The organism is Vibrio sp. 2017_1457_13, from assembly GCF_030851525.1.
Classification (GTDB): domain Bacteria; phylum Pseudomonadota; class Gammaproteobacteria; order Enterobacterales; family Vibrionaceae; genus Vibrio; species Vibrio metschnikovii.
In genome coordinates, this window is the sequence record NZ_VHTA01000012.1 from 1 (window position 1) to 57,671 (window position 57,671).

Here is a 57,671-nt window from a genome sequence, read left to right on the forward strand (position 1 = left end):
CTAAAAGCCCTATCAATTTGGTCACTCAGTTCATTGAAACCGAAGTGCTTATTGCTAAGCATTTTGATTATCATCAACGAGTGCCCACACAGATTGATTGGTTTAAATTGTTAAAGAGCTGGCTTGCGAATCTCTTGTTGAGCTTCGAAGCGGAGGTGAATTCTAGCGAGTTAATTTGAAGAGTCAAACACTTTTTCAAATTTTCTTTTTTAGAAGCTTTCCCTCAACCAACACTGCCCGAAGCCTTGCGGCGTCTGCCGTGTCAGTGAGGTCGCATTATAGGGAGCCTGGTTAACTTGGCAAGTGCTTTTTTGCTTTTTTTGTTATTTTTAGCTTAAAAGGCTAATTATTGCTCAAAAAAGCCGTTTCTAGTACTATTCTTAGCTTATTTACTGCAATTTAAGCCTGTTAAGGATGGTTTGATGAGTTCTATCCGAAGTTATAAAGGGGTATTACCGACGCTAAATGAACGTGTCTATATAGATAACAGTTCTGTATTAGTTGGCGATATCACGATTGAGAATGATGCCAGCATTTGGCCTTTAGTCGCGGCACGTGGTGACGTCAACCATATCCGTATCGGTGCACGCACCAATATACAAGATGGTAGCGTTTTACACGTCACCCATAAAAATAACCACAATCCTAATGGTTATCCGTTACTGATCGGTAATGATGTCACCATTGGCCATAAAGTCATGCTGCACGGCTGCACCATTCACGATCGGGTTCTGGTGGGAATGGGCTCTATTATTCTTGATGGGGCAATCATTGAAAGTGACGTTATGATAGGTGCAGGTAGCTTAGTACCGCCCGGAAAAATCTTAGTCAGTGGCTATCTGTACGTAGGAAGCCCAGTGAAACAAGCCCGTAAGCTGACTGAAGGGGAGCAACAATTTTTACTGCAATCAGCGAGTAACTATGTACAAACCAAAAATGAGTACTTAGCTGAACAATCGCAAATCTAGCTATATCATTGCTCTAGATCTATTGACCTTTCGTTCGAGCCCTCCCATGAGGTGTTTACGGTTTTAGCACCTCAATCATACCTGCTGAAGTAAAGCACTCTTCTTCAATTAGCTGCTCCGCTCGTTCTTCAATATCAAAACGCCACTCACTAAAAACCGTCAGTGCCTGCTGTGGAGTGGTCATCGTCACCCCAGACCAAGATTGCAGCTCAGATAGAGAAATAAAACAACGGATAAGCGCACCACTCTGCTGCGCGGAAAACTCAACCGCTTGCTGCTGCTCATTCCACTGTTGATCATCGGTAAATAAAATTGCTTGGTTCATACACCACCAGATAAATTTTTTCTTAATTCACGTAGCACTTGCTTAGCCCCTGGGCGTAACCCTCGCCATAACATAAAGCTTTCTGCTGCTTGTGCGACTAACATGCCTAGCCCGTCATAAACTGAATGGCATCCTTGTTCCTTAGCCCACTGATTAAACGCCGTTGGTTGCTTGCTGTACATCATGTCGTAAGCAATGCTACGCGGGCTAAAAATAGTCTCAGATACCTGCGGTCGCTCTCCGTCCAAGCTGGCTGAGGTCGAGTTAATGACAAGATCAAACGGCGTATACCGTTGACTCATTGGTTGGGCGATCACGGCGCCATAAACAGAAAACTGCTGTGCAAGACCTTCCGCTTTGGATAATGTCCGGTTAGTGATCACAATAAGCTCGGGCTGTTGGTCCAATAGCGGCTTGATAACGCCTCGAGCTGCCCCACCCGCACCAATTAATAAAATCTTCGCCCCAGTCAACGGAACTTGATGCTGCAGCAAGTCTTGAACCAAACCTTCTCCATCGGTGTTATCACCGAGCACTTCTCCATCATCCAGTTTTTTCAGAGTGTTGACGGCACCAGCTAATTGCGCTCGCTCTGTTAAACGATCCGCCAGCTGAAAGGCCTGCTCTTTAAACGGTACGGTCACATTGCAACCTTTACCGCCATGAGCAAAAAATTCGTTGATCGCTTGCTCAAAACCATCAATCGCTGCCATCTGCGCCGTGTAGTTCATGCTTTGATTGGTTTGACGTGCAAACAAGCCATGAATAAAGGGCGATTTACTGTGCCCAATCGGATTGCCAAAGACGGCATAACGATCGTGTTGATATTCCATGTCATTAACCTAAATTAGCCAAAGTATCTTTTCAGACCCTATCACTGCGTTGATTTTCTGTCACCAATCGCGTGGTACTAAAAATTCCGCCAATTTCGCCTCTGGGCTATTCGGCTCTGGCTGGTAATTGTATTCCCAGCGCACTAACGGTGGCATCGACATCAGTATTGACTCGGTACGCCCTCCAGTTTGCAGCCCAAATAACGTCCCTCGGTCATAAACTAAGTTAAATTCCACGTATCGACCACGGCGATATAACTGAAATTGCCGCTGCGCTTCACCATAGGCCGTATCTTTACGTCGCGCAACAATCGGTAAGTAAGCTTCAGTGTATCCTTTACCAACTGCTTGCATATAGGCAAAACACTCAGCAAATGGCCATTGGTTTAAGTCGTCGAAAAAGAGCCCACCGACACCGCGAGTCTCGTTACGGTGCGGTAAAAAGAAGTAATCATCACACCAAGCCTTATGTTCAGCATAAACCTGATCACCAAAAGGCGCGCATAAGGTCCGCGCTGTGGCGTGCCATGCTTGCACATCCTCTAAAAATGGGTAAAACGGCGTTAAATCAAAGCCTCCACCAAACCACCAAATGGGCGTTTCTCCCTCTTTTTCGGCAATAAAAAAACGCACGTTGGCATGAGACGTCGGCACATAAGGGTTATGAGCGTGCATCACTAACGACACACCCATTGCTTCAAAGCGACGACCAGCTAATTCCGGGCGATGTGCGGTGGCTGATACGGGCATCTGTTGACCGGTGACATGGGAAAAATTAACGCCGCCTTGCTCAAAGACTTGACCTTCTTTCATCACTCGTGTTCGCCCACCACCACCTAAGCGTTCGCCCGGCTCCCGATGCCAGATTTCTTCGACAAACTTAGCCTTGCCATCGGCCTGTTCTAATTGCTGGCAAATACTGTCTTGTAACTCAAGCAAAAACTGCTTTACCGCTTGCTTATCAATCTCTGGCATCGTCGATTTCCTTGCTTAACCTTGTCTTAAAATTTGACCCGTTTTCGCGTCACGAATTTCACTCGGTTTATTTCTACCACCCGTTTCACCGCGTAAAATAGCTGGCAGGTGCTCACCCAGTTGCTGCTCAACTTGCTCAGTGGTCATACACGGCGGCAGCCCTGTTAAATTAGCACTGGTCGAGGTAAGCGGTTTACCGAACGCATTACATAACTGTTGTACTAGTGGATGATCGGTGACTCGCACCGCAATCGAGTCAAACTGACCGCTGACCCATGACGAGACTTTCTGACTAGCAGGCATCACCCATGTAACGGGTCCCGGCCAAGTCGCATGAATCGTTGCCAATTGTTCTGCGCTTAGTTGGCTTTCATCAATATACGGCAACAATTGCTGATAAGAGGCCGCAATCAAAATCAAGCCTTTTTCTACCGGTCGCTGTTTCAGCGTGAGTAGTTTTTCAATGGCTTGCGGGTTATCCGGATCGCATCCGACACCGAACACCCCTTCGGTTGGATAGGCAATAACATCACCATCACGTAATGCCTGTAAACAAAATTGAAAATTATCCACGATACCTTTCTCTTGTGACATTTAATCGACTCACTGAGTTTACAAATTCTGGCTGAAACAGGCTAAAGCTATTTAATGACAAATGGTATCTTTGGCAAAATAACCATGACGCAAACGTTTTCCTAAGAAAAAAATACTCGTATAATGCGCGCAAATAACCCATTCACCCTAATGTGATGATGTTTGAAGGAGTTTACAATGAAAGTGGCGATTATTATGGGTTCGAAATCCGATTGGCCAACCATGAAGCTAGCCGCGGAGATGTTGGATCAATTTGGGATCGATTATGAAACCAAGGTGGTGTCTGCTCACCGAACTCCTCAACTACTGGCTGATTATGCTAGCAGCGCTCAGCAACGAGGCATTAAAGTTATCATCGCCGGCGCCGGCGGTGCAGCGCATTTACCAGGCATGACCGCGGCGTTTACTAGCTTACCGGTACTCGGCGTACCAGTGCAGTCAAAAGCGCTGAATGGCATGGACTCATTACTCTCCATCGTGCAAATGCCAAAAGGCATTGCGGTCGGGACGCTGGCTATCGGTGAAGCGGGAGCCGCTAATGCTGGCTTATTAGCCGCACAAATCCTAGCCACACATGATCACCATATCATGGCGAAAATCGATGCCTTTCGTTTAGCGCAAACCGAAACCGTGCTCGCCAACCCCAATCCAGCAGAGGACTAATCACATGCAAGTTTTAGTCTTAGGGGCTGGCCAATTAGCCCGCATGATGGCGCTAGCTGGCACTCCGCTGAATATTGAGATCCATGCGTTTGATGTAACAACCGGTAATATCGTGCAGCCGATCTCGGGGCAAGCCATCGGCCAAGGGCTGGCTCTGGCCATTGACCAAGCGGATGTGATTACCGCTGAATTTGAACATATTCCTGATGATGTACTTGAGCAATGTGCGCAAAGTGGCAAGCTGTTACCGAACCAAACGGCCATCAAAGCTGGTGGCAATCGGCAGCGTGAAAAAGTATTGCTTCAGCAAGCTGGCGTCAATAGTGCGCAATACGCCATCGTACACTCTCGTGACGATTTGCTCACTGCTATCGAAACCATTGGACTACCGATGGTATTAAAAAGCACTCTGGGTGGTTATGATGGCAAAGGTCAATGGCGTCTCAAACAAGCGCAAGATATTGATAACATTTGGCCCGAGCTACAAGACTGCTTAGCAAGCTCAGCGCAACAAACCATCATTGCAGAGCAATTTATCGCTTTTGATCGCGAAGTCTCGCTGATTGGCGCTAGAGGACAAGATGGCAGCATAGTGACCTATCCCCTGACGGAAAATGTGCACACCAATGGCGTGTTGAGTTTATCCACCTCGTTGGATGATCTCGCGCTACAACAACAGGCCGAAAGCATCTTTCGCGCGGTAGCTGAGCAATTAGATTATGTGGGCGTACTGGCTTTAGAATTTTTTGATATCAGCGGGCAGCTATTGGTCAATGAGATTGCCCCGAGAGTGCATAACTCCGGCCATTGGACACAACAAGGTGCCGAAACCTGTCAATTTGAAAACCATTTGCGCGCCGTATGTGGTTTACCATTAGGTAGCACGCAACTGATCCGCCCAACAGCGATGATTAACATCTTAGGCCTTGATAGCCTGCCGGACGCGTTGCTTGCGATGGAAGGGTGTCATGTCCATTGGTATGGCAAACAAAAACGCCCGGGGCGTAAAATGGGCCATATTAATATCAGTGCCGATTATAGCGGTGAACTGCAAAGACGCCTTGCACGCCTCAGCCAGCTATTGGATAAAGAGGATTTTCCTGCGCTGCACAAAGATGATTAAACGCTGACTCATCGCCTAAAACCACGCCAGCCACACATTAGGCTGGCGGTGGTGATAACAGCCCCTAATACCTTCAGCAGATCGATGACTGCTCAGCTTGCTGATAAGCCTTAGCGACTTCTTCGGCGATAATCTGAATACCTTTTTGCATTTCCTGATCATCTTGCACATAGTTCATCCGTAGACATTGATGAGCATGTGGCCAGTCTTGCTGCTGCCCAATAAAGAAATATTCACCAGGAACAACCAATACTCCTCGTGCTTTAAGACGCTGATACAGCGCCATAGTGCTGATCGGCAATTCATCAAACCACAGCCATAGGAAAATCGCCCCTTCAGGTTTGTGAATGCGAAAGCGCGGGTCAGGTATCGCCTGCTGAAGTAACTTCACCGCGGTTTGTGATTTTTGTTGATAAAATGGGCGAATAACTTCGTCACTCAAGCGCAGTAAATCCCCTCGTTCAATCATATGTTGAGCTATCGCGGGGCCAACACTGCCGGGGGCTAAACTAATAATGCCATTCATATTGGTTAAAGCTTGAGTCACCGTTTCATTGGCTATCACAATGCCGCAACGTACGCCTGGTAATCCAAGTTTGGATAAGCTCATGCATAAAATGGTATTGTCATTCCAAAACGGTTCAACCTGTTCAAAAATGATATTGGGGAATGGCACACCATAAGCATTATCTATGATCAACGGAATACCATTATCCCGCGCTAACTGATCGAGCTTATGGATCTCATCTTCGGTCAAGACATTACCCGTCGGGTTGGTGGGACGAGAGGCGCAGATCGCCGCGATGGAGGAATCGACCGTTAACTGGTTAAAGTCGACATGGTATTTGAATAACCCATCATCAAGCATTTCAATCTCGGGGCGATAAGAAATAAACAGATCGTCATCAATCCCTGCATCGCCATAACCAATGTATTCCGGAGCCAACGGCAGTAAAATCTTCTTATGCGATCCATCGGGCTGCTGACCGGCGAATAAGTTAAACAGATAGAAAAAACCACTTTGGCTACCATTGGTTAAGCTGATGTTTTTCTCACTAATTTCCCAGCCATAAGTCGTTTTTAGTAGCGCAGCGAGTGATTTAACGAAACGATCTTTGCCTTGTGGTCCATCGTAATTACTCAACGCAGCGATCAACTCACCATTACTCAGCATCTCAGCGCTGGTTTGATGAAAATAGTCGATCATCGCTGGTATAGCGGCAGGATTTCCGCCACCGAGCATGATGGCTCCTGGTGTGCGCAGACCATCATTCAAATCATCCATTAATTGAGTAATACCGGAATACTGATTAAATTTTTCACCAAATTTTGAAAACTGCATTGCTGACTGCCTAATTCATGATTGTATTTGCTTGCTTAAAGGAGCATAAAACGATGCTATGCTCATCGATCAATCCTTGAACATACCGTAATGCTTTTACCTATCAAAGTACTATTTTTGAACACCTGAGTATTCAGTTGAAAAAAAGCCCAACTCATTAGAGTTGGGCTTCAATCACAAACCGTATGGTTTATTGCTAATCATTACTTTTGTAAAAGAGAAATGTCAGCAATTTGCAGGAATAAGTTACGTAAGTCGTTAAGCAAAGTTAAACGGTTTTGCTTTAGCGCTTCATCGTCAGCCATCACCATAACGTTATCAAAAAACGCATCAACGGGTTCACGTAGTGAGGCCAATTGACTCAGTGCTTGCTGATAATCACCTGACGCAAAGACTGGCTCAAGGGCTTCGCTCATCACGGCTACGTCTTGTGCCAAGGCCTTCTCTGCGGGTTCTTGCAATAACGCGAGATCAACCTCAGCAGGCAACTGACCAGCAAATTTCGCGAGAATATTCCCAACCCGTTTATTGGCCGCAGCCAACGCTTCTGCCGCCTCTAATTCACGGAAGTGCGACACGGCTTTTACGCGCTGATCGAAATCAGCCGGCTTGGTTGGACGACGCGCCAACACGGCTTGAATAACATCTACGCTAAAGCCTTCGTCTTGATACCAAGCGCGGAAACGACCCAGCATAAATTCAATCACATCGTGTTCAACCGCTTGATTAGTCAAACGATCACCAAAGAGAGATTTCGCTTTCGCGACTAAATCCACTAAGTCAAGCTTATAGCCGTATTCAACGATGATCCGCAGCACACCTAAAGAAGCGCGGCGCAAAGCAAAAGGATCCGAGCCTTTTGGTGCTTGGCCGATCCCGAAAATACCAACGATGGTATCCAGTTTATCCGCCATTGCTAGCGCAGAAGAAACCCCATCAGTCGGCAACTGATCACCAGCAAAGCGCGGCATATACTGCTCGTTCATCGCCAATGCTACCGCTTCTGGCTCATCATCATGACGCGCATAATGCATACCCATTACGCCTTGAGTGTCGGTAAACTCAAACACCATTGAGGTCATTAAATCACATTTAGCGAGCAAGCCTGCACGTTTAGCTTGTGCAACGTCAGCGCCAATTTGCTCTGCAATATAACCGGCTAACTCCGTGATTCGGTCAGTTTTATCTTTAATTGTGCCCAATTTCTGCTGGAAAATCGCCGTTTCAAGCTGTGGTAAGCGATCAATCAGCTTACTCTTGAGATCGGTATTAAAGAAGAATTCAGCATCAGCCAAACGTGGACGTACCACCTTTTCGTTACCTTCGATAACGTGGCGTGGCTCTTTAGACTCAATATTGGTCACAAAGATAAAGTTGGGTAAGAGTTGCTTATTAGCGTCATACACGGGGAAGTATTTTTGGTCACCTTTCATGGTGTACACCAACGCTTCCGATGGCACATTGAGGAATTTCTCTTCAAATTTTGCCGTTAAAACCACCGGCCATTCTACTAATGCGGTGACTTCTTCCACTAAATCGTCGTCAAGTTCCGCAATACCACCCACTTGTTGGGCCGCTTGCTGAGCACCAGCAATGATCGTCGCTTTACGCGTCTCATAGTCGGCAATCACTTTACCGCGTTGCTCTAAAATGTCTGGATACTGCTGGGCGGAGTCGATGGTAAATTCTTTCTCACCCATAAAACGGTGACCACGAATGGTGCGTGCTGAAGCCACGCCTAAAATTTCGCCGTCGATCAACTCATCACCAAGCAGAATGGTCAAGGTTTTTACTGGACGAATAAATTGAGTCTCTTTATCGCCCCAGCGCATTGGCTTAGCGATAGGTAAGTTGGCCAATGCTTTCGCAGCCAGCTCAACGACAATCGCTTTCGCCGCTTGACCTTTCACTTCTTGTTTGAACAGCAACCACTCACCTTGCTCAGTTTTGAGGCGATCGGCTTGCTCAACGGTAATCCCATTACCACGCGCCCAACCTTGTGCTGCCTTCGTCGGGTTACCTTGTGCATCAAAAGCCACAGACACCGCAGGTCCACGTTTTTCTAGAACTTTATCCGCTTGCTTTTCGGCAAGATTAGCGACTTTCAGCGCCAAACGGCGCGGGGTCGCAAACCATTTTATGCCATCATGAGTCAACTCTGCCGCGGCAAGTTCTGTACTAAAATTGGCGGCAAACGCTTCAGCTAAAGTGCGCAGCTGCTTTGGTGGTAACTCTTCTGTACCCAGTTCGATTAGAAATTCTTTGGCCATGTTATTTATCCTCACCCTTTTTACACATTGGGAAGCCTAGCGCTTCGCGAGAGGCGTAATACGCTTCAGCAACCGCTTTAGTGAGGTTGCGGATACGCAGGATATAACGTTGGCGCTCAGTCACCGAAATCGCCTTACGAGCGTCAAGCAGGTTAAATGCATGACCCGCTTTTAAAATCCGCTCATAGGCCGGTAATGGTAATGGTTTTTCGAGTTCAAGCAGATACTGGCACTCTTTCTCACACTGATCGAAGAAAGTGAACAGAAAATCCACATCCGCGTGTTCAAAGTTGTAGGTTGACTGCTCGACTTCATTTTGATGGAAAATATCGCCATAGGTTACTTTACCTAATGGACCATCTGTCCAGACTAAATCATAAACAGAATCAACACCCTGAATATACATCGCCAGACGTTCAATACCGTAAGTGATTTCCCCGGTTACTGGTTTGCACTCAAGACCACCAACTTGTTGGAAGTAAGTAAACTGGGTCACTTCCATACCGTTAAGCCATACTTCCCAGCCTAATCCCCATGCGCCTAAGGTTGGGTTTTCCCAGTTATCTTCGACGAAACGAATATCGTGAACCAGCGGGTCAACACCCAATACCTCAAGTGATCCAAGATACAGCTCTTGAATATTATCCGGTGATGGTTTGATGATGACTTGAAATTGATAGTAGTGCTGTAGGCGGTTCGGGTTTTCACCATAACGACCGTCGGTTGGACGACGAGAAGGTTGAACATACGCCGTGGCGATAGGCTCTGGGCCGATAGCTCGCAGGCATGTCATTGGGTGAGAGGTGCCTGCACCAACTTCCATATCTAATGGTTGAACAATGGTACAGCCTTGTTGGGCCCAATAATCCTGCAGCGCGAGGATCATACCCTGAAAGGTTTTGATATCGTATTTTTGCATAGTCAGGTTCGCGCGATTCTTCTGTTTGAATTGATAAGAAATAGCGAACAAGTATACCGAGATATTCGCTCAGCGAGTAGGGGTAATCTTGCTTAATTAATGGTCAAAAATCCCTTTTAGGGCAATTTACACCATGGATTGTAGCAAATTATCCCAAAAATAAGCCTTGAGGTCATTTGAGACTTGAGATTTCTTAACAGCCTGATTAGAATTGCGCCGTCTTTGGGGAGTAGCTTGCCGGTAAGAGGGTTTAATCTTAACGGTTCGTTCGTCAACATGATTGGTGCCAAATCACCATGGCGTTCGAAGCTAAAGTCATTTTAGCTGAGCAAGACCTTAGGCAAACAACGCGAACCGGGGTGGGGCGTGGCGTTTGTCTATGGTTATTATAATTATCCCGCCCCATTGAGCCTGTCGTGAGCGTATTAGCTATTTCAATTACTACCGTCGCCTTAGCTGAAATTGGCGATAAAACCCAACTGCTTTCTCTACTGTTAGCCAGTCGATACCGAAAACCGATTCCGATCATTGCGGCGATATTTCTCGCTACGCTAGCCAATCATGCCTTAGCGGCTTGGTTAGGCGTCGTCGTTGCCGATTATTTGTCGCCCGAGATATTAAAATGGGTCTTGGTGGTGAGCTTCTTAATCATGGCTGGCTGGGTGTTGATTCCCGATAAACTGGATGATGAAGAATCGATTTCTAATCGCGGGCCATTTGTCGCCAGTTTTATCGCCTTCTTTATTGCTGAAATTGGCGACAAAACCCAAATAGCCACTTCCATCTTAGGTGCCCAATATGCCGACGCCTTATTGTGGGTCATTTTAGGCACCACGATTGGTATGCTGTTGGCTAATGTCCCTGTCGTAGTGATCGGTAAATTATCGGCCAATAAACTACCACTAGCCCTGATCCGAAAAATCACCGCGATTTTATTTGTCGGCTTAGCGATTGGCGCAGCGCTATTTTAAGACCCAACAACTGAGCTTTTTCGATAAAAATTGTTAGCACTGGATCACGCTCTTGATGAAAAGCGATTAAGAGCGTGATGTTCGCCATATTCGTATCACTATTGCCGTGCTAGGTTAAACCTATCGTGGTGCGGTAAGAGGGTTAATTATGCTGACACGCTATACAGGAATGACCGCCAAAAGTCAGAGCTACTTATTCACTTTTGGCTTTCTACTCACCTTATTAGGTATGACGTTAACCAATATGTGGCTGCCGATGGTCGCCGGAGCGATTATTATGGCTGCTCTGACTGTCGAAGCTTGGATCCGAGTCGCCTACATCATTCCAATGCATAACGAATTAAGGACTTTGCAGCAACAAGTCAATAAACTGCAAGCTGAAATCCGAGCGATTGAGTACCAAGAATAAACTTCATCCGCAATCAGCAGATATAATCAACATTCATGCTGGTTACTCTAGAGATGATAAGGTAAGGCGCATCATATTGCTGCCTTACTTTTATCGACTAAATTCCCATCCATCATCGTTGCCAAAGACTTCAAAACTAGACTAAACCTTTTTTGATCAAGTACTGGTAAGGCAACTGCTCAGTTTGCTGCGCCAACAGTTGATGATCCATAAAGCGGCAAAAACTGGGGATATCTCGAGTCGTGGAAGGATCATCCGCCATCACCAATAACACATCGCCAGCTTGCATGGTACGAATGGTCTTTCGCACCATCATTACTGGTTCAGGGCAACGCAGTCCTTGCGCATCAAGGGAATGGGTCGCTAATGTTGAGTCAAATGTCATGCAAAAACCTAATCGAGTAGCAAAATAAGGCGTAGATAATACGGCTGGAGAAAAAATATTCAATAATCACTTGGCAAAATCAATCCTATCGACTAAATTTATTAACAGTTATTTAACTGACCATTAACACAAATCTCCGATAATAACGCTTTAATTTTTCTTGGGCTTCCCCGCTGTATGGCGGGATTTTTTTTGCTCTTTATCTAGGGTCTGTTTATCTTTCGAGCTGATTTTTGCAGCAGTTTGTGGCTTCTTTATACAAGGCAGAGGCTTTGAAATGTAGTTATTCTACCTGAGAAGCCGATAACGCCGTAGAAAGGAGCCACAAACGCTGCCCGAAGGGTTCGGCTAAAAGTGTTTTACTCTTTGTTGAGAGGTGTTTTGCCTAGAATAACTAGGCTACAAACCTCTCGCCGCGATTAAAACACTTTTATCTCGAACAAAATTTAACCGCGAAAGATAAACAGACCCTAAGCGCAAAACGAAGACACAACAAATCGATCAGCGTCTTAGTTTTGATTAATCACGGCTATCTTCTATTAGAGTTTAATCACTACTCGGCCAGTCACTTGGCCTTGCGTAATCGCCTGTGCAAATTCAGGCACCTGCTCAAGAGTGATCTCGTGGCACGCTTGCGCAAAATAACTGGCAGGTAAATATTGCGAGAGACTGTGCCATGCTGCGACACGTTTTTCTGGTGGGCAAGAGACGGAATCGACGCCTTGCAAGCGTACATTACGTAAAATAAATGGCATCACTGTCGTCGGTAAATCAAAGCCACCCGCTAAACCACACGCCGCAACGGTGCTGTTATAATCCATTTGCGCTAACACTTTGGCTAATACTTTGCTGCCTACGGTATCAATCGCCCCAGCCCAAAGCTGCTTTTCCAGAGGACGAGCGGGCTCTTCAAACTCAACCCGATCAATAATTCGACTGGCACCGAGTTTTTCGAGTAGTGGGCCATTTTGTTCAACACGACCAGTGACCGCCGCAACTTTATAACCTAGATTAGCTAATAGTGTTACTGCAACAGAACCAACACCGCCACTGGCACCAGTAACGAGGATTTCACCTTTTTCAGGTTTAATGCCTGCATCTAACAGAGCTTGAACACAGAGCATAGCGGTAAAGCCCGCAGTGCCAATCATCATTGCTTGTTTACTGTCCAACCCAGAAGCTAACGGCACGAGCCAATCGGCTTGCAAACGAGCCTTTTGTGCCATACCGCCCCAATGATTTTCACCCACGCCCCATCCGGTTAACACCACTTGGTCACCGCTTTGGTAGCGAGCATCCTTAGACTCAATAACCGTACCCGCTAGATCAATCCCTGGAACCATAGGGAAATCACGAATAATTTTACCTTTGCCAGTAATCGCCAACCCGTCTTTATAATTGAGTGAAGAGTACTTCACTGCGACCAAAACTTCGCCATCAGGCAATTGAGTATCATCGAGTGATTCGATGGTCGCGGTTGTGGCTTTTTCTTGTTGGTTGAGGATTAGCGCTTTAAACATTCGGATCTCCTTGCTGATAATTAACAATGTAGACGTGGTGCCATAATCGATGAACTCACCATAACGACAATAAAAACATGAGCTTCAATTCAAATAGCCACAGTATACGTAAACCTCGGCAGTAATAATTGGGTGCATAGTTAGATTACCGATACCATGATCACAAAGCTATACCCAAACGACTTGAAGTTGCAGGTAGGCGGTAAGTGAGTGAATCCCCATGAGTATAGGCAAATGATGTGATTGGGGGCCAATACCGCTGCAGATTCAAGTAGGAAGGGGATAATCGACAAAAAAATGCCAGTCATTGGACTGGCATGCTGAACTTTAACTCAGTTAAGATAGAAAAAAATGATACGCGGAATTATTGGTTTCATCTTTATATTGATAACCCAGCTCATAAAGATGAGCAGAAAAACGCGCTAAGTCGCTCTCTTCCAGTTCAAAGCCACACAGTACCCGACCATAATCCGCGCCATGATTGCGATAATTAAATAAGCTAATATTCCAATGGGTGCCTAAGGTACTCAAAAATTTGAGTAACGCTCCGGGGTATTCTGGAAACTCAAAGCTGTACAAGCGCTCTTTGAGCGGCTTCGAAGGTTTACCACCGATCATGTAACGCACATGCAGCTTAGCCATTTCATCGTCAGACAGATCAACCACCGGATAACCGCCCTGACGCAAATCATGGATAATATGCTGCAGCTCCTCTTGACCGCCTAACAAACGTACGCCAACAAAGATATTAGCCAGCTTGTCATCGTTATAGCGATAGTTGAACTCGGTGACCGCACGACCGCCAATGATATGGCAAAACTCAAAAAATGCGCCTTGCCGTTCAGGTATCGTCACCGCCAAAAGTCCTTCACGCTTTTCACCCAGCTCACAACGCTCAGAGACATAACGTAAACCATGAAAGTTAGTATTAGCACCCGATAACACCGTACCAAGCTGCTTATCCACTAACTGGTGCTGTTCAGCAAACTTCTTCAATCCAGCTAAGGCTAAGGCTCCAGAAGGCTCGGCAATCGCGCGCGTGTCTTCGAAGATATCTTTAACCGCCGAGCAGATTTCATCACTTGATACCGTAATGTGGCCATCAATGTATTGCTGGCATAAACGGAAGGTTTCATCACCAATCCGCTTCACCGCCACACCATCGGCAAACATGCTGACTTGGTCAAGTACCACAGGTTGACCGGCATCTAAAGCGGCTTTTAAACACGCTGAATCTTCTGGCTCGACGGCAATCACTTGAATATCAGGCATCAACTGCTTGATGAGTACCGCCACTCCTGCGGCTAACCCACCCCCACCCACCGGCAGAAAAATATAATCGAAATGACCATTTTGCTGCAGCATCTCCATACCAATCGTTCCTTGACCTGCAATCACCAGTGGGTGATCAAAAGGCGGCACAAAAGTATAGCCATGCTGAGCGGCTAATCGTTCCGCTTCTGCTTTCGCTTCATCAAAGTTATTGCCATGCAAAATCACCACGCCACCAAAGCCACGAACGGCTTCGACTTTAATATCTGGGGTGGTTTTGGGCATCACGATGGTGGTTTTAATGCCTAATTTAGTCCCAGATAACGCCATACCCTGCGCATGGTTACCCGCGGAGGCAGCAATCACCCCAGCGTGTTTTTGCACATCGGATAAGCTCGATACCATATTATAAGCACCGCGCAATTTAAATGAGTGCACGGGCTGACGGTCTTCTCGTTTTAACTGAACACGGTTTTGAATACGCGCCGATAGGCGCGGCATTGCTTGTAGTGGCGTCACTAACGCCACATCATAGACAGGTGCACGCAAAATTTGCCGTAAATACTCCGCGCCCGTTTGCTTACTGGCACTCATCCGCTAGCCCTCGAGTTTCGATTTATCTCGCACCGCGCCTTTATCGGCACTGGTCGCCATACTCGCGTAAGCCTTGAGTGCTAAAGAGACTTCACGCTGGCGATTCACGGGCTTCCAGCCACGCTTATCTTGCGCAGCTCGACGCTCAGCCAGCTCCGCTTCTGAAACCTGCAAGCTAATCGAACGATTCGGAATATCAATCGCAATCATATCACCGGTATTGACTAAACCAATCGTGCCACCATTAGCGGCTTCAGGAGAGACATGGCCAATCGACAAGCCAGAAGTACCACCGGAAAAGCGGCCATCGGTCAATAACGCACAAGCCTTACCAAGCCCCATCGATTTAAGATAGGTGGTTGGGTAAAGCATCTCTTGCATGCCTGGACCACCTTTCGGACCTTCGTAGCGAATCACTACCACATCACCAGCTTTAACTTGGCCACCTAAAATACCTTCTACGGCAGTATCTTGGCTTTCAAACACAATCGCCGGACCAGTAAAGGTTAGATTGTCTTCATCGACACCCGCAGTTTTCACAATACAACCGTCAAGGGCAATGTTGCCACGAAGCACCGCCAAACCACCATCTTGACTAAAGGCGTGGGCTTTACTGCGAATGCAGCCTGAGGTGCGATCATCGTCTAATCGATCCCAGCGACAAGATTGTGAAAACGCCTTGGTGGTACGAATGCCAGCAGGGCCAGCACGGAAAAAGTCGAGCACCGCTTGATCGTCAGTTTGCATGATGTCGTATTGCGCTAATTGCTGCTGCAAGGTCATCCCCAACACAGTATGGGTTTGATTATTGATCAATCCTGCGCGATCCAATTCGCCCAAAATCGCCATGACGCCTCCAGCGCGATGGACATCTTCCATATGATATTTTTGGGTCGACGGTGCTACTTTACAGAGATGCGGCACTTGGCGTGACATGCGGTCAATATCCGTCATATCAAAATCAATCTCACCCTCTTGCGCCGCCGCTAAGAGGTGTAAAACCGTATTGGTAGAACCGCCCATAGCAATATCCAGCGCCATGGCATTTTCAAACGCCGCTTTATTGGCAATATTACGTGGCAACGCCGAGTGATCGTCTTGCTCGTAGTAACGCTTGGTCAGTTCGACAATCCGCTTGCCCGCATTGATAAATAACGCTTCGCGATCAGCATGAGTCGCCAGCATCGAACCATTACCAGGCTGGGAAAGCCCTAATGCTTCGGTTAAACAGTTCATGGAGTTAGCGGTAAACATCCCTGAACAAGAGCCGCAAGTTGGACAAGCCGAGCGCTCAATTTGCTGGCTTTGCTCATCAGAGACGGTCGGGTCTGCCCCTTGAATCATCGCATCGACCAAATCAAGCTTGATAATTTGATCGGACAATTTAGTTTTACCCGCTTCCATCGGACCGCCAGAGACAAAAATCACCGGAATATTTAAGCGCAGCGCCGCCATCATCATTCCTGGGGTGATTTTGTCACAGTTCGAGATACAGACCATGGCATCGGCACAGTGCGCATTAACCATGTACTCGACAGAGTCTGCAATCAGCTCGCGTGATGGCAGTGAATACAACATGCCGCCATGGCCCATGGCGATACCATCATCCACCGCAATGGTATTAAATTCTTTGGCGATACCGCCGGCTTTTTCAATTTCACCCGCTACCAATTGCCCCATGTCTTTAAGATGCACATGGCCCGGTACAAACTGAGTAAACGAGTTGACCACCGCAATGATCGGCTTTCCAAAATCTTCTTCTTTAACTCCGGTCGCACGCCATAATGCGCGAGCGCCCGCCATATTACGACCATGAGTAGTGGTTGCTGAACGATACTTTGGCATTATCGGTTATCCCCTATGACTGCTTCTCTGAGTACACATAATCCAACCAACCCCATTTATCTTCTGTGGTACCGTTGAATAAGCCAAAGTACGCCTCTTGCATCACTTTAGTGATTGGTCCGCGTTTACCTTCACCTACCGTAATTTGATCGACACTGCGTACTGGGACAATTTCCGCTGCCGTTCCGGTCATGAAAATTTCATCCGCCAAATACAGCGCCTCACGGGCAATATTCACTTCACGCACTTCGTAGCCCATGTCTTTGGCAAGGGTCATGATCGAATCGCGGGTAATGCCAGGCAAAATGGAGCTGGTCGTTGGCGGAGTCAGCAGTACGCCATTTTTGATCACAAAGATATTTTCGCCTGCACCTTCAGATAAATAGCCATCCACGCTTAAGGCAATACCTTCGGCATAGCCATGACGACGCGCTTCACCGCCAACAAGCAGAGAGGATAAGTAGTTACCACCCGCTTTAGCAGCGGTTGGAATGGTATTCGGCGCAGCGCGATGCCAACTAGAAACCATCGCATCAACGCCATTTTCTAGTGCTTCATCGCCTAAATAAGCACCCCAAGGGAAAGCTGCGATAATCAATTCCATTTCCGTATTCACAGGTGGACAAACGCCAAGCCCGACATTGCCCACAAAACCCAACGGGCGAATGTAAGCCGAATCAAGCTTATTAATCCGCAAGGTTTCGCGCGTTGCTTCCATGATTTCGTCAATCGTATAGGGAATTGGAAAGCGATAAATTTTTGCCGAATCTTTCAGACGCTGAGCATGCTCGCGATGACGGAAAACGATTGGGCCTTTTGGTGTGTTATAGCAACGCACGCCTTCAAATACCGAGGTACCGTAATGCATTGCATGGGTCAGGACATGAACATTAGCGTTTGCCCATGGCACCATTTCACCGTTAAACCAAATGTAATCTGCTGTTTTTGTTGCCATTGCTTGCCTTCCTTATGCACAAATCTTTTGTTGTAAATTGTTGTTAGGGAGTTCGTCGAGGTTTAAAGGGGTAACGTCGACACTACGAATATCCCATAATTTTTCAATTTGGTTAACCAAAGTGCTGATCGGCCGATCGCTATCGACAATAATTTCAACACTGGCGACCTGACTAATATGGTTTTGGGTTGCCGCCACTTGTCTGATAGTAAAGCCGCGATGACGCACCACCCGCAGAACACGCTCTAATAGGACCGGTTTATCATCGGCTTTGATGTCTAATAAATATCTTTCCATTAGGTGTTCTCCAACATATCACTATTTGAGGCGCCGGGTGGTACCAACGGCCAAACATTTTCTTCTTCATCGATCAAAACATGCAATAAGTAAGCGGTTTTACTGGCAAGCATCTCTTGCAATGCTGGTTCCACTTGCTCTTTTTTGGTGATGGTCTTACCTGGGATACCGAAGGCTTGGGCCAGCATCACGAAGTCTGGGTTGTCATCCAAAATCGTTTCACTATGACGACCATCAAAAAACAGCGATTGCCATTGACGGACCATGCCTAAACGTTGGTTATCGAGTAACACCATTTTCACTGGGATTTGACGCCGCTTGAGCGTGCCGAGCTCCTGAACATTCATCATGAAAGAGCCATCACCAGAGATCAGGATAGATTGGTCGTCTGGACGAGCCACCGCTGCGCCCATTGACGCGGGTAGTCCAAAACCCATCGTGCCAAGGCCAGCCGAAGTAATGAAGTTTTGTGGCGCTCGGGGCTGAATATGCTGCGCTGCCCACATTTGATGCTGACCGACATCGGTGGAAACCATCGCACTATCAGGCATCATATCGGAGAGTTGCTTCAGTAGCAGTGGCGCAAAAATCAGCTCGCCGGGATGGTCATAACGCCAAGTAAAATCGCAGCGTAAACTTTCACTGTAATCAGCCCATGATGAAATATCATGGTTTAACTCCAGTTGTGGAAGAATGCGATTAATATCGCCACGTAAAGCGGCATTAGCTCGGCGTAATTTATTAAATTCAGCGGCGTCAATATCGATATGAATAACTTTCGCATGCGGTGCAAAAGTATCTAGCTTGCCGGTGACTCGGTCATCAAAACGCGCGCCAACCACAATCAATAAATCACTCTCTTGAACAACTAAGTTGGCGGCTTTGGTACCATGCATACCCAACATACCCAGATAATGCGGGTCATGCCGTTCTATCGTACCGAGCCCTTTTAAGGTACTCACTGAAGGCATAGGATTTAAACGCAAGAACTCACGCACTGTTGCTGTGGCTTTCGCCAATTGCACGCCACCACCCACATACAACACTGGACGCTGACTGGCCGACAATAGCTGCTGCGCTGCTTGCAATTGCTCAGGGCAAGCTTCCGGCATCGCTGGTGGTGTGAACACAGGAAACTCTGAACTTGGCGCTTGGGCTAACTGAACATCTTTCGCGATATCAACGATAACCGGACCTGGACGACCGGTTTTCGCCACCTCAAACGCTTCAGCCAGTGTCGCAGCCAATTCACCAATATCGGTCACCAGATAGCTGTGCTTGGTACAAGAGAGCGACATCCCTATCACATCCATCTCTTGGAAAGCGTCGGTACCTATGTGTGAGCTTGCTACTTGACCTGTGATCGCTACTAGAGGAACCGAATCCAGAAATGCATCCGCAAGGCCAGTGACTAAATTGGTCGCTCCAGGTCCCGAGGTTGCCATACAGACCGCCACGCTTTGGGTTGAGCGAGCCATACCAATCGCCGCCATCGCCGCCCCTTGCTCGTGGCGACAAAGGATATGCTCCACTCCGCCATCATACAGCGCATCATAAATAGGCATGATGGCACCACCAGGGTAACCAAAAACGGTTTTGATGCCCTGTTGCTGTAAGGCGGCAACGACAAGTTGTGCTCCCGTCATTGTACCCCTCCTAAAGCGCGCCTTGCGCCGTTAACATTGTTGTGTTTGCACTTCATGTGCCGCTCCCATTCTTCCTGTCCATATCTGGTTGGATAATCACCGATCAGATTGCACGATGTCGTTAGATAGTTGAAAAAAAACCCCCGAACTTCTCAGTGCGGGGGTCTTTTTAAATTTGTGTGTTATTTTGCGCCCACAAGCCCCCGCGCCGTCATAATAATGACCACGATCAGCAGGTTAATTAGTGCGTTAATGCGAGCGTTAAAATTCATAATAATCGTTCTATATGTTGCCGTACTGAGTACGTAATTGTTTGCGGTTCTAGTGGTAACACACATATCTGTTACATGACAAGCAAAAACTGATTATTTTTTCACACTCTCTTAAGCTTATTTGTGCGTCTTCTATCGAAATATCACCATTTTTATCCTCAGAACGCTGATTCTTCGCACGTTATTCAGGCACATTGCCAGTAGAAGTCAACCTAACGATAAAGGGAAAAAATGGGCCTTGCGATTATTCATAGCCGAGCCAGTATTGGCGTCCAAGCACCAGAAGTCACTGTCGAAGTACACATCAGTAACGGCATGCCCGGCTTCACCTTAGTCGGCCTCCCCGAAACCACGGTGAAAGAATCCAAAGACCGAGTGCGCAGTGCGATCATTAACTCACGCTTCGAGTTTCCCGCTAAACGAATTACCGTTAACTTAGCACCTGCCGATCTCCCCAAAGAGGGAGGACGGTTTGATTTACCCATCGCTCTGGGGATTTTAGCTGCGTCTGAACAAATACCTCACACTCATTTAGCCGCTTATGAGTTTATTGGTGAGCTGGCATTGTCGGGAGAAATCAGGCGCGTTAAGGGGGTTTTGCCCGCGGCATTGGCAGCGAATCATGCTCAACGCAGTTTGGTCGTACCGCAAGATAACGGTGATCAAGCGGCGTTAGTCGGTGAAAGCAACCATAAATCCGCACAAAACCTGTTAGAAGTTTGCGCGGATTTATGTGGTCAAAAGAACTTAACGCTCTTTCAAAGCGAACCGATTGTACAACCACCCGATCACTCTCGAGATCTACAAGATATTATTGGTCAACAACAAGGAAAACGAGCACTGGAAATTGCCGCAGCAGGGAATCATAACTTGCTATTTCTTGGCCCTCCGGGGACCGGGAAAACCATGCTCGCATCGCGGCTGTGTGATTTACTACCAGAAATGAGTGAAGAGGAGGCGATGGAAACCGCTTCTGTCGCCTCGCTGACCCAGCAGGAGATCAATCAATACAACTGGAAACGTCGTCCTTTTCGGTCACCACACCACTCAAGCTCGATGGCAGCCTTAGTTGGTGGCGGAACGATTCCACGGCCAGGAGAAATCTCATTAGCCCATAACGGCCTATTGTTTCTCGACGAAATGCCTGAATTTGAACGAAAAGTGCTTGATTCACTCCGCGAGCCCCTTGAATCAGGAGAGATTATTATTTCACGCGCCCAAGGTAAAACTCGCTTTCCGGCACGCTTTCAACTGGTGGGTGCACTCAATCCTAGCCCTACTGGCTATTATGAGGGCAACCAAGCAAGGGTTAACCCGCAAGTGATCCTGCGCTATTTAAGTCGACTTTCTGGCCCTTTGCTAGACCGATTTGATATGTCGATTGAAATTCCTGCGCTACCAAAAGGGACGTTATCTCAAGGCGGTGATCGAGGAGAAACAACGGAGGTGGTACGGCAACGAGTACAGATAGCGCGCGAACGAATGCTGGCGCGCAGTGGTAAGGTTAACGGGCTGCTGCAAAGTCGTGAGATTGATATTTTTTGCCCATTAGCTCGTTCGGATGCAGAGTTCTTAGAAGCGGCATTGCATCGCTTAGGCTTATCCGTCCGCGCTTATCACCGGATCATTAAAGTGGCACGGACTATCGCAGATTTAGAAGGCGTAGCCGATATTCAGCGGTCACATCTGGCGGAAGCGCTCGGCTATCGAGCAATGGATAGACTACTCAAACAATTGGTTGCGCAGGCTGTTTGACCATGACTCAATAATCGGAAAATATGGCTAAATGACACCGTTGGGTTGTGTATAAAAAAATCATGCATGGCTCTTCAGCAATGCATGATTCGCTTGACCAACAACAATGTGAGATGCCTGAAAAATTACTGCGTTAACAAATAATTACTGCGTTAACAAAAAGTTGACTAGCTCAAAATACTCATCAACGGTTTTGATGCCCTGAGCTTGCACTAGGTAACGGTTGTTCACCACCACCGCAGGTACACCAGTTAAACCGCTATCTTGGAACTGTTTATCAAAACGACGTACCATCGAATCGACCGCAAAACCATTGAACGCAGCATCAAACTTTGCGCCATCGATCCCTTCATCGGTGAATATTTGACGTAACTCTTGATCGTTTTTCGGTGCTTTACGTTGATTATGAATACGATTAAACATCACTGGCAACATTTGCTCTTCAACGTTTAAAGCCAGCATCGTCGCGTACGCTTTACTCATTGATTTGCCCATATTACCGCCCATGAAGGAGACGTGATTTTTTTGTAATCGAACCTCTGCTGGCAACTGTTCTTTAAGCTGTTTAATGATCGGCTCAAACGAATAGCAATGCGGGCAGTAAAACGAAAAGTATTCACTGACACTAGGCTGGCTAGCCTTGGGTAAATCAAGCACTTTGTAGTGCACTCCCTCTTTAAACTGAGCGGCATGAGCCGAAAGACTTAAGATTAGGGTTGCAACCAGTGCAAACAGCTTTTTCATGATTAAACTCCATTATTCCTTTGATGAGGCAAGTTACCAATTTGGCATCAGTGATAGAGACGGTTCTTCTAAGGCAGATAACTGCTCTTTAAACGCAAGCACTTGACCTTCCCAATATTTTGGATCATTGAACCATGGGAAAGCGAGTGGAAACGCCGGATCATGCCAGCGTTTGGCCAACCAGGCCATATAATGCACCATGCGTAGACCACGCAATGGCTCAATAAGTTTCAATTGCTGGGGATTAAAATCACAAAACTCTTGATAACCTTCCAGCAAAATATCCAACTGAACAAGCTTATCCTGCCGATCGCCACTAAGCAGCATCCATAAATCTTGCACCGCAGGCCCATTACGCGCGTCATCTAAATCGACAAACATTGGCCCATCTCGCCATAAAATATTGCCGGGATGGCAATCACCATGCAGGCGAATGGGGCTCAGTGTGGGTTGCCAATATTGCTCGATACGCTCTATTAACAAATTGAGATCATTAAAAAAAGCATTTTGTAAATGTGATGGAATAAACGAAGCTTGTTCTAAGACTCGTTTCGGTTGATATAAATACTCTTCTAAACCTAAGCTCGGGCGATGAATAAAGGTTTTACTGCCCCCTATTTTATGGATTCGCCCTAAAAAACGTCCCACCCACTCTAGCTGCTGCGGATTATCCACTTCAAACTGGCGTCCTCCCATGCTAGTAAACAGCGCAAAATAGTAACCTTGATAGTAATGTAAGCTGTTGCCATTGATCACTAAAGGGGGCGCTAATGGGATTTCTGCCGCAGCGAGTTCTAAAGCGAAATCGTGCTCCTCTTGGATTTGCTGCTCCGTCCAACGTTGTGGTCGATAGAACTTAACGACAAAACGTCGACTCTCTTCGTCAGTAAATTGATAGACTCGGTTTTCATAGCTATTGAGGGCTAAAAAACCTGATTCAGCACGCACGCCGATGCTTTCTAGTGCGTACCAAATTAAATCCGGAGTCAGTGCATCGAAATGAAAAGTCGCTTGCGTCATTGCATAAAGGAGATCATTACTGAGCTCCTTGCCATAGTGAGATCGTGTCAATCAGCTTATACCCAGGAAGAACCAAGGCATCGTTCGCTAATCCTTCGTTTATTCAGGCAAGATACCACGCGCACGTAGGATCGCCGTTTTAAAATCATCTTCGTAGTCTTTTTTAAGGCCTGGGATCACTTCATCTTTACTGCTATTACGCATTTTCAAATGATAAATCAGTACATCATCGGTTAACTCACTCAGATTACCTTGGTAACCAGCCTCTTGAGCTAATAATCCAATAAACTGGACCAAATTCAATTCAGATTGCTTGTGCCATTCTGGCTCTAATAAGGCTAATAACTCTTCAACGCGATGGCATTTCATGCTCGTCTCCATATGGTTATGATGGTTTTTCACTAAAGGTAGCAAATTGCCTTCTGGCAAACAATCCAAAGGGGAAGGGTAAGCGAGTTAATCGGAGAGATAGCACCATCGGCGCAAGGTCAGTAGCCATGATGCCATCGATGAAAAAAAACCGTGGCGAGCGACAAAAAAGGGAGCGCAACAGACAAAAAAAAGCGCAGAAAATAAGCTGCGCTTTTTAACTTAAGCGGCCTGGACCACTTTTGTTTCATTCGATGCGATAAACGCACGTTGTTCGACAAGAGTCGGTGCAGACGCGATTTTTTTTGCAACCAATGCAGTAGTAAAACCACTACGACGGCGCATTGCACTACGGTTAGTGTGCGAAAACCTGACAGCTGTTGGGCGCATTAACTTACCTAACGGTCAGGCATATCCATTGCCAATGGTATAGCCTAAATAATTATGAGTTAATCTTTATCCAATAATGGCTAAAAAGTGGCTCATTCTGGCAGTGCCAATCCAAATAATTATTTAGGGATGACGATATGTTTGCATATCAATAATAGATTAGCACCAACTCAACCATTGATCGATAGTTAACCAACATTTTTACTAACAAAAAACCAACTTACACGTGTACGCTTAATGTGCGATAATCGAATAATAAATACATTAATGGGTAAAGAGACCATGGCAACAGATACTTATCCTTATAAAGAAGAGATCGCCAACACCATCAGCCACGCGATTGGCCTATTGATGGGGGTTATTGGTTTGATTCTATTGCTCAATAAGGCTCTGGCTTATGAAGCCGATCCGCTAACCATTACCAGTATGGCTCTGTATGGTAGTAGCATGATTGTGCTGTTTCTTGCCTCTACCTTGTACCATGCGGTTTCTGATCAAAAAATCAAACAGGGGTTGAAAGTTTTTGACCACTGCGCGATTTATCTGTTGATCGCTGGCAGTTATACACCTTTTTTATTGGTCAGCTTACGTACGCCTTTAGCGATAGGTTTAATGGTGATCATTTGGTCGATTGCGCTGGCGGGGATCATCATGAAAATCGCGTTCATGCAGCGCTTTAAACGCTTTTCGCTGTTTAGCTATTTGAGCATGGGCTGGTTATCGTTGATCGTGATTTATCAACTAACCGCTAATTTACCTTTAGGGGGCTTATTGCTGTTGGCATTAGGCGGGTTGATTTATTCATTGGGCGTTATTTTTTATGTTGCTAAGCGCATCCCTTACCATCATGCGATTTGGCATGTGTTTGTTTTGGTCGGCTGCGCTTGCCACTTTTTAGCGATTTATTTTTATGTGCCAGCATCATAAACACACAGCGAAGGATAGACTCCTCTACCGTCGCCAAAAAGCGGGAAAAAATAGCACTAAAATCGTCAATATTTCCAATCGCCCCATCAGCATACCAATACTGAGCAGCCACTTCGCTGCATCGGGTAACGGGGCAAAATTGCCACTTGGGCCAATCACATTGCCCATACCTGGACCCACATTCGCGACGGCCGTGATCGCTCCAGAAATACTGGTTACGGCATCCAACCCCATCGCCGATAACGCACCAGCAAGCAAAATAATGGTAATAAAAAATGCCAAACCAAAGGCGACGACGGAACGCACAATATCTTCATTAACCGGCCGCTGATTATAGCGCTGCACAAACACACCCGACGGATGAACCAGTTTCAGCATTTGTTTATTGAGCAAGGCAAAGCCGATTTGAAAACGAAAGACTTTTATCCCACCGGAGGTGGATCCGGAGCACGCCCCGGAGACCATCAAAAAAGCGAATAACGTCGCAGGGAAGGCCCCCCACGCCGTAAAATCATCCAGTCCAAATCCTGTGGTGGTCACTACCGAGACAATATTGAACATCGCCACGCGCAGTGCATCTAATAACGAGTAGCCATTATGTATGGTTAGCCATAGCGCAATCACTAAACTGGTGATCATAAATAATAGGAAAAAGCCGCGTACTTGGGCATCTTGAATGACCGTTTGCAGGCTACGCTTACGAAGGGCGGCAATAAATAATAGGAAAGGCAACCCACCCAAAAACATAAACACAATCGCTACCCAGTGAGCACCATGAGAGAAATGGTTCATTGAGCCATCAGAGGTTGAATAACCTCCGGTCGATAAAGTCGTGAACGCATGATTAATAGCATCAAACCATCCCATGCCCGTCAATAAGTAGCTGAGGATACACAGCCCGGTTAACACCAAGTAAACCCCGACAATATTTTTCGCTACCGTTTTAGCGCGGGGACTGCTTTTATCGGACCAATCGGATGATTCAGTCTGGAACAGACGCATCCCGCCAACGTTAAGCATTGGCAATACCGCCACCGCCATGACGATAAAACCAACGCCGCCTAGCCATTGTAAAATAGAGCGCCAGAGTAGAATGCTCGGGGCCATAGAATCCAAGCCACTGAGCACCGTAGAACCCGTGGTAGTGAGACCTGACATGGTTTCAAAATAAGCGTCGGTAAAGCTGATGTGGTTGATGAACACAAACGGTAATGCCGCAAAGGCACTGGCAATCGTCCAAACCAAACTGGTGATCAAAAACATATCTCGGGCATTCAGACGAAATACAGCGGAGCGGCCAATACTCAAACAAGCAAACGACGCAAGATGGGTGATCACTAGCGCTTGCGCAAAATCGATAAACCCTTCAGTGCCAGTAAAAAAGGCCACCAATGTCGGGACATACATAAATAGCGCTAGCTTTGACAGCACCAGCCCTACCACGAATAAAATCGGGCGTATATTCAACATAACGCCAAATACCTATAACTATAAAAAGAAAGGGCTTGGCTGGAATAAGCTTTCCACGTCAGGCACGTATTTTTTATCGACCAAGAACATCACCACGTGATCATCTTGTTCAATCACGGTGCGATCATGGGCAATCAGCACTTCTTCACCACGGACAATCGCTCCAATGGTCGTCCCCGGTGGCAAGCGTATTTCTCCCACCGTGCGTCCGACCACTTTAGAGGTGGTTTCATCACCGTGAGCAATCGCTTCAATCGCTTCTGCTGCGCCGCGCCGTAATGAAGAGACATTAACAATGTCCGCACGACGCACATGAGTCAATAACGCCGAGATGGTCGCTTGTTGAGGCGAGATCGCCACATCAATCACGCCTCCTTGCACTAAATCGACGTAAGCGCCACGCTGAATCAACACCATGACTTTTTTCGCGCCCATGCGTTTTGCTAGCATGGCGGACATAATATTGGTTTCATCTTCGTTGGTTAGGGCAATAAATACATCCACTTGATCGATATTTTCTTCCGACAATAGCTCTTGGTCCGCCGCATCGCCACAAAATACAATCGTGTTTTCGAGCTCTTCAGACAGTTGCTCCGCCCGTTGATAATTACGCTCGATAAGTTTCACGCTATAGGTATGTTCTAAACGTTTGGCTAGACTCGCGCCAATATTACCGCCACCAACAATCATGATCCGTCGATACGGTTTTTCTAACCGTTGTAGCTCACTCATGACTGCACGAATGTGGTTGCTCGCAGCGACGAAAAAAACTTCATCGTCAGCTTCAATGATCGTCGTACCTTGCGGTCGAATCGGTCTACCTTGTCTAAAAATCGCCGCCACACGAGTATCAATATGTGGCATATGCTCGCGTAATGCCGATAATGCATTGCCCACTAACGGGCCGCCATAATAGGCTTTTACCGCCACTAAGCTGACTTTTTCTTCGGCAAAACTGACTACCTGCAACGCACCGGGATACTGAACTAAACGCTCAATATAACTGGTTACCAGCTCTTCTGGAGCGATCAGATGATCAACAGGCACCGCGCCCGATTGAAACAGTGCCTCTTTTTCTAACAAGTACTCAGGAGAACGAATTCGCGCCACTCGATTTGGGGTGTTAAATAAAGTAAATGCGACTTGGCAGGCAGCCATATTCGTTTCATCTGTATTGGTCACGGCCACTAACATATCGGCATCTTGTGCACCCGCTTCACGTAGCACACTCGGATGGCTAGCATGGCCATTAATCACTCGCAAATCGTATTTATCTTGTAATTCACGCAACCGTTCGGGATTACGGTCAACAACGGTAATATCATTATTTTCGCCGACCAAGTTTTCTGCTAGCGTGCCACCCACTTGTCCAGCACCAAGAATGATGATTTTCATACCCTACTCTCTTGTCTTCACGTAATCCAACGGATGATAAAAATTAAGCGCTAATTGTATTAATTAACGCTCAACAGCCGCTAGCCTCTATCTATGACTAGGCTTGCTTGCGCAACACCGCATAGTAGAAGCCGTCCATGTCCTGCTCACCAGGCAAAATTTGTCTGCCCGGCTGCTCGGGATCAGAGTCGATCAGCTGTGCCTTAGGCGTTCGCGCCAAGAAAGCTTTGATTTGCTGGCTGTTTTCTTGCGGAGTAATTGAGCACGTTGCGTAGACTAAAGTGCCGCCGATTTTAAGTTGCTTCCACATCGCATCGAGAATTTCACTCTGTAGCTCAGCTAAAGCCTCAATATCACTGGCGCGGCGTAACCATTTAATATCCGGATGACGACGAATCACTCCCGTTGCCGAACAAGGCGCATCGAGCAAGATACGATCAAACTGCTCACCTTGCCACCACTCTTCTGGGTAGCGTGCATCGCCGCAAATCACATCCGCGCGCAGTTGCAGACGTTCTAAATTATCGTAGACTCGCTCCAAACGTGCCGCATCGCTGTCGATCGCCACTACTTCAGTATCTTGAGTATGCTCTAAAATATGCGCTGTTTTTCCGCCCGGTGCCGCGCAGCAATCTAAAATCAGCTCACCATCTTGCGGTTGTAAATAATCTATTGCTAACTGAGCGGCGGCATCTTGCACTGACACCCAACCACGATCAAAACCGGGCAATAAAGTAACATCACACGGACTCGCGAGCTTAATCGCGTCTGCCGCCTGTGGATGTACGGTGTATTCGATCTGCTCATTATCGAGCAGTGCAAGGTATGCTTCACGGCTATGATGCTGGCGATTAACCCGCAGCCACATCGGTGCTTTACTATTGTTGGCTTCAATGATGGTTTGCCATTGCTGAGGATAAGCCTCTTGCAGTAGTTTCAATAACCAACTTGGGTGCGCATATAATCCTGCATTATGGCTAACAGCAAAAGCATCAAGGGCTTCTTGATCGCGTAAATAGCTGCGCAGTACGGCATTGATCAGACCACTTAAACTTGGACCACGCAAAGTTTTGGTGGCTTCCACCGTTTCCGCCACTGCGGCATGGGAAGGAATACGCATATAGCTCAACTGATACAAACCGACTAAGATCAGATGATGAAAGACGCGCTTTTTACCTTTTAATGGATTATCCATTAACTGGCCGGCTATCGACTCTAAACGAGGCAAATAACGTAATGCCCCGTAGCAAATCTCTTGTAATAAAGCATGATCGCGGGGACGGATGGTTTTTTGCGCCGCAGGCAAAGCGTGTGACAGAGAGTGACCTTTATCGACCACTTGGAATAAAACATTGGCCGCAGCTGCGCGAACATTCATGAGTAATACCACATTAAAAAGAAAATCAATTAGGGCATCTCTGCCCTCGTAAAGGTTTAGCTAAGTTGGATGCCCACCGCAAACCAACTGGCGCGAGCATTAAGAATATCTTGTACTGGCATGGCTTTTTTACCCGGCACTTGGATTTGCTCTAGCACTAACACACCACGGCCTGTCGCCACATAAATGCCCGATTTATCCGCTTGAATAATGGTACCGGGGGCATGAGTAGACTCGCGCTCATCGACACGGCTTTGCCAGACTTTAATCGTGTTATCAGCGACATCAAAATGGCTGATTGGCCAAGGGTTAAAGGCTCGCACACAACGCTCAATGAACGTCGCCTCTTGTGTCCAATCGATTTTCGCTTCTTCTTTACTCAGCTTCTGGGCGTAATTTGCCAAAGCATCGTCTTGCTTTTCTGGGCTAAGTTGGCCTAAAGCTAATTTATCAAGGCAAGCAACCAAAGCCTGTGGGCCAAGCTCAGCTAATTTGTCATACATTGAAGCGCTGGTATCACTGGCTTCTATCGGTAAGCGAACGATACTCAGCATATCACCGGTATCTAAACCAACATCCATCTGCATGATGGTGACGCCAGTTTCACTGTCACCGGCCCAAATCGAGCGCTGAATCGGCGCTGCGCCACGCCAGCGAGGTAAAATTGAGCCATGAACATTAATACAACCCAATTTAGGGATATCAAGCACAGCTTTCGGTAATAACAAACTGTAAGCCACCACTACCATCACATCGGCATTAAGATCAGCCAAGGTCTGTTTTGCTTCGTCGCTTTTGAAATTCTCTGGCTGATACACAGGGATATTTTGCTCAAGCGCCATCTGTTTAACTGGGCTGGCGGTGAGTTTTTTACCGCGTCCGGCAGGTCGATCGGGCGGAGTATAAACCGCGATAACCTCATGCTCCGAAGACAACAACGCCGCCAAGTGACGGGCGGCGAAATCCGGAGTTCCTGCAAACACAATACGTAATGATTGGTTCACGCTGACCTCTCTATTGCATTAATTTCGTTTCTCGTTGAAACGCTTAATCTTTTCTAACTTCTCTTTGATACGCTTACGCTTTAATGGCGATAAGTAATCAACAAATAGCTTACCTTCTAAGTGGTCCAGCTCATGCTGAACGCAGATAGCCAATAAATCATCAGCCTCAAAGGTATACTCTTCGCCATCGCGATTAAGCGCTTTTACAGTCACCTCAGCAGCACGAGGCACTAAAGCTCGCGATCCAGGCACCGATAAGCAACCTTCTTCGATACCATCTTCACCGCGCTTTTCAATAATTTGCGGGTTAATTAGCACCATGGGTTGATCTCGGCTATCCGAAACATCAATCACCACAATACGTTGATGAATATCGACTTGAGTCGCAGCAAGCCCGATACCCTCTTCGTCGTACATGGTTTCTAGCATGTCATCAACGATTTTTTGGATCTCTGGCGTGATCTTTTCAACCGGCTTGGCAACGGTGCGAAGACGATCATCAGGGAATGTTAATACTTGTAATACAGACATATACACTCGAAAAATTGAACTGTGCCGAAACAGCTTAACGCTGGTTGGGTCAATTCTAGACATTTTATGACCTAAATGACAGCATCCTGCCATATTTCTCACAAACCTTTTCTCATTCATCCAGCAAGGAAGTCAGGTGATGACCGTATTAATGACTCGATATCGCTCTCTGTGGCTACGGTTTAGCGCACTAGGTTTAGCCGCTCTCTGCTTATCCATCAATGCATTAGCCTCTTCTGCTCCGTTAAGCATCAAAGACTCAGCACCACGGACTTATACGGTAGTTAAAGGCGATACACTGTGGGGGATTTCTGCCCTGTATTTAGATAGCCCTTGGTTATGGCCACGTCTGTGGCAAGCAAATCCTGAGATAAGTAATCCGCATTTAATTTATCCTGGCGATCAACTGACGTTAATCTGGCGCGACGGTCAACCGACATTAAGCCTTAAACCGATGATCAAACTCAGCCCACAAGCACGAGTACTCGAAAAACCGCCCCTCACAACGGTCGAAGAAGCGTTACTGCTGCCTTACTTACTGGCTGATAGACTGATTCCCTCCCAAGAGTTGAACGACCAGTTACGCATTCTTGGCTCAAATCAAGGCAAGCAATACCTGAGTCAAACGGATGCGCTATACCTTGAAGGTCAACATGAGGCGCAACATTGGGGTATCTATCGTCCCATGAACGAGTTTCAACGTGCCAACCACTCTATGCGAGCTCTACGTCGCTTGGCGACCGCACATCTGGTTGAAAGTACCCCCTCAATGACAACCTTAGCCATTGATGAGCTCAATCAAGAGATCCGTGCAAACGATATCGCTTTGCCAGAAATCAGCTTGGAATCATTACCATTAAGTACAACTTTTTTCCCTCGCCCAGCACCACATGATGCGCGCCCTAGGCTACTCGGCACGTTGGAAGGTAGTCAATACGCAGCGAAGCACCATGTGGTGGTTATCGACCATGGGCGAGAAGAGGGCCTAGAACAAGGCAGCATGTTTGAACTTTATCAAGCCGGCCAAACGGTTTACCAAAAGGGGGAGCAATATACCGACAAAGCACAGCGCGCCAGTCAAGTCATTACGTTACCAGCGAAAAAAGTCGGTACTCTCATGGTCATTCGTCCTTATCCCACCATGAGTCTAGCTCTGATCACCAGTAGCCAAGCCGCGATTGATAATCAGATAGTGATCCTACCTCCCGAGGTATCGGATAGCGCGACATCGACGTTCAGCTCACTTCACCCATAGCACAGTGATGCCAACCGACCAACACGATTTAACCATCTGGCTCGCACTCAGTTTTACGCCTAAGTTAACCCAAAAAAACTTAAGCCGATTACTGAGTCGTGATGCATTGACTAACCTTGCGGGTTACACCGCCCAACAATGGCTGGCTCTGGGATTAACCGCTCAACAAGTGGATTATCTGCTTAACCAAGGTAAGAAGGACGTTGAACAGTGTTTAATCTGGCAACAACAAGCTGCACAGCGTCATATCATCCCTCTCTATGATGAAGTCAATTATCCTCCGTTATTGCGTGAAATTCCCTCGCCCCCCAAAGTACTGTTTGTTGAAGGACAACGGCACTGGTTAAAACAACCTCAAATCGCTATTGTCGGCAGTCGTAATGCGACGATTGATAATCAACATATCGCTCAACAATTTGCTGGTGAATTAGCCGCGCACAATATAGTGATCACCAGTGGACTGGCTTTAGGCATTGATGGTTATGCGCATGATGGGGCGCTGAAAGCTGGGGGAGCAACCCTCGCAGTATTAGGCTCTGGACTGAATTGTATTTATCCCACACGGCATAAAACGCTTGCGGAGCGGATCAAAGATAATGGCGCATTAATTTCTGAGTTTCGTCCTAATACACCACCGCGTGCCGAACATTTTCCACGACGCAATCGCATTATCAGTGGCTTATCTCTTGGGGTGTTGGTTGTAGAAGCCGCTGAAAAAAGCGGCTCATTAATCACCGCCCGCTATGCAATAGAACAAGGACGAGACGTTTTTGTGATTCCCGGCCCGATCACGAGTACCAATAGCCAAGGCAGTAATCAGTTGATCCGTCAAGGTGCCTGTCTCGTACAGACTGTTGAGGATATTTTGGCAGAAGTAGAAAACCTGCTCAATTGGTGCAAAGATTCACCCTCTAGCACACAAGGTGAACTTTTTTGTTGCCCAAATGATGAAGAACAATTGCCATTTCCCGAGCTGTTAGCTAACGTAGGAGTAGAAGCGACACCAGTTGATATTCTGGCACAACGGACCCATATCCCCGTGCAAGAAGTCATGATGCAGCTACTAGAGTTAGAGCTTTTAGGCCATGTTGTTGCCGTTTCCGGTGGCTATATTCGTAAGGGGAGAGGCAAGCTATGATGATGGATATTTTGATGTATCTATTTGAGACGTATATCCATAGCGATGCTGAATTGCAGGTGGATCAAGACGAGCTCGAAGATGAATTGTTAAGAGCAGGCTTTCATCAACCAGATATTTACAAAGCACTACATTGGCTCGAAGAGCTGGCAGCGTTGCAACAAACGGATACTCACTCTGCCATCGCCACCAGCGCAACCACGTCGATGCGAATGTTTACCGCCCAAGAAATGGAACGTTTGGACATTGAAGCACGTGGATTCTTACTGTTTTTAGAGCAAATAAAAGTATTAACCTCTGATACCAGAGAAATGGTTATTGATCGAGTCATGGGCTTAGAAACCAACGAATTCGAACTCGATGACCTAAAATGGATCATTTTAATGGTGCTGTTTAATGTTCCCGGCAATGAAAATGCCTACACTTTGATGGAAGAGCTACTGTACAGCAAAGAACAAGGTATTTTACATTAAGCCACTATGAGCAATTCGATCGATCCATCGCTATTTTCGGCTCATGAACAAGCCCTTAACCATCAACCATGTCCCAAGTGTGGCGGAGCCCTACAGCTTCGCCGCGCTAAACTTGGCCCATTCTTAGGCTGTGAGCACTACCCCCAGTGTGACTATATCAAACCCTTGCATCACAACGATGGACACATTGTCAAACCACTCGGTGTCGCTTGCCCAGAGTGTCAACATGAACTGGTGCTACGCCAAGGACGCTACGGCATGTTTATCGGTTGCAGTAACTATCCAATCTGTCACCATATCGAGTCACCAACCGCAAACACACCAAAAGAAAACCATACGAGTCACTTGGTTTGTCCAGAATGTCACCAAGGCCATCTGATCGAACGTCAATCTCGGTTTGGCAAAGCCTTTTATGCCTGTGATGCCTTCCCAAAATGCAAATTTGCCGTCAATCAGCCACCATTAGCAGGACAATGCCAAGTTTGTGGATTCCCATTACTGGTAGAGAAAAAATTTGCCAGCGGCACTAAACACTTATGCGCAAATCGTAAATGCGCGCACGTTCAATCCGCCGACTAACTTACTTTACAGGTTCAGGTTACTTCGCCACACGCTGAATAAATTCACTTAACCACTCTTCAACTGCATCTTCAGGTACAGGATGGTGCTGAATATCAATCGTTAAGCAATCTGCAATCGGTGTTGCGCCAATGTCTTCCAATAAATCATCAGCGTGTTTTCCCGCCGCACAAAAGGTGTCATAACTTGAATCACCAATCGCAACCACCGCGTAAGACAACTGCTGAGTATTCGGTGGCGTTTGCTGAAGATCATTAATAAAAGGCTGAATATTATCAGGATAATCTCCAGCACCATGAGTTGAGGTCACAATAAGCCATGTACCTTGCGCTGGAATATCCGCCAATACGGGCTGGTTATGAATCTGAGTATCAAGCCCCGCTTGCTGCAATACGTCACTAATGTGATCGCCTACGTACTCAGCCCCGCCCAAGGTACTTCCGGTAATAATATGAATCATGTGCATTACTCGATTAACTGATATAAAAAAATGACGCAGCTAGCGTGATGAACTTCTCGCCTATATCTGTTGACGAACGGCCTTAATACAGCAACGTGACGTCAATCGCTCAAGAAAGCCAACAAATCGTTTCTTGAGATTGGAAACGAGCGACATAGCCGTCTAAGATAATTATATTACACGTAAAATGAAGCACTCTGTAGCCAAAACCTAACAAAGTCATGATGAGAATAAACGCGCAGAGATCATAAGTTAGAACAATGATAAATAAATCGTTCATCGACTCATCGAAACCAATAAAAAGAAGTGGATGCCATTAAATCATTGGCTAAACCGTGAGGAGACTCTTTTTGCAACAACTCGAACGTATTTTGTATGTCGAAGACGATCCAGATATCCGCGAAATTGCCACCATTGCGCTGGTCGATGTTGGAGGTCTGACGGTAAAAGCTTGTGATTCAGGCGCACAAGCTTTACGAGACATTAGCGACTTTGCGCCACAAATGCTGCTATTAGATGTCATGATGCCCGATATGGATGGGCCAGAAACACTACAGAGGCTGATCCAGCAGGGAGATGTCAATCAATCCATTGCTATTGTATTTATGACCGCGAAAGTCCACCCTGAGGAAATTGAACGTTATAAACAGCTTGGCGCGATAGAGGTCATTTCTAAACCTTTCGACCCAATGACACTGGCTGACGATATCATCAAAATTTGGGCATTATTTAATGAGTAACTCATCACCGCCGAGCTCGCTAACTACTCGCTTAGAAGCCTTAAAGCTTGCCTATTCAAAACGCCTCGATTCCGAACTAGAACAGCTTCGATTTCTCGCCAAACAGATAACCAGTAAACCTGATGATACGGCCTATCTTGAACAGTTGCATTCAACATTACATACCCTAGCTGGCTCGGCTGGCACCTTTGGTTTCAATCAACTGGGTCGACAAGCACGATTATTTGAGCAACAAGTCCAACAAGAGCTAGCAAAAAAACGTACCGACCGACACCCCTTAGCTGTTCTCGAATGGGTCAAACAACTAGCGATCATCGTTGATTCAGATACAGAACCAAAAACCGCGGTGAGCTTTTCGACACCTAACGCTGAGACACTAATCGAAAAACCAAAGGTGTGGTTAATTGAACGCGATATCATCCTCGCCGAATACACCATGCAGCAACTAGAAAGCTTTGGCTTTCGTGTTAAGCACTTAAAAGATGCTGATGAACTTGAGCATCACACTTCTGAGTCGCCAGATTTACTTTTGATTGATCATAACGCAGGACAAACAGAAGCACTCAAGTCCGAACCGGTCGCTTTTTGGAAGCAATATCTCAACGCTTTTTCCTGTCCACGATTATTTATGGGCGTCGAAGAAAGCTTTTCTGCTCGTTTAAAAGCTTTGCGCAGTGGTGGGCAAGCTTACTTTGTAAAACCCTTAGACATACTGAAACTCTCTTCGCATATCATTGAACTAACCAATACAGAACAAGCTTGTCCAGAGCGTATTTTATTGATTGAAGATAATCACGACTTGGTAGAGGTTTATCAAACCGCGCTTAAAAACGCTGATATGGAAGTGATAGCGATTGAACGCCCAGAATCCTTATTTGAAACCATGAGTGAGTTTAACCCTGAAATAATACTCATCAGCCTAAGCTTTCCTGATGTCTCGGGAGTAGAAATAGCGACTTTATTAAGGCAATCCGACCGCTGGCGTCAACTACCGATTATTTATCTCGCACTTCAATCAGATAATACAGCAGAAGCCGATCTGTTAATCACTGGCGCCGATGGATTATTGACTAAACCTATCGACATCACCCTACTGATCAAACTGTGTCGAGCACGAGTACAGCAACTCCGTGAACGAGAACAAGCGCGAACTCAAGATGGGTTAACTCAGCTATTAAAGCACGCCAGCATTAAAGAAGCCTTACATAATCAGTGGCTTATATCTCAAAGGCAAGCGCAAGGTTATTGTGTGGTTATGCTTGATATTGACCACTTTAAACGGGTTAACGATACCTATGGTCATTCGGTCGGTGATGTGGTTATTGCCACGACTGGAACTTTATTAAAACAACGCTTTCGCCGTACAGATAAGCTCGGTCGCTACGGTGGTGAGGAGTTTATGCTGATTCTTCTCCATTGTGATCTTCAGCAGGCAGAAAAAATGGTGAATGGTTTAAGGCAAGATTTTTCAGCGATTCAATTTAGCGGTGGTCAGCAACGATTTTCCTGCACAATATCAGCAGGCATTGTCGATAGTCAGCAATTTCCTAACGATGACGCCGAAACACTGCTCAACCGTGCCGATCAAGCGCTATATCTGGCCAAAAACCGTGGGCGCAATCGAGTTTGCTTGGCTACGCCAGAGGCGATCTCGAATGATTAAGGATGACTAATGCAAATACCACCTCTTCCTGAGGAAGAAAGCGAACGTCAGAAAACACTGGATCAAACCGGCTTACTCAACAATGGCTCCGAAGCTCGCTTTGATCGTATTACGCGTCTCGCGCAGCAGATTTTTTCTGTCCCGATCGCACTCATCTCTCTGGTTGACCGAGATCGTCAATGGTTTAAATCTCGTCAAGGGCTTGATGCACAGCAAACCCCAAGAGAGATTTCATTTTGTGGCCACGCTATTTTAAATAGCGAAGTATTTGTGATTGAAAATGCACTGGTGGATCAACGGTTTTGCGATAATCCCTTGGTCATGGGCGCTCCTGATATTCGTTTTTACGCTGGTGCTCCATTACACTCAACCAAAGGTTATCGGATTGGCACACTCTGTTTAATCGATAGCCAGCCGCGATCATTTTCAAACAAGCAGCGTTCGATGCTCAAAGATTTGGCCGCCACCGTTGAAGCGTTAATCCAAGCGGAGGAGATCAGTAATGAGCGACTTGGTAAGTTAACCGCCCAGCTTCCGGGGGTCGTCTATCAATTTCAACGCTTTGCTAATGGTAAAATCACCTTCCCTTTTAGCTCACCACAAATTCTCGATCTCTATGGCATTACACCTGAACACGCCGCGCAAGATGCTAGCCCAGCTTTTGAACGAATCCATCCTGACGATTTGCAAGGAATTAGTGACTCTATTGAGCATTCCGCGAATACTTTAGAATATTGGCAAGCAACTTATCGAGTCCGCTACCAAGGTCAAGATTACCGCTGGTTTGCTGGGCAAGCCAAGCCAGAAAGATTAAGCGATGGCAGTGTATTATGGCACGGCTATTTACACGATATCCACGAGCAAGAACAAGCGCGCCAAACCACCGAAAGAAATGAAGCGAGATTGCGCAGTTTATTCGATTTTTCACCGATTGGTATCGCACTTAACGATTTCGAAACCGGCCAGTTTCTGGATCTGAATAATGCACTGATTGCCCCTACTGGTTATACTCGCGAAGAATTTGTCGCCCTTAGCTATTGGGATATTACGCCTCAAGAATATCAACCACTCGAAAAGCAAGCACTCGCCAACTTGAACACCACGGGACGCTACGGCCCATTTGAAAAAGAATACATTCGTAAAGATGGCAGTCGCTATCCCGTTCGCTTACAAGGCATGTTAAGCAAAGAGCAAGATGGTCGCACAGTAATTTGGTCATTGATTGAAGATATTACCGAGCGCCGTAAGCTTGATAAAATGAAAGATCAATTTATCTCAACGGTCAGCCACGAACTGCGCACGCCACTAACATCAATTAAAGGTTCACTCAATTTACTTGCCGGAGGTGCGGTTGGCTCCGTTTCTGATAAAGCACAAGCCCTATTAGTCACCGCTGAGCGTAATGCTCAACGTTTAACGACCTTGATTAACGATTTACTCGACATGGAAAAATTGGTTGCAGGCAAAATGCCGATGACTTTTTTAAAACAACCTCTTGGTCCTTTACTGGATGAAACCATCGATTCCTTAAGCAGTTATGCTCATCAGCATAATGTTGTGCTGCAATACTCTGGAAGCTGGCCCGCCGTACAAGTCAATGTTGATGGGCAGCGTTTGATTCAAGCATTGAGTAACCTACTCTCTAATGCGATTAAATTTTCTCCGCAAGGCGAAGCGATAACCATCAAGGTGCAACAACAGGATACCAATATCCACATTCTGGTACGCGATCGTGGTCAAGGTGTCGCACCTGAATTTCAAGACCGACTGTTTCAACGTTTTTCTCAAGCTGACAGTAGCGACACCCGTAAACTACCTGGAACCGGGCTTGGGCTCGCGATTACTCAGGAAATCTGTCAACAACTCGGAGGTTGTGTCATGTACCGACAACCTAACGGCCGTGGGGCCGAGTTTATTATTCAATTGCCGATAGGATGAAACGCATGCTACGAGTGCCATTAAGTCTGCGGATTATTCTCCTCGTGATCATCACCAGTACCGTATTGGTGGGTGGCTTGCTGATGACCGTCTATAAACTGATGATCAATGATTACCAAGCGTTAGTGATGGAGCGCGAGAGTGCTAAAATAGACCGCCTAGTGTCAGAACTTGAACTCTCTCAACAACAACGCTTACTCGGATTAGAAGGCTTGGCGAGTCGTGTATTAAACCAAGAAGGGCAATTATCCCCCCCATCGATACTACAAGCTTTACTGCAAAAGCCCTCTGTCGCTCGCTATCTGTTTCCTGATGGGGTACTTATTTTTGATGCCCAGGCAACATTAATTGCCGAAAGTGATTATGTGCCTGGTCGCCTTGGAACCAACTATGCCGACAGACCACACTTTCAACGCGCCAAAGAAACTCTGCAACCCGTCATCTCGGAACCCATATTAGGTCGTCGAACTGGCCTACCGTTAATTTCCTATATACATCCTTTGGTCACCAGCGAGGGAGATATTTTAGGCTACCTTGGCGGCAGTTTAGATCTATCTAAAACACCGCTACTCAATAAACAGCTAGCCACTAATGATTCCGCTAACTTAATCACCATCATTATTGATCCGACACATCGCTTATTTGTATCGATGCAACAACCCTTTGATAAGCCTGAGCCCTTACCCGAAGTAGGCATTAACCCTTTGGTTGATTCCGCTGTGTCTCTCAGTCCAGCAGGCACCTTAGTTAATTATCAACAACAGCGCTATCTACTGATCAATCGATCACTACAAGAGCTGGGTTGGGTCGTATTACGCGCTATCCCTTACACCGAGGCAATGGCTCCCGCACAAACCTCTTTTCATCGCTTATTATTAATCACTCTCATCGCCACAAGCTGTATCGGATTAGCAGGGATCGGCTTGGCACACAGCATCACCAAACCGATTGAAAAAATGACTCGACGCATTGATCAAATGGCGGATAGTGGCCGCTTTGACGGTAATTTCCTAGAACAAGGAGGCCCTGAAGTTTGCGCATTGGCTAGGGCGATGAACCGCCTTGCTGAACAACGAAAAACAGCAGAAATTGCCTTATCTCAAGCCGAGCGTTTTTTAGCGACTGTATTAGATGCGGCCAGCGAGATTTCGATTATTGCGACCGACAAGCATGGGATTATCACCGCGTTTAATACTGGTGCGGAACATTTACTTGGTTACAGCAAGCACGAGATGATTGGCAAACAGACCCCAGCGAGCTTACATATTGAAGAGGAAGTCGCCGCGCGTTCAGTAGAACTAACCGCACTCCTTGGTTATCCTGTTGAAGGTTTTAGAGTATTTGTTGATATTGCAGAAAAAGAAAATCACGAGAAACGAGAGTGGACCTATGTGCACAAAAATGGCCGCCATATACCAGTATCTATGATCGTCACCACCATGCGTAATGCGGTTGGTGAAATAACCGGCTACCTTGGTATCGCAGAAGATATCACTGAATACAAACGCATGAATAAAATGAAAAGTGAGTTTATCTCAACCGTCAGCCATGAATTAAGAACCCCCCTTACCTCTATTTCTGGCGCGCTCGGTTTGATTATCGGTAGTCGCTTTGAACAACTACCGGACAAAACTCAAAAACTAATCGAGACAGCCCATCGCAATAGTCAACGTTTGTCCCATTTGATTAATGATTTACTCGATATTGAAAAAATTGCTGCCGGTAAACTGCATTTCGACATGCGCTTGCACGAGTTAACGCCATTGGTCGAACAAGCGATAGAAACCAACCAACACTATGGCAGCAGTCGCGATGTCTCAATCCGCTTAATCTGTGACGCGAGCACAGTTTTGGTTCATGTCGATAGCCAACGTTTACTGCAAGTACTGGCTAATTTATTATCCAATGCCATTAAATTTTCATCCGATCATGGTCAGGTAATTGTTGAGGTCACTACCGATAACGGTAAAGCGATCGTCAGCGTTATTGACCAAGGCCCGGGCATTAGCCAAGCGTTTCGTGAACGTATTTTCCAACGTTTTGCTCAAGCCGATTCCTCTGATACTCGAGCAAAAGAAGGCACAGGACTTGGACTAGCCATTTCACGTGAGCTGATTGAACGCATGGGTGGGCAAATTGATTTTCAATCTACGGTGGGTAAAGGCTCGCGATTTTTCTTTGTATTGCCCTTAGTTTCACCACTATGTACGCTCAAATCTGATGCAAGCCATGACGATAACCATCCGCCAACAGGACGTATTTTGGTGGTAGAAGATAATATTGATGTGGCGAAACTGTTGGCCATCATGCTAGGTGATGCTGGGTATCAGGTTGATATCTGCTATAACGGTGCTGATGCGCTGCAAGCTATACACAGCCGAACTTACGACCTGATTAGTTTAGATCTGATGCTTCCTGATATCAGCGGATTAGCGATCATCCGTCAACTTCGCCAGCAAACCACCACGGCCACTATCCCGATTGTGGTTGTCTCTGCCACCATTGAGCAAGGACGCTTAGCGCTTAATGGTGATGGCGGTGGTATCGAGTGGCTCTCTAAACCCATTGATCAACAGCAACTGATTCATTTAGTCCAACAGCAGCTTTCCTTAACATCGCCCTACCAGCCACACGTGCTGCATGTTGAAGATGATTCTGACTTACATGAGGTCATTCGTGAGATGGCGGGAGATTCAGCACGTTTTGAACTTGCTTCAACCCTTGAACAAGCTCGTCTAAAGCTACAACAAGCGTCTTTTGATGTCCTATTATTAGACCTTAACCTTCCTGACGGCTCAGGCTGGGAGCTACTTTCTGAAGCAAAGCTACTCCAACCTGAAATAAAAATCGTCATTCTTTCTGGTAAACCAGTCACTCAGCATCAGCATGATCAAGTTGAAGCCGTGTTACTCAAATCACGCTTATCGACCAAAACCTTACTTGAAGGGATCCACTCTCGCATCAAAACCTATCGCTCTCAGCAAGAGATGGAGTAGCCAAAATGATGAACAAAGTCCAAGCGGATCACGCGTGGGCTTTGTTCTCATGACCAGCAAAAATAGAGCGGATAATCCACTCTATTTGCCGATACAAAACGAAGAGAAAATGCGTCCGAGGAGATCATCAGAGCTGAACTCGCCGGTGATCTCATTTAAGTGCTGCTGAGCTATGCGTAACTCTTCGGCAAGAATCTCACCGGCCATGTAGCCTTCGAGTTGCTGTTGACCAATCGATAAGTGTTCTGCGGCACGCTCTAACGCATCAAGATGGCGACGACGCGCCATAAAACCGCCCTCTTGGTTACCGGTAAAGCCCATGCACTCTTTCAAATGCGTGCGTAGTGCTTCGACGCCTTGACCGGTTTTGGCAGAAAGACGAATCAAAGTCGGTTGGCTAGCGTGACAGATACCCAGTGTTTCACCGGTTTGATCGACTTTATTACGGATCACCGTCATCCCCATTTGATCGGGTAGACGGTCAACAAAGTCCGGCCAAATATCCTTTGGATCGGTTGCTTCAGTCGTCGTGCCATCGACCATAAATAGCACTCGGTCAGCTTGTTTGATCTCTTCCCACGCACGCTCGATACCAATTTTTTCTACTTCATCAGAGGCATCTCGTAGCCCTGCGGTATCAATGATGTGCAGCGGCATACCATCAATATGAATGTGTTCACGCAATACATCACGCGTGGTACCAGCAATATCGGTCACAATCGCCGAGTCTTTACCCGACAACGCATTTAACAGGCTCGATTTACCGGCATTAGGGCGACCGGCTATCACTACCTTCATCCCTTCACGCATAATCGCGCCTTGGTTGGCTTCTTGACGAACCGCAGTCAGATTATCAATGATGGCTTGTAAATCAGCAGCAACTTTACCATCCGCCAAAAAATCAATTTCTTCTTCCGGGAAATCAATTGCCGCTTCAACGTAAATGCGTAAGTAGATCAAAGACTCAACTAAGGTATTAATTCGTTTAGAAAATTGCCCTTGCAGCGATTGAAGAGCAGATTTTGCCGCCTGCTCTGAGCTGGCGTCAATTAAGTCCGCAATCGCCTCGGCTTGGGTTAAATCTAACTTATCGTTCAAAAACGCGCGCTCAGAAAACTCGCCAGGCCGCGCTGGACGAAGACCAGGAATCGCTAAGATACGCTTGATCAACATGTCCATTACCACGGGTCCGCCATGACCTTGTAGCTCAAGGACATCTTCACCGGTAAAGGAGTGAGGATTTGGAAAATACAGCGCAATGCCTTGGTCTAGTTCAGCACCATCAGCATCTTTGAAAGGCAAATACTGCGCATAACGAGGCTTAAGGTCCATTCCGGTTACTTGCTTGGCCACGAAAGCGGCTTGTGGGCCAGAAACACGAATGATGCCAACGCCGCCTCGCCCAGGAGCGGTAGCTTGCGCGACAATGGTATCGGTGGTCATACTATTACCTACTTAACGATCGATGAGTGATTATTGTAATCAGCAGCGAACAAAAAGGCGACCAAAAGGTCGCCTTCATTAACTCAATGGTCGATTTACTTAGAGTGCAAACCGCGCTTCTCTAATGAACGGTAAATCAACGTTTGTTGAATTAACGTTACGATGTTCGATACCAACCAGTAAAGCACTAAGCCTGATGGGAAGAACAAGAAGAAGAAGGTAAACATCACCGGCATGAAGGTCATGATCTTCTGCTGCATAGGGTCAGTAATCGTGTTCGGACTCATTTTCTGAATCAGGAACATACTGGCACCCATCAACAATGGCAAGATGTAGTATGGGTCTTGCGCTGATAAGTCATGAATCCAACCAAAGAATGGTGAATGACGCAGTTCAACTGATTCCATCAATGCCCAGTATAAAGCAATGAAGATCGGCATCTGTAGCAAGATAGGTAGACAGCCACCCAGAGGGTTAACTTTCTCTTTCTTGTACAATTCCATCATTTCTTGGCTCATACGCTGACGATCATCGCCAATACGCTCACGCATCGCTTGCAGCTTAGGCTGTAGCATACGCATTTTGGCCATTGACGTGTATTGCGCTTTGGTCAGTGGGTACATGGCACCACGGACGATAAAGGTCAAACAGATAATCGCCACACCCCAGTTGCCGACAAAGCTCTGAATAAATGACAGCAAAGTATGCAGCGGCTTAGCAATAAACCATAACCAACCGTAGTCGACCACTAAGTCTAGATTCGGAGCGGTAGCGGCCATCTCATTTTGCAATTTAGGGCCAACCCATAAGGTCGCCGTAAACTGAGTCGCATCACCATCAGCAATAGTTTTGTTTGGCATGCGCACACCAATATCACCAACGTTACCAATCACACGAGAATACAGATTGGTACCAGGTTCATTGCGAGGAATCCATGCGCTAGCAAAGTAATGCTGGATCATCGCTGCCCATCCCTGACCATTAGGTAAAGGTAGTGACAAGTTACGATCTTGCATATCTTTGAAACTGAATTTTTTATAACGTGTATCTTCGGTAGAGTAAGCGCCACCACGATAAGTCGGCATCGCTAAACTGCCGCCTGAATCAAGTAAGGTTTGACGCAAATGCGCATACATACCTAACGTCGCGTTATTACCAGAACGGTTGATCACATCAAACGTAACATCAACGGCATAATCACCACGTCTAACAATGAAGGTTTTCACGTACTCAATGCCATTCGCTTGATAGGTCATAGGAATACGCAATTCCTGCTCACCATCCGCTAACGCAAAATGATCACCATCAACGTGATAAACCGGACGATGATTGCTACTCAAATCGATACCTTGCGGACCAATCAAACCACTTTGAGCTATAAACAAGTGATTAGGTTCATTTCTTAACAAAGTAAATGGCGTCGATGAATTAAGTTCATCAGCGTACTGATTGAGCAAAGCATGAATAATATCCCCACCAACGGTATCAATTGACAGAGTCAAAACATCCGTGGTGACCGTCACGGTTTGTGCAGCAGCACGATGTTGCTCAGGAGCAGGATCAAATTCATCTGCAAATGAAGGTGCTGGGGCCGTGGTGCTGGTTTGAGCCTGCTCAATCACTTGTGGGGCTGGGTTCTTTGCTGCTTGCCATTGCTGGAAAAGTAAAAAAGAAACAAGCGCCAAAGCAATTAACAGGATATTACGTTGAGAATCCATCGTTATTTGTCTCTGTCTGGTTTTTTGACTGGTGGAATGGGGTCATATCCCCCTTCGTTCAAAGGGTGGCATTTTAATAGACGTTTGCCAGATAACCAACACCCTTTTATAAAACCGTGAGCTCTCAATGCTTCTATCGCATAATTTGAGCAAGTCGGCGTAAACCGGCAACGAGGGCCGATAAGCGGACTGATGATCCATTGGTAAAGTTTAACTAAACCAATAGTCAACCACGTGAAGGGCGAGATAGGCGATGCCATAACTTGTCGAATAAAGTAAACAGTTCTTCATTGCTTAAATCTTGCGCGGTTTTCTTCGCGATCACAACAAAATCTTTGTTAGCAAGTTTATGTTGATGGAGACGAAAACTTTCACGAGCAATACGTTTAAAGCGATTACGACCCACAGCCGTTTTAATTTGCTTCTTTGGGACAGCTAATCCTAAACGAGGATGAGAAAGGTTATTATCGCGAGCAATGATGGTAAAGTGAGGAGAGCCAGCACGATGCGCTTGCTGGAAGACTTTTTGATAATGCTCGGGAGTTAACAGACGTAACTCCCGATTGAACGCGTACGTATTCAAAATAATTCAGTGATTATTTTGACAGGCGCTTACGGCCTTTTGCACGACGTGCATTGATTACTTTACGACCGTTCGCAGTCGCCATGCGTGCACGGAAACCGTGGCTACGCTTGCGCTTTAGAACTGAAGGTTGAAAAGTGCGTTTAGACATTATTATTACCTTTACTGATCAGTAGTGTTAGGTTCTTAAGTTAACCCGGCGTGGGATATGTGTCTTCGTAAAGACGCCGACGCCTCTCAACAAAGAGGCGGAATTGTAATCACAGTCACAAAAAGTGTCAATGACTTGGGGTGGCGAAGTGTTACTCATTTTTCAATAAGCCATTTACCTCCCCATTCTTTCCGGTCGGGCGATTATACGGAGTATCAATGAAATCTCAAGGATCCTCGCTCGATCTTCACGCTTTTTTACTTAATCTGGCTTTTTCCACAGACTCAACGATGGATCAATACCTCATCTGATGCACATCTTATACCGAGTTAACCATAGCTTATCGGCGATTAATACAAAATAAGATAGTAAAAATCACTATTGGGGATAACTTAGCAAGATCTTAGTATATGTGGATCATAATGGGGGGTAATTAGCTCGATCCCTGTGAGGATCTTCGTAAATATCCCCTGAACCTTGTGTATAACTTCGATCTTATTCAAGAGTTTATCGATCAATCACTGGCGATCTAAGTTATCAACAGGTAGAATCACCTTCTTTATTAGCCATTAATTTTAGAGTGAGGGAACCGTGTCATCTTCGCTTTGGTTGCAGTGTTTGCAACAGCTTCAAGAAGAGCTACCAGCCACAGAATTCAGTATGTGGGTTCGTCCGTTACAAGCGGAGCTCAATGACAATACTCTCACTTTGTTCGCCCCAAACCGCTTTGTGCTCGATTGGGTACGTGATAAATACATAAACAATATCAACAGGTTACTTAGAGAACATTGCGGGCACAATGCACCCAGTTTACGGTTTGAAGTCGGCAGTCGACGAGTAATTGCGTCCGCTCCAGCCGCCCCCATCCGAACCGCAGCGGATGTTGCTGCCGAATCCTCTGCCCCAGCGCAATTAGCTCAGCGCCGACCGGTTCATAAAACATGGGATGACGATTCTGCCGCTAGCGATATCAATCATCGCTCTAATGTAAACCCTAAGCATAAGTTTAATAATTTTGTTGAAGGTAAATCGAACCAACTCGGTCTTGCCGCCGCGCGTCAAGTGGCCGATAACCCAGGTGCAGCTTATAACCCATTGTTTTTATATGGGGGAACTGGCTTAGGTAAAACTCACCTATTGCACGCGGTGGGTAATGCGATTGTCGATAACAAACCCAATGCGAAAGTGGTCTACATGCACTCTGAGCGTTTTGTGCAAGATATGGTTAAAGCGCTGCAAAATAACGCGATTGAAGAATTTAAACGTTATTATCGTAGCGTCGATGCTTTATTGATCGATGACATTCAATTTTTCGCCAACAAAGAACGTTCTCAAGAAGAGTTTTTCCACACCTTCAACGCATTACTTGAAGGGAATCAACAGATCATTTTAACATCGGATCGTTATCCCAAAGAGATCAACGGGGTAGAAGATCGTCTGAAGTCTCGTTTCGGGTGGGGATTAACCGTTGCGATTGAGCCTCCGGAATTGGAAACACGCGTAGCCATATTAATGACCAAAGCGGAAGATCATCAAATTCATCTTCCTGATGAAGTGGCATTCTTTATTGCTAAACGCTTACGTTCTAATGTGCGTGAATTGGAAGGAGCACTTAACCGAGTGATCGCCAATGCCAATTTTACCGGTCGACCGATCACGATTGATTTTGTTCGTGAAGCACTCCGCGATCTGCTTGCTTTACAAGAGAAGCTGGTCACGATTGATAACATTCAAAAAACCGTTGCTGAATACTACAAAATCAAAGTTGCTGATTTGTTATCTAAACGCCGCTCTCGTTCGGTGGCTCGTCCTCGCCAGCTAGCTATGGCGCTTTCGAAAGAGTTGACCAACCATAGCCTACCAGAAATTGGCGATGCATTTGGTGGTAGAGACCATACTACGGTGCTGCATGCTTGCCGAAAAATCGAACAATTGCGTGAAGAAAGTCACGACATAAAAGAAGATTATTCCAATTTAATTCGTACCCTTTCTTCATAAGTTTTTACGCTATATTGAACGCTTATTAGGTACCGTTTTATTCCATATTGTTAGGTTAAGATCTCACTATGAAATTTACCATTGAACGTAGTCACTTTATTAAACCCCTGCAACAGGTCTCCGGTACATTAGGTGGGCGAGCTGCGTTACCCATTCTAAGTCATTTATTATTAAAGATTGAAGATAACCAACTCTCGATCACCGCAACCGACTTAGAAGTGGAATTGATCAGTCGAGTTACCCTGGAAGGGGACTTTGAAGCAGGCAGTATTACCGTTCCAGCGCGTAAATTTTTGGATATCTGTCGAGGTTTACCAGACAGTGCGGTGATCACCGTGCTGCTTGAAGGAGACCGCATTTCGATTCGCTCAGGTCGCAGCCGTTTTTCACTGGCAACCCTACCAGCCAATGACTTCCCAAATATTGAAGATTGGCAGAGCGATATCGATATTACAGTCACTCAAGCCGAATTACGGGGCCTGATTGAGAAAACTCAGTTTTCTATGGCTAACCAAGATGTGCGTTATTATCTGAATGGAATGATGTTTGAAATCGATGCTTCGACCTTACGTGCCGTAGCAACAGATGGCCATCGTATGGCTGTCGCTCAAACGACCGTCTCTCAAGCGTTGGCAAACAAACAAATTATCGTCCCTCGTAAAGGCATTTTAGAGCTCGTAAAACTACTTGATGCACCAGAACAACCGGTTGTGTTGCAAATTGGTGCGTCAAATCTACGTGCAGAAGTCAACCAATTTGTCTTTACATCCAAGCTCGTTGACGGCCGTTTCCCTGATTATCGCCGAGTTTTACCGCAAAATACTAATAAGACGCTAATCACTGGCTGTGATGAATTACGCCAAGCTTTCTCGCGCGCGGCGATTTTATCTAATGAAAAGTTTCGTGGCGTGCGCGTCAACCTTGCTGAAGGAACGATGCGCATTACCGCCAATAACCCAGAGCAAGAAGAAGCCGAAGAGATGCTCGATGTGAGCTTTACTGGTGAGACAATTGAGATTGGTTTTAACGTCAGTTATGTGATTGATGTGCTCAATACTTTGCGCTGTGACCAAGTCCGCATCTCAATGTCAGATGCGAATGCCAGTGCATTAATCGAAAATGTTGAGGACGACAGTGCCATGTACGTGGTGATGCCAATCCGTCTTTAATTGACAGATAAAGAACATAGCATGCCATTAACGCGCTTAGTCGTTCAGCAGTTTCGTAACATTAAAGCCTGTGATATGACCCTGTCATCAGGCTTTAATTTTCTTATTGGTCCAAATGGCAGCGGTAAAACCAGTGTACTAGAAGCTATCTATTTATTGGGTCATGGCCGCTCATTTAAAAGCTCATTAACTGGCAGAGTGATCCAAAATGAGTGCTCAGAACTGTTTGTTCATGGCCGTTTTTTGAACTCGGATCAATTTGAGCTACCGATTGGCATTAATAAGCAGCGAGATGGCTCAACAGAGGTTAAAATAGGCGGTCAATCAGGACAAAAGTTAGCTCAGCTGGCGCAAGTCCTACCATTGCAGTTAATTCATCCTGAAGGATTTGAACTACTAACCGATGGACCGAAACAGCGTCGAGCCTTTATTGATTGGGGGGTTTTTCATTCTCAACCCGCTTTTTTTGATGCTTGGGGACGATTTAAACGCTTAAATAAACAGCGTAATGCGTTGCTTAAAACCGCCAAAAGCTATCGCGAGATCAGCTACTGGGATCAAGAATTAGCTCAGATTGCCGAGCAAATAGATCAATGGCGTCAGATCTATGTCGAGCACATGAAAAAAGTCGCCGAAGCATTGTGCCAAAGCTTCTTACCCGAATTTTCGATCAGCTTAACCTACTATCGAGGTTGGGATAAACAAACGCCTTATAAAGAGATATTGCAAAACAACTTTGCCCGTGACCAATTGTTGGGTTACACCTTCAGCGGTCCAAACAAAGCGGATTTGAAAATAAAAGTGAATGGAACACCTGTAGAAGATGTTCTATCACGCGGCCAGCTTAAGTTGATGGTCTGCGCCCTGCGCGTAGCACAAGGTCAACATTTAACCGAGCTGACCGGGAAGCAATGCATTTATCTGATTGATGATTTTGCTTCCGAACTCGATAGCCAACGTCGTCAGCGTCTAGCAGACTGCTTAAAAGCGACGGGGGCTCAAGTTTTTGTAAGTTCTATTACTGAAAGCCAAGTCACCGACATGATCGAGCCGAATAGCAAGATGTTTCATGTCGAACATGGCACAATAGAGCAAGGATAACTACTGAGAGAGTCACTCATGTCGAATAATTACGATTCATCGAGTATTAAGGTACTGAAGGGTCTAGACGCGGTACGTAAGCGTCCAGGAATGTACATCGGCGACACCGATGATGGCACCGGTCTTCACCACATGGTTTTTGAGGTGGTGGATAACTCAATAGATGAAGCGTTAGCGGGTCACTGTAAAGATATCGTCGTGACAATTCATGAAGATAACTCGGTATCGGTCAGCGATGATGGCCGTGGTATCCCAACGGAATTACATACCGAAGAAAACGTCTCTGCTGCAGAAGTTATCATGACCGTATTGCACGCTGGGGGTAAGTTTGATGATAACTCCTACAAAGTATCCGGTGGCTTGCACGGCGTTGGGGTTTCTGTCGTCAACGCGTTATCTGAAAAAGTCGTGTTAACCATTTATCGTGGTGGCAAAGTTCACACTCAAACCTATCGTCATGGCGTACCTCAAGCACCCTTAGCGGTGGTTGGTGATACCGAACGTACTGGTACTACACTGCGCTTTTGGCCGAGTGCCGAGACGTTTACCAATATTGAATTCCATTATGAAATTCTAGCTAAACGCCTGCGTGAGCTGTCTTTTTTAAACTCAGGTGTCTCGATTCGTCTACAAGATGAGCGTGAAGCGGATAAACACGATCACTTTATGTATGAAGGGGGAATTCGAGCGTTCGTTACCCACCTCAATCGCAATAAAACGCCTATTCATGACAAAGTATTCCACTTCAATCATGACCGTGAAGATGGCACCAGCGTTGAAGTCGCTATGCAATGGAATGATGGTTTCCAAGAAAACATCTACTGCTTTACCAATAATATTCCACAGCGTGATGGCGGGACTCACTTAGCCGGATTCCGTGCTGCACTGACTCGAACGCTTAACACCTATATGGAAAAAGAAGGCTACAGCAAAAAAGCCAAAACCGCGACCTCTGGCGATGATGCTCGTGAAGGCTTAACAGCGGTCGTTTCTGTTAAAGTTCCCGATCCTAAGTTCTCCAGCCAAACCAAAGACAAATTGGTCTCTTCTGAAGTGAAGGCAGCGGTTGAGTCAGCGATGGGTGAAAAGCTCAATGAGTTTTTAGCAGAGCATCCTTCTGAAGCGAAAATGGTGTGCAGTAAAATTATTGATGCCGCTCGAGCTCGCGAAGCGGCACGTAAAGCGCGTGAAATGACGCGTCGTAAAGGCGCACTCGACCTTGCAGGCTTGCCAGGCAAACTTGCTGATTGCCAAGAGAAAGATCCAGCACTGTCTGAACTGTATATTGTCGAGGGAGATTCAGCGGGCGGCTCTGCAAAGCAGGGACGCAACCGTAAGAATCAAGCCATTTTGCCGCTCAAAGGTAAAATCCTTAACGTAGAAAAAGCGCGTTTTGATAAAATGCTCTCGTCACAAGAGGTGGCGACGCTGATCACCGCACTGGGCTGTGGTATTGGCCGCGATGAATACAACCCAGACAAACTGCGTTATCATAATATCATCATCATGACCGATGCTGACGTCGATGGTTCGCACATCCGAACACTATTATTGACCTTCTTCTATCGTCAAATGCCAGAATTGATCGAACGTGGCTACATCTATATTGCTCAGCCACCACTGTATAAAGTCAAAAAAGGCAAACAAGAGCAGTACATCAAAGATGAAGATGCCATGACGCAATATCAAATTGCTTTAGCGCTCGATAATGCCTCTTTGCATGTGAATGCCGATGCGCCAGCGTTAGCGGGTGAACCACTCGAGAAACTGGTGCTGCAATACAATGCAGCGATGAAATTAGTGGAAAGAATGAGCCGCCGTTATCCACTGGCGATGCTCAATGAATTTACCTATATGCCACGTTTAACCGAGCAACAATGCCAAGATAGCAGTGCGGTAGAAGCATGGACCGAACGTTTGGTCACTCAATTGAACGCCAAAGAAGTCGGTGCAAGTCAGTATCACTTTGCGATTGAGCATAATCCAGAGCTCGGTGTTTATTCACCGAAAATTATCGTCCGTACCCATGGAGTTACGTACGATTACCTACTCAGTGTTGATCTACTTAATTCTAAAGAATACAACCGATTAGCGGATCTTTTTGACTCGCTCGATGGGCTTCTAGAAGAGGGGGCATACATTCAACGTGGCGAGCGTACCCAAGTGGTTTCCAGTTTCACCGCCGCCCTTGACTGGCTCATTAAAGAATCACGTCGTGGTTTAGCAATCCAACGTTATAAAGGTTTGGGAGAAATGAACCCAGATCAACTTTGGGAAACCACCATGGATCCTGAGTCACGTCGCATGATGCAAGTCACCATTGAAGATGCCGTCGGTGCTGATGAACTATTTACCACATTGATGGGCGATCAAGTAGAACCTCGTCGGGCCTTTATTGAGAACAACGCATTAAGAGTAGCAAACTTAGATGTGTAGTTTTTCATAACATCGTGTTCTCTCACGCAGTGCTTCGGCACTGCGTTTTTGTTTATATAAACAGCGAAAATAACCATTTTATTCTCTTATTTCGATAAAACTGGCCTTTAGTCCTAGTATCAATCTTACCCTTACCATTTTCTGTCCTTTAATGACTAAAAACGCCATTTTCTCTGGTCGAGCACTTTTGCTTTCTTTTTTTAACTCGCTATAGTCAACAGACTTCATGATATAGCCCAATCGTCACTAGCCGTGACAGGGAATCACACAACGTTTGCAGGAGGAATAGTGATGGCATTTCTGGTTTAGACCGAGAGCAAACTTGCTCTCGGGAGACACTTAACGGCTGTCTTGTTATCAGGAGTGAGGAGAAATCACTATGCTTTACCGCTTTTATCGATCATGGCTACAAACGCTACGCATGTGGTGGCTAACCAGTGGGTTTATCACCTACCAATCCCCTTTGCTCCTCATTCAATTGTTCGAGCGACAAGAGCAGCAAAATACCCCGCATTGCCCTCGAGCCACCAGCATTCGCTTAGGTGATACCGTACACCTATTGGATGTAGCCACTAACAGTCCTTTTAAAATCAAGCTGGTTGCAGATCATCGTTGTGATCATACCGTGGGCTATATTGCGGTCGATTCCTACTTAGGAGCCGCACTGTTTGGCCGAACTGAGCAAGAAGTGATTAGTCTGCTACTGCTCGGCCAACGACACTCTTTTGTTATCACCCAAGTTACCCGTCAGTCATACCAACCTCGACGTACATCTGTACCATGTGGTTGTTTACTTTGTCAGTAAATGAAGGAGATCTCACTCATGAGTAAAAAAGACCTGAAGAAACCTCAATTAAGCTTAAAGGAAAAGCGTAAATTGAAACAAGAAAAAGCCTCAGAAAACGGAGTAGAAAAAGCACGTAAAAGTCGCGCCAAGTAACGTTTTCTTAGCTAATCGATTCTCCCTGAGCCTAATCATCCGATTAGGCTTTTTTTTAAAAAAAATCGATACGCGACTCTTGAAAGTCCAACGACTGACCTTATATAAAGTAGTGAAGAGGATGCCGCAAGGGCCTCAACTTGGATTGGCGTTACGCTCACTGAGGTAAGCCCGTCCATCAACATTAATCTTGATGAGCTTAGTTGTTAACAATAAGCCTCATCCTTAACGAAACTCGTTAAGACTATTGCTTACTAAGAGGATAGCATTATGAGAACTGTCGATTTTACTCCTTTATACCGCAACGCGATTGGCTTTGACCGTCTATTAAATATGATGGAAGCAAACAGTAACAAAAATACTCAAGGGGGTTATCCTCCTTACAATATCGAGCAACAAGAAGACAATAAATACCGTATCACAATGGCGGTTGCTGGCTTTGCCGAGCAAGAACTCGATATTACTCAACAAGAAAATACCTTAATTGTTCGCGGTGAGCGTCAGCAAGAAGACAACCGCAACTATATCTATCAAGGTATTGCTGAACGTAATTTTGAACGTAAATTCCAATTAGCGGACTACGTAAAAGTGATGGGAGCAGGGCTTGAAAACGGTTTATTGCATATCGACTTAGAACGAGAAATACCACAAGCTATGCAACCGCGTAAGATTGCCATTAATCAGCATCATCTATTAGAAAATCAGTAATCCCTACTCTCAGAAACAACAAAAAAGCGGCTTCGGCCGCTTTTTTACGTTTTTCACTCTTCATACCCATCACTTTTTATCCCTATTCACTTGGTTGACTCTCCGAACACTTGTGGATAAGTATGTCTTTATACGGTGATTAACCTATAGTTATTCTTTTTAAACTGAAGATCTTTTTTATGCCTGTGCATAAAACCTTTTTTTGATCCCAGCTAATACGCGATTTGATCAGTGTCTGAACACATGATCTGATCGCTAACATGATCATGATCTTGTTGATCATTTCCCGCTTATCCACAGAGATCATCTTGCGTAATAATAGATCTAATAAAAGATCTCTCTATAGATCTTTCTTTATATTATTAAATAACGCGTGAAGTAAAAAACTCGAAAACCGATTTTCTCTGCTTAGGAAAGAAGGTAGAATACGTCTCTTTTGTTTATCCCTATCTCAATAAATACCTGAGGTCGTTCATGCTTTATCACGAAACATTTGACGTCATTGTGGTTGGTGGCGGTCACGCAGGAACGGAAGCCGCACTCGCAGCCGCTCGTACAGGACAGCGTACGTTACTTCTGACTCATAATATCGATACTTTAGGCCAGATGTCCTGCAATCCCGCGATCGGCGGAATTGGTAAAGGCCATTTAGTCAAAGAAGTGGATGCGATGGGTGGTTTAATGGCACAAGCCATTGACCATGCAGGTATTCAATTTAGAACTTTAAATGCTTCTAAAGGTCCAGCGGTTCGTGCAACTCGAGCTCAGGCAGATCGTGCACTTTATAAAGCTTATGTTCGTCATGCATTAGAAAATACGCCGAATTTAACCCTGTTTCAGCAGGCAGCCGACGACTTGATCGTTGAACAAGATCATGTGCGTGGTGTTGTCACGCAAATGGGCCTTAAGTTTCACGCTAAATCGGTGGTATTGACGGTAGGGACTTTCCTTGGTGGCAAGATCCACATAGGATTAGAAAACTTTTCAGGCGGTCGAGCTGGGGATCCTCCTTCGATCGCTTTGGCTCATCGTTTACGTGAACTGCCATTCCGTGTCGATCGTTTAAAAACGGGTACTCCGCCACGAATTGATGCACGTAGTGTTGATTTCTCCCAGCTAGAAGCACAACACGGCGATAATCCAACGCCAGTTTTTTCATTCATGGGTAATCGTGAGCAACATCCACGTCAAATTCCTTGTTTTATTACCCACACTAATGAAAAAACCCATGATGTGATTCGTAATAACTTGGATCGTAGCCCGATGTATGCCGGAGTTATCGAAGGGATTGGTCCGCGTTATTGCCCATCCATTGAAGATAAAGTGATGCGCTTTGCAGATAAGAACAGCCACCAAATTTTTATTGAGCCTGAAGGACTAACAACAACCGAGCTTTACCCTAATGGTATCTCGACCAGTTTGCCGTTTGATGTCCAAGTACAAATTGTGCGCTCGATGCAGGGCTTCGAAAATGCGCATATTGTTCGACCTGGTTATGCGATTGAATATGACTTCTTTGACCCAAGAGATCTAAAACAGACTTACGAGACCAAGTTTATTAACGGCCTGTTCTTTGCTGGACAAATCAATGGTACCACCGGCTATGAAGAAGCGGCCGCTCAAGGCTTGATGGCAGGTTTGAATGCCAGCTTGTATAGCCAAGATAAAGAAGGTTGGAGCCCGCGCCGCGATCAAGCTTATATGGGCGTATTGATCGATGATCTTTCAACCATGGGCACCAAAGAACCTTATCGTATGTTCACTTCTCGCGCTGAATACCGTTTGTTGCTGCGCGAAGATAACGCCGATCTCCGTCTCACAGAAAAAGCTTATCAACTGGGTTTAGTTTGTGAACAACGTTGGGCTCGTTTTAATCAAAAAGTCGAGCATATGCAGCAAGAACGCCAGCGTTTAAAAGAAACCTGGATTAATCCAACGTCTACAGATGCTGAGGCATTGAACGCATTATTGAAAACCCCTATTTCGCGAGAAGCCAATGGGGAAGATTTGTTACGTCGTCCAGAAATGAGCTATCAACAGGTGACGTCTATCGCGACGTTTTCTCCAGCGATTGAAGATAGTGAAGCGGCGGAACAAGTTGAGATTCAAGTTAAATACGAAGGTTATATTCAGCGTCAGCGAGATGAAATAGAAAAATCATTGCGCTATGAGCATACCAAATTGCCTGCAGATTTAGATTATAAGCAAGTCAAAGGCTTATCGAATGAAGTTGTACTTAAATTAAACGCGGCGAAGCCAGAAACATTAGGGATTGCATCGCGTATCTCGGGGATAACTCCTGCCGCTATCTCGATTTTATTAGTACACCTGAAAAAGCAAGGTCTCTTGAAAAAAGGAGAGGCTGCGTAATGAACCCATTACGAAGTAAACTCGATGCATTGATTGCACAAACGGATTTGGTCGTTTCCGATCAGCAGCGTGAGCAACTGGTCGGTTACGTAGAGTTACTCAATAAGTGGAATAAAGCGTATAATCTAACTTCTGTACGCGATCCACAGGAAATGTTGGTTAAGCATATTCTCGATAGTATTGTGGTCAGCCCGTATTTACAGGGGCAACGCTTTATTGATGTAGGTACGGGGCCTGGATTGCCTGGGATTCCTTTGGCGATCATGAACCCAGATAGACAGTTTGTGTTACTCGATAGCTTAGGCAAGCGGATCCGATTTATTAAGCAAGTTTTGCATGAGCTGAGAATCGATAATGTCACCGCACTGCAAAGTCGAGTAGAAGAGTTTAAGCCAGAGCACGGTTTTGATGGCGTACTCAGTCGTGCCTTTGCTTCCATGTTAGATATGGTAGAGTGGTGTCATCACTTACCTTGTGCTAAACAGGGGGTGTTTTTAGCCTTAAAGGGGCAACGTCCGCAAGAAGAGCTAAACTCTCTTCCTGAATGGTGCAGTGTGATCGACATCAAAGCTTTGAAAGTTCCGGAGTTGGAAGGTGAGCGTCATCTTGTAATCTTATCGCGCAAGGGATAATAGCGAGGCATACCGTGGG

Annotated in this window: 53 protein-coding genes (1 of these 53 running past the window's edge); 24 read left to right on the forward strand and 29 right to left on the reverse strand. The window is 46.0% G+C overall.

The features are described from left to right. The first annotated feature begins 422 nt into the window (after positions 1–422). Positions 423–968: a gamma carbonic anhydrase family protein gene (locus tag FKN88_RS15450; protein ID WP_154169643.1), complete on the forward strand. Its 546-nt coding sequence runs from the start codon at positions 423–425 to the stop codon at positions 966–968. 55 nt (positions 969–1,023) lie between these two features. Here FKN88_RS15450 and FKN88_RS15455 read toward each other — a convergent pair whose 3' ends face one another. Genes FKN88_RS15455 through FKN88_RS15470 form a run of 4 tightly spaced genes read right to left on the reverse strand, consistent with a single transcriptional unit; the run spans position 1,024 to position 3,674 of the window. Continuing rightward, positions 1,024–1,293 carry a DUF1488 domain-containing protein gene (locus tag FKN88_RS15455; protein WP_004397613.1) on the reverse strand — a complete coding sequence of 90 codons (270 nt, stop codon included), beginning with the start codon at positions 1,291–1,293 and terminating at the stop codon, positions 1,024–1,026. Beyond that, positions 1,290–2,126: a shikimate dehydrogenase gene (gene aroE / locus FKN88_RS15460; RefSeq protein WP_187985346.1), complete on the reverse strand. Its 837-nt coding sequence runs from the start codon at positions 2,124–2,126 to the stop codon at positions 1,290–1,292. Before aroE ends, FKN88_RS15455 begins: the two co-directional genes overlap by 4 nt. 60 nt (positions 2,127–2,186) lie before the next feature. Beyond that, positions 2,187–3,101: an oxygen-dependent coproporphyrinogen oxidase gene (gene hemF, locus FKN88_RS15465; protein WP_154169645.1), complete on the reverse strand. Its 915-nt coding sequence runs from the start codon at positions 3,099–3,101 to the stop codon at positions 2,187–2,189. A gap of 15 nt (positions 3,102–3,116) precedes the next feature. Beyond that, a complete protein-coding gene (locus tag FKN88_RS15470) occupies positions 3,117–3,674 on the reverse strand; it encodes an L-threonylcarbamoyladenylate synthase (RefSeq protein WP_154170719.1) in 558 nt (185 codons plus the stop codon). A gap of 198 nt (positions 3,675–3,872) precedes the next feature. Between FKN88_RS15470 and purE the strand changes: the two genes are divergently transcribed. Both purE and FKN88_RS15480 read left to right on the forward strand, forming a co-directional pair. Beyond that, positions 3,873–4,358 carry a 5-(carboxyamino)imidazole ribonucleotide mutase gene (gene purE, locus FKN88_RS15475; protein ID WP_154169647.1) on the forward strand — a complete coding sequence of 162 codons (486 nt, stop codon included), beginning with the start codon at positions 3,873–3,875 and terminating at the stop codon, positions 4,356–4,358. Positions 4,359–4,362: 4 nt separating this feature from the next. Continuing rightward, entirely contained in the window at positions 4,363–5,481 is a 1,119-nt protein-coding gene (locus tag FKN88_RS15480) for a 5-(carboxyamino)imidazole ribonucleotide synthase (RefSeq protein ID WP_154169649.1), read from the forward strand. Positions 5,482–5,554: 73 nt separating this feature from the next. On the opposite strand, the gene FKN88_RS15485 is transcribed toward FKN88_RS15480, so the two are convergent. The 3 genes from FKN88_RS15485 to glyQ all read right to left on the reverse strand — a co-directional run bounded on the left by FKN88_RS15485 (position 5,555) and on the right by glyQ (position 10,012). After that, positions 5,555–6,823, reverse strand: a complete 1,269-nt coding sequence (locus FKN88_RS15485; RefSeq protein ID WP_154169651.1) for a valine--pyruvate transaminase — start codon at positions 6,821–6,823, stop codon at positions 5,555–5,557. Between the two features lie 203 nt (positions 6,824–7,026). Beyond that, a complete protein-coding gene (gene glyS / locus FKN88_RS15490) occupies positions 7,027–9,093 on the reverse strand; it encodes a glycine--tRNA ligase subunit beta (protein ID WP_154169653.1) in 2,067 nt (688 codons plus the stop codon). Between the two features lies 1 nt (position 9,094). Beyond that, complete coding sequence (gene glyQ, locus FKN88_RS15495) at positions 9,095–10,012, reverse strand: glycine--tRNA ligase subunit alpha (protein ID WP_004397605.1); 918 nt, start codon at positions 10,010–10,012, stop codon at positions 9,095–9,097. Positions 10,013–10,428: 416 nt separating this feature from the next. Here glyQ and FKN88_RS15500 point away from each other — a divergent pair, with 416 nt between their 5' ends. Together FKN88_RS15500 and FKN88_RS15505 are read left to right on the forward strand one after the other, a co-directional pair. Continuing rightward, on the forward strand, positions 10,429–10,983 hold the full coding sequence (locus FKN88_RS15500) for a TMEM165/GDT1 family protein (protein WP_115152667.1): 555 nt from the start codon (positions 10,429–10,431) through the stop codon (positions 10,981–10,983). A gap of 148 nt (positions 10,984–11,131) precedes the next feature. Then, positions 11,132–11,392 (forward strand): hypothetical protein, encoded by a 261-nt coding sequence (locus FKN88_RS15505; RefSeq protein ID WP_040905811.1) that lies wholly within the window; start codon positions 11,132–11,134, stop codon positions 11,390–11,392. A gap of 136 nt (positions 11,393–11,528) precedes the next feature. Here the strand turns inward: FKN88_RS15505 and tusA are convergent, their stop codons facing one another. The 7 genes from tusA to ilvG form a co-directional block, all read right to left on the reverse strand. After that, entirely contained in the window at positions 11,529–11,777 is a 249-nt protein-coding gene (gene tusA, locus FKN88_RS15510) for a sulfurtransferase TusA (protein WP_040905808.1), read from the reverse strand. 539 nt (positions 11,778–12,316) lie between these two features. Beyond that, positions 12,317–13,297 carry an MDR family oxidoreductase gene (locus tag FKN88_RS15515; RefSeq protein ID WP_154169655.1) on the reverse strand — a complete coding sequence of 327 codons (981 nt, stop codon included), beginning with the start codon at positions 13,295–13,297 and terminating at the stop codon, positions 12,317–12,319. Positions 13,298–13,633: 336 nt separating this feature from the next. Beyond that, positions 13,634–15,163: a threonine ammonia-lyase, biosynthetic gene (gene ilvA / locus FKN88_RS15520; RefSeq protein WP_306687665.1), complete on the reverse strand. Its 1,530-nt coding sequence runs from the start codon at positions 15,161–15,163 to the stop codon at positions 13,634–13,636. A gap of 3 nt (positions 15,164–15,166) precedes the next feature. After that, a complete protein-coding gene (gene ilvD / locus FKN88_RS15525; RefSeq protein WP_154169659.1) occupies positions 15,167–17,008 on the reverse strand; it encodes a dihydroxy-acid dehydratase in 1,842 nt (613 codons plus the stop codon). A 13-nt stretch (positions 17,009–17,021) separates the two neighbouring features. Next, positions 17,022–17,963 (reverse strand): branched-chain-amino-acid transaminase, encoded by a 942-nt coding sequence (gene ilvE, locus FKN88_RS15530; RefSeq protein WP_004397593.1) that lies wholly within the window; start codon positions 17,961–17,963, stop codon positions 17,022–17,024. Between the two features lie 12 nt (positions 17,964–17,975). Next, on the reverse strand, positions 17,976–18,260 hold the full coding sequence (gene ilvM, locus FKN88_RS15535) for an acetolactate synthase 2 small subunit (RefSeq protein ID WP_004397591.1): 285 nt from the start codon (positions 18,258–18,260) through the stop codon (positions 17,976–17,978). Continuing rightward, on the reverse strand, positions 18,260–19,906 hold the full coding sequence (gene ilvG, locus FKN88_RS15540) for an acetolactate synthase 2 catalytic subunit (protein ID WP_154169661.1): 1,647 nt from the start codon (positions 19,904–19,906) through the stop codon (positions 18,260–18,262). Before ilvG ends, ilvM begins: the two co-directional genes overlap by 1 nt. Before the next feature lie 503 nt (positions 19,907–20,409). Here ilvG and FKN88_RS15545 point away from each other — a divergent pair. Continuing rightward, the gene (locus tag FKN88_RS15545; RefSeq protein WP_154169663.1) at positions 20,410–21,933 is read left to right on the forward strand and encodes a YifB family Mg chelatase-like AAA ATPase; all 1,524 of its coding nucleotides are present in this window, start codon (positions 20,410–20,412) and stop codon (positions 21,931–21,933) included. A gap of 144 nt (positions 21,934–22,077) precedes the next feature. On the opposite strand, the gene FKN88_RS15550 is transcribed toward FKN88_RS15545, so the two are convergent. From FKN88_RS15550 to FKN88_RS15565, 4 genes are all read right to left on the reverse strand, one after another. Further along, positions 22,078–22,677, reverse strand: a complete 600-nt coding sequence (locus FKN88_RS15550) for a thiol:disulfide interchange protein DsbA/DsbL (RefSeq protein ID WP_154169665.1) — start codon at positions 22,675–22,677, stop codon at positions 22,078–22,080. Positions 22,678–22,710: 33 nt separating this feature from the next. After that, positions 22,711–23,697: a serine/threonine protein kinase gene (locus FKN88_RS15555; protein WP_154170720.1), complete on the reverse strand. Its 987-nt coding sequence runs from the start codon at positions 23,695–23,697 to the stop codon at positions 22,711–22,713. Between the two features lie 99 nt (positions 23,698–23,796). Continuing rightward, positions 23,797–24,066, reverse strand: a complete 270-nt coding sequence (locus tag FKN88_RS15560) for a YihD family protein (RefSeq protein WP_004397581.1) — start codon at positions 24,064–24,066, stop codon at positions 23,797–23,799. Between the two features lie 222 nt (positions 24,067–24,288). Continuing rightward, entirely contained in the window at positions 24,289–24,456 is a 168-nt protein-coding gene (locus FKN88_RS15565; RefSeq protein ID WP_110168332.1) for a hypothetical protein, read from the reverse strand. 282 nt (positions 24,457–24,738) lie between these two features. On the opposite strand from FKN88_RS15565, the gene FKN88_RS15570 reads away from it, so the two are divergent. Next, complete coding sequence (locus tag FKN88_RS15570; RefSeq protein ID WP_154169667.1) at positions 24,739–25,383, forward strand: hemolysin III family protein; 645 nt, start codon at positions 24,739–24,741, stop codon at positions 25,381–25,383. Between the two features lie 24 nt (positions 25,384–25,407). Here FKN88_RS15570 and FKN88_RS15575 read toward each other — a convergent pair whose 3' ends face one another. The 5 genes from FKN88_RS15575 to def form a co-directional block, all read right to left on the reverse strand. Beyond that, positions 25,408–26,853, reverse strand: a complete 1,446-nt coding sequence (locus FKN88_RS15575; RefSeq protein ID WP_004397575.1) for a TrkH family potassium uptake protein — start codon at positions 26,851–26,853, stop codon at positions 25,408–25,410. 18 nt (positions 26,854–26,871) lie between these two features. Continuing rightward, positions 26,872–28,248, reverse strand: coding sequence for a Trk system potassium transporter TrkA (gene trkA, locus FKN88_RS15580; RefSeq protein WP_004397573.1), 1,377 nt, complete (start codon positions 28,246–28,248; stop codon positions 26,872–26,874). A gap of 97 nt (positions 28,249–28,345) precedes the next feature. Next, positions 28,346–29,626: a 16S rRNA (cytosine(967)-C(5))-methyltransferase RsmB gene (gene rsmB, locus FKN88_RS15585; RefSeq protein ID WP_004397571.1), complete on the reverse strand. Its 1,281-nt coding sequence runs from the start codon at positions 29,624–29,626 to the stop codon at positions 28,346–28,348. A 56-nt stretch (positions 29,627–29,682) separates the two neighbouring features. Further along, positions 29,683–30,630 carry a methionyl-tRNA formyltransferase gene (gene fmt / locus FKN88_RS15590; RefSeq protein WP_306687666.1) on the reverse strand — a complete coding sequence of 316 codons (948 nt, stop codon included), beginning with the start codon at positions 30,628–30,630 and terminating at the stop codon, positions 29,683–29,685. An 18-nt stretch (positions 30,631–30,648) separates the two neighbouring features. After that, complete coding sequence (gene def, locus FKN88_RS15595) at positions 30,649–31,161, reverse strand: peptide deformylase (RefSeq protein WP_306687669.1); 513 nt, start codon at positions 31,159–31,161, stop codon at positions 30,649–30,651. Positions 31,162–31,300: 139 nt separating this feature from the next. Here def and FKN88_RS15600 point away from each other — a divergent pair, with 139 nt between their 5' ends. The 4 genes from FKN88_RS15600 to FKN88_RS15615 are packed head-to-tail and all read left to right on the forward strand — an operon-like array spanning position 31,301 to position 34,606. Continuing rightward, positions 31,301–32,416: a LysM peptidoglycan-binding domain-containing protein gene (locus FKN88_RS15600; protein ID WP_306687670.1), complete on the forward strand. Its 1,116-nt coding sequence runs from the start codon at positions 31,301–31,303 to the stop codon at positions 32,414–32,416. A gap of 7 nt (positions 32,417–32,423) precedes the next feature. Beyond that, complete coding sequence (gene dprA, locus FKN88_RS15605) at positions 32,424–33,554, forward strand: DNA-processing protein DprA (protein WP_187985339.1); 1,131 nt, start codon at positions 32,424–32,426, stop codon at positions 33,552–33,554. Further along, entirely contained in the window at positions 33,551–34,027 is a 477-nt protein-coding gene (locus tag FKN88_RS15610; protein ID WP_154169673.1) for a DUF494 family protein, read from the forward strand. The genes dprA and FKN88_RS15610 overlap by 4 nt, the downstream gene beginning before the upstream one ends. 6 nt (positions 34,028–34,033) lie before the next feature. Further along, positions 34,034–34,606 carry a type I DNA topoisomerase gene (locus tag FKN88_RS15615; protein WP_154169675.1) on the forward strand — a complete coding sequence of 191 codons (573 nt, stop codon included), beginning with the start codon at positions 34,034–34,036 and terminating at the stop codon, positions 34,604–34,606. Between the two features lie 19 nt (positions 34,607–34,625). Here FKN88_RS15615 and mioC read toward each other — a convergent pair whose 3' ends face one another. Beyond that, positions 34,626–35,066 (reverse strand): FMN-binding protein MioC, encoded by a 441-nt coding sequence (mioC, locus tag FKN88_RS15620; RefSeq protein ID WP_040905787.1) that lies wholly within the window; start codon positions 35,064–35,066, stop codon positions 34,626–34,628. A 350-nt stretch (positions 35,067–35,416) separates the two neighbouring features. Here mioC and FKN88_RS15625 point away from each other — a divergent pair, with 350 nt between their 5' ends. The 4 genes from FKN88_RS15625 to FKN88_RS15640 are packed head-to-tail and all read left to right on the forward strand — an operon-like array spanning position 35,417 to position 42,403. Then, complete coding sequence (locus FKN88_RS15625) at positions 35,417–35,806, forward strand: response regulator (RefSeq protein WP_154169677.1); 390 nt, start codon at positions 35,417–35,419, stop codon at positions 35,804–35,806. Next, the gene (locus tag FKN88_RS15630) at positions 35,799–37,469 is read left to right on the forward strand and encodes a diguanylate cyclase (RefSeq protein WP_306687667.1); all 1,671 of its coding nucleotides are present in this window, start codon (positions 35,799–35,801) and stop codon (positions 37,467–37,469) included. The genes FKN88_RS15625 and FKN88_RS15630 overlap by 8 nt, the downstream gene beginning before the upstream one ends. A gap of 9 nt (positions 37,470–37,478) precedes the next feature. Further along, on the forward strand, positions 37,479–39,407 hold the full coding sequence (locus tag FKN88_RS15635; RefSeq protein ID WP_154169681.1) for an ATP-binding protein: 1,929 nt from the start codon (positions 37,479–37,481) through the stop codon (positions 39,405–39,407). Positions 39,408–39,412: 5 nt separating this feature from the next. After that, positions 39,413–42,403 carry a response regulator gene (locus FKN88_RS15640; RefSeq protein ID WP_306687668.1) on the forward strand — a complete coding sequence of 997 codons (2,991 nt, stop codon included), beginning with the start codon at positions 39,413–39,415 and terminating at the stop codon, positions 42,401–42,403. A gap of 81 nt (positions 42,404–42,484) precedes the next feature. Here the strand turns inward: FKN88_RS15640 and mnmE are convergent, their stop codons facing one another. The 5 genes from mnmE to rpmH all read right to left on the reverse strand — a co-directional run bounded on the left by mnmE (position 42,485) and on the right by rpmH (position 46,298). Next, positions 42,485–43,846, reverse strand: a complete 1,362-nt coding sequence (gene mnmE, locus FKN88_RS15645) for a tRNA uridine-5-carboxymethylaminomethyl(34) synthesis GTPase MnmE (protein ID WP_154169683.1) — start codon at positions 43,844–43,846, stop codon at positions 42,485–42,487. 95 nt (positions 43,847–43,941) lie between these two features. Continuing rightward, the gene (gene yidC, locus FKN88_RS15650; protein WP_154169685.1) at positions 43,942–45,564 is read right to left on the reverse strand and encodes a membrane protein insertase YidC; all 1,623 of its coding nucleotides are present in this window, start codon (positions 45,562–45,564) and stop codon (positions 43,942–43,944) included. A 2-nt stretch (positions 45,565–45,566) separates the two neighbouring features. Continuing rightward, complete coding sequence (gene yidD, locus FKN88_RS15655) at positions 45,567–45,824, reverse strand: membrane protein insertion efficiency factor YidD (protein WP_072670255.1); 258 nt, start codon at positions 45,822–45,824, stop codon at positions 45,567–45,569. After that, a complete protein-coding gene (rnpA, locus tag FKN88_RS15660) occupies positions 45,791–46,114 on the reverse strand; it encodes a ribonuclease P protein component (protein ID WP_233268204.1) in 324 nt (107 codons plus the stop codon). Before rnpA ends, yidD begins: the two co-directional genes overlap by 34 nt. Positions 46,115–46,160: 46 nt before the next feature. Continuing rightward, entirely contained in the window at positions 46,161–46,298 is a 138-nt protein-coding gene (gene rpmH / locus FKN88_RS15665; RefSeq protein ID WP_004397549.1) for a 50S ribosomal protein L34, read from the reverse strand. A gap of 591 nt (positions 46,299–46,889) precedes the next feature. On the opposite strand from rpmH, the gene dnaA reads away from it, so the two are divergent. The 9 genes from dnaA to FKN88_RS15710 all read left to right on the forward strand — a co-directional run. Beyond that, positions 46,890–48,296, forward strand: a complete 1,407-nt coding sequence (dnaA, locus tag FKN88_RS15670) for a chromosomal replication initiator protein DnaA (protein WP_154169687.1) — start codon at positions 46,890–46,892, stop codon at positions 48,294–48,296. 68 nt (positions 48,297–48,364) lie between these two features. After that, on the forward strand, positions 48,365–49,465 hold the full coding sequence (gene dnaN / locus FKN88_RS15675) for a DNA polymerase III subunit beta (protein WP_158144513.1): 1,101 nt from the start codon (positions 48,365–48,367) through the stop codon (positions 49,463–49,465). A 21-nt stretch (positions 49,466–49,486) separates the two neighbouring features. Further along, a complete protein-coding gene (gene recF / locus FKN88_RS15680) occupies positions 49,487–50,566 on the forward strand; it encodes a DNA replication/repair protein RecF (RefSeq protein ID WP_154169691.1) in 1,080 nt (359 codons plus the stop codon). A gap of 18 nt (positions 50,567–50,584) precedes the next feature. Continuing rightward, on the forward strand, positions 50,585–53,002 hold the full coding sequence (gyrB, locus tag FKN88_RS15685; protein ID WP_154169693.1) for a DNA topoisomerase (ATP-hydrolyzing) subunit B: 2,418 nt from the start codon (positions 50,585–50,587) through the stop codon (positions 53,000–53,002). A gap of 379 nt (positions 53,003–53,381) precedes the next feature. Beyond that, positions 53,382–53,807 (forward strand): GreA/GreB family elongation factor, encoded by a 426-nt coding sequence (locus FKN88_RS15690; protein ID WP_158137555.1) that lies wholly within the window; start codon positions 53,382–53,384, stop codon positions 53,805–53,807. Between the two features lie 405 nt (positions 53,808–54,212). Continuing rightward, positions 54,213–54,650, forward strand: coding sequence for an Hsp20 family protein (locus FKN88_RS15695; RefSeq protein WP_154169699.1), 438 nt, complete (start codon positions 54,213–54,215; stop codon positions 54,648–54,650). A gap of 474 nt (positions 54,651–55,124) precedes the next feature. Beyond that, a complete protein-coding gene (gene mnmG / locus FKN88_RS15700) occupies positions 55,125–57,020 on the forward strand; it encodes a tRNA uridine-5-carboxymethylaminomethyl(34) synthesis enzyme MnmG (RefSeq protein ID WP_154169701.1) in 1,896 nt (631 codons plus the stop codon). Next, positions 57,020–57,652 (forward strand): 16S rRNA (guanine(527)-N(7))-methyltransferase RsmG, encoded by a 633-nt coding sequence (gene rsmG, locus FKN88_RS15705; protein WP_154169703.1) that lies wholly within the window; start codon positions 57,020–57,022, stop codon positions 57,650–57,652. Before mnmG ends, rsmG begins: the two co-directional genes overlap by 1 nt. A gap of 14 nt (positions 57,653–57,666) precedes the next feature. Continuing rightward, positions 57,667–57,671, forward strand: the 5' portion of a protein-coding gene (locus FKN88_RS15710) for a ParA family protein (protein WP_004397540.1). It continues 769 nt past the right edge of the window; the window shows 5 of its 774 coding nt (coding positions 1–5); the start codon lies at positions 57,667–57,669; the stop codon falls past the right edge of the window.

Bases quoted from the DNA above. Each gene is read 5' to 3' on its own strand.
- ilvD (WP_154169659.1), bottom strand. From the start codon at position 17,008: ATGCCAAAGTATCGTTCAGCAACCACTACTCATGGTCGTAATATGGCG.
- rsmB (WP_004397571.1), bottom strand. From the start codon at position 29,626: ATGAATGTTCGCGCAGCTGCGGCCAATGTTTTATTCCAAGTGGTCGAT.
- aroE (WP_187985346.1), bottom strand. From the start codon at position 2,126: ATGGAATATCAACACGATCGTTATGCCGTCTTTGGCAATCCGATTGGG.
- FKN88_RS15565 (WP_110168332.1), bottom strand. From the start codon at position 24,456: ATGCGCCCAACAGCTGTCAGGTTTTCGCACACTAACCGTAGTGCAATG.
- FKN88_RS15560 (WP_004397581.1), bottom strand. From the start codon at position 24,066: ATGAAATGCCATCGCGTTGAAGAGTTATTAGCCTTATTAGAGCCAGAA.
- rpmH (WP_004397549.1), bottom strand. From the start codon at position 46,298: ATGTCTAAACGCACTTTTCAACCTTCAGTTCTAAAGCGCAAGCGTAGC.
- FKN88_RS15480 (WP_154169649.1), top strand. From the start codon at position 4,363: ATGCAAGTTTTAGTCTTAGGGGCTGGCCAATTAGCCCGCATGATGGCG.
- FKN88_RS15630 (WP_306687667.1), top strand. From the start codon at position 35,799: ATGAGTAACTCATCACCGCCGAGCTCGCTAACTACTCGCTTAGAAGCC.
- rsmG (WP_154169703.1), top strand. From the start codon at position 57,020: ATGAACCCATTACGAAGTAAACTCGATGCATTGATTGCACAAACGGAT.
- FKN88_RS15690 (WP_158137555.1), top strand. From the start codon at position 53,382: ATGCTTTACCGCTTTTATCGATCATGGCTACAAACGCTACGCATGTGG.
- FKN88_RS15450 (WP_154169643.1), top strand. From the start codon at position 423: ATGAGTTCTATCCGAAGTTATAAAGGGGTATTACCGACGCTAAATGAA.
- yidD (WP_072670255.1), bottom strand. From the start codon at position 45,824: ATGGCATCGCCTATCTCGCCCTTCACGTGGTTGACTATTGGTTTAGTT.
- hemF (WP_154169645.1), bottom strand. From the start codon at position 3,101: ATGCCAGAGATTGATAAGCAAGCGGTAAAGCAGTTTTTGCTTGAGTTA.
- glyS (WP_154169653.1), bottom strand. From the start codon at position 9,093: ATGGCCAAAGAATTTCTAATCGAACTGGGTACAGAAGAGTTACCACCA.
- FKN88_RS15610 (WP_154169673.1), top strand. From the start codon at position 33,551: ATGATGATGGATATTTTGATGTATCTATTTGAGACGTATATCCATAGC.
- FKN88_RS15640 (WP_306687668.1), top strand. From the start codon at position 39,413: ATGCTACGAGTGCCATTAAGTCTGCGGATTATTCTCCTCGTGATCATC.
- FKN88_RS15635 (WP_154169681.1), top strand. From the start codon at position 37,479: ATGCAAATACCACCTCTTCCTGAGGAAGAAAGCGAACGTCAGAAAACA.
- FKN88_RS15615 (WP_154169675.1), top strand. From the start codon at position 34,034: ATGAGCAATTCGATCGATCCATCGCTATTTTCGGCTCATGAACAAGCC.
- trkA (WP_004397573.1), bottom strand. From the start codon at position 28,248: ATGAAAATCATCATTCTTGGTGCTGGACAAGTGGGTGGCACGCTAGCA.
- mnmG (WP_154169701.1), top strand. From the start codon at position 55,125: ATGCTTTATCACGAAACATTTGACGTCATTGTGGTTGGTGGCGGTCAC.
- FKN88_RS15515 (WP_154169655.1), bottom strand. From the start codon at position 13,297: ATGTTTAAAGCGCTAATCCTCAACCAACAAGAAAAAGCCACAACCGCG.
- FKN88_RS15505 (WP_040905811.1), top strand. From the start codon at position 11,132: ATGCTGACACGCTATACAGGAATGACCGCCAAAAGTCAGAGCTACTTA.
- FKN88_RS15695 (WP_154169699.1), top strand. From the start codon at position 54,213: ATGAGAACTGTCGATTTTACTCCTTTATACCGCAACGCGATTGGCTTT.
- recF (WP_154169691.1), top strand. From the start codon at position 49,487: ATGCCATTAACGCGCTTAGTCGTTCAGCAGTTTCGTAACATTAAAGCC.
- FKN88_RS15545 (WP_154169663.1), top strand. From the start codon at position 20,410: ATGGGCCTTGCGATTATTCATAGCCGAGCCAGTATTGGCGTCCAAGCA.
- def (WP_306687669.1), bottom strand. From the start codon at position 31,161: ATGTCTGTATTACAAGTATTAACATTCCCTGATGATCGTCTTCGCACC.
- gyrB (WP_154169693.1), top strand. From the start codon at position 50,585: ATGTCGAATAATTACGATTCATCGAGTATTAAGGTACTGAAGGGTCTA.
- yidC (WP_154169685.1), bottom strand. From the start codon at position 45,564: ATGGATTCTCAACGTAATATCCTGTTAATTGCTTTGGCGCTTGTTTCT.
- ilvM (WP_004397591.1), bottom strand. From the start codon at position 18,260: ATGGAAAGATATTTATTAGACATCAAAGCCGATGATAAACCGGTCCTA.
- dnaN (WP_158144513.1), top strand. From the start codon at position 48,365: ATGAAATTTACCATTGAACGTAGTCACTTTATTAAACCCCTGCAACAG.
- tusA (WP_040905808.1), bottom strand. From the start codon at position 11,777: ATGACATTTGACTCAACATTAGCGACCCATTCCCTTGATGCGCAAGGA.
- FKN88_RS15485 (WP_154169651.1), bottom strand. From the start codon at position 6,823: ATGCAGTTTTCAAAATTTGGTGAAAAATTTAATCAGTATTCCGGTATT.
- ilvE (WP_004397593.1), bottom strand. From the start codon at position 17,963: ATGGCAACAAAAACAGCAGATTACATTTGGTTTAACGGTGAAATGGTG.
- mnmE (WP_154169683.1), bottom strand. From the start codon at position 43,846: ATGACCACCGATACCATTGTCGCGCAAGCTACCGCTCCTGGGCGAGGC.
- dprA (WP_187985339.1), top strand. From the start codon at position 32,424: ATGCCAACCGACCAACACGATTTAACCATCTGGCTCGCACTCAGTTTT.
- FKN88_RS15570 (WP_154169667.1), top strand. From the start codon at position 24,739: ATGGCAACAGATACTTATCCTTATAAAGAAGAGATCGCCAACACCATC.
- FKN88_RS15600 (WP_306687670.1), top strand. From the start codon at position 31,301: ATGACCGTATTAATGACTCGATATCGCTCTCTGTGGCTACGGTTTAGC.
- FKN88_RS15555 (WP_154170720.1), bottom strand. From the start codon at position 23,697: ATGACGCAAGCGACTTTTCATTTCGATGCACTGACTCCGGATTTAATT.
- FKN88_RS15550 (WP_154169665.1), bottom strand. From the start codon at position 22,677: ATGAAAAAGCTGTTTGCACTGGTTGCAACCCTAATCTTAAGTCTTTCG.
- purE (WP_154169647.1), top strand. From the start codon at position 3,873: ATGAAAGTGGCGATTATTATGGGTTCGAAATCCGATTGGCCAACCATG.
- ilvG (WP_154169661.1), bottom strand. From the start codon at position 19,906: ATGACGGGAGCACAACTTGTCGTTGCCGCCTTACAGCAACAGGGCATC.
- mioC (WP_040905787.1), bottom strand. From the start codon at position 35,066: ATGATTCATATTATTACCGGAAGTACCTTGGGCGGGGCTGAGTACGTA.
- glyQ (WP_004397605.1), bottom strand. From the start codon at position 10,012: ATGCAAAAATACGATATCAAAACCTTTCAGGGTATGATCCTCGCGCTG.
- ilvA (WP_306687665.1), bottom strand. From the start codon at position 15,163: ATGAGTGCCAGTAAGCAAACGGGCGCGGAGTATTTACGGCAAATTTTG.
- FKN88_RS15575 (WP_004397575.1), bottom strand. From the start codon at position 26,853: ATGTTGAATATACGCCCGATTTTATTCGTGGTAGGGCTGGTGCTGTCA.
- FKN88_RS15455 (WP_004397613.1), bottom strand. From the start codon at position 1,293: ATGAACCAAGCAATTTTATTTACCGATGATCAACAGTGGAATGAGCAG.